The organism is Aeromonas sp. 603404, assembly GCF_049171775.1.
In the GTDB taxonomy this organism is placed as follows: Bacteria; Pseudomonadota; Gammaproteobacteria; order Enterobacterales; family Aeromonadaceae; genus Aeromonas; species Aeromonas veronii_A.
In genome coordinates this window covers 807,401-865,071 of the sequence record NZ_JAAKPE010000001.1, presented here as the reverse complement: position 1 = coordinate 865,071, position 57,671 = coordinate 807,401, and the positions used below count along the sequence as shown (strand labels likewise).

At 58.7% G+C, this 57,671-nt stretch carries 52 protein-coding genes (2 of these 52 running past the window's edge); 26 read left to right on the top strand and 26 right to left on the bottom strand.

The features are described from left to right. Positions 1-573, top strand: the 3' portion of a protein-coding gene (locus tag G5306_RS03775) for a riboflavin synthase subunit alpha (RefSeq protein ID WP_421223640.1). Its footprint begins 45 nt before the window's first position; the window shows 573 of its 618 coding nt (coding positions 46-618); its start codon lies beyond the left edge, outside the window; it ends in the stop codon at positions 571-573. 174 nt (positions 574-747) lie between these two features. Here the strand turns inward: G5306_RS03775 and G5306_RS03770 are convergent, their stop codons facing one another. The 4 genes from G5306_RS03770 to G5306_RS03755 all read right to left on the bottom strand — a co-directional run bounded on the left by G5306_RS03770 (position 748) and on the right by G5306_RS03755 (position 4,154). Continuing rightward, positions 748-951: a CPXCG motif-containing cysteine-rich protein gene (locus G5306_RS03770; protein WP_042012540.1), complete on the bottom strand. Its 204-nt coding sequence runs from the start codon at positions 949-951 to the stop codon at positions 748-750. A gap of 262 nt (positions 952-1,213) precedes the next feature. Continuing rightward, entirely contained in the window at positions 1,214-1,873 is a 660-nt protein-coding gene (gene hxpB / locus G5306_RS03765) for a hexitol phosphatase HxpB (protein WP_421223642.1), read from the bottom strand. 126 nt (positions 1,874-1,999) lie between these two features. Then, positions 2,000-3,178, bottom strand: a complete 1,179-nt coding sequence (gene purT, locus G5306_RS03760) for a formate-dependent phosphoribosylglycinamide formyltransferase (RefSeq protein ID WP_421312414.1) — start codon at positions 3,176-3,178, stop codon at positions 2,000-2,002. Positions 3,179-3,263: 85 nt separating this feature from the next. After that, the gene (locus G5306_RS03755) at positions 3,264-4,154 is read right to left on the bottom strand and encodes a DMT family transporter (protein WP_101530832.1); all 891 of its coding nucleotides are present in this window, start codon (positions 4,152-4,154) and stop codon (positions 3,264-3,266) included. Positions 4,155-4,380: 226 nt separating this feature from the next. Here G5306_RS03755 and G5306_RS03750 point away from each other — a divergent pair, with 226 nt between their 5' ends. Then, positions 4,381-4,968, top strand: coding sequence for an FMN-dependent NADH-azoreductase (locus G5306_RS03750; RefSeq protein WP_005352326.1), 588 nt, complete (start codon positions 4,381-4,383; stop codon positions 4,966-4,968). A gap of 206 nt (positions 4,969-5,174) precedes the next feature. On the opposite strand, the gene G5306_RS03745 is transcribed toward G5306_RS03750, so the two are convergent. The 4 genes from G5306_RS03745 to G5306_RS03730 all read right to left on the bottom strand — a co-directional run bounded on the left by G5306_RS03745 (position 5,175) and on the right by G5306_RS03730 (position 7,558). Continuing rightward, positions 5,175-5,354, bottom strand: coding sequence for a hypothetical protein (locus tag G5306_RS03745; protein ID WP_421172327.1), 180 nt, complete (start codon positions 5,352-5,354; stop codon positions 5,175-5,177). 163 nt (positions 5,355-5,517) lie between these two features. Then, complete coding sequence (locus G5306_RS03740) at positions 5,518-5,706, bottom strand: DUF4250 domain-containing protein (protein ID WP_019445848.1); 189 nt, start codon at positions 5,704-5,706, stop codon at positions 5,518-5,520. Positions 5,707-5,708: 2 nt separating this feature from the next. Next, positions 5,709-6,173, bottom strand: coding sequence for a MarR family winged helix-turn-helix transcriptional regulator (locus G5306_RS03735; protein ID WP_005336856.1), 465 nt, complete (start codon positions 6,171-6,173; stop codon positions 5,709-5,711). A gap of 170 nt (positions 6,174-6,343) precedes the next feature. Beyond that, complete coding sequence (locus tag G5306_RS03730; RefSeq protein ID WP_421312413.1) at positions 6,344-7,558, bottom strand: UPF0149 family protein; 1,215 nt, start codon at positions 7,556-7,558, stop codon at positions 6,344-6,346. A gap of 231 nt (positions 7,559-7,789) precedes the next feature. On the opposite strand from G5306_RS03730, the gene G5306_RS03725 reads away from it, so the two are divergent. Both G5306_RS03725 and G5306_RS03720 read left to right on the top strand, forming a co-directional pair. Continuing rightward, complete coding sequence (locus G5306_RS03725; protein ID WP_257699058.1) at positions 7,790-8,650, top strand: CvfB family protein; 861 nt, start codon at positions 7,790-7,792, stop codon at positions 8,648-8,650. 1 nt (position 8,651) lies between these two features. After that, positions 8,652-8,963, top strand: coding sequence for a DUF1289 domain-containing protein (locus G5306_RS03720; protein ID WP_108614012.1), 312 nt, complete (start codon positions 8,652-8,654; stop codon positions 8,961-8,963). 55 nt (positions 8,964-9,018) lie between these two features. On the opposite strand, the gene G5306_RS03715 is transcribed toward G5306_RS03720, so the two are convergent. Then, positions 9,019-9,342 carry an HI1450 family dsDNA-mimic protein gene (locus G5306_RS03715; RefSeq protein ID WP_005336851.1) on the bottom strand — a complete coding sequence of 108 codons (324 nt, stop codon included), beginning with the start codon at positions 9,340-9,342 and terminating at the stop codon, positions 9,019-9,021. A gap of 147 nt (positions 9,343-9,489) precedes the next feature. Between G5306_RS03715 and G5306_RS03710 the strand changes: the two genes are divergently transcribed. Then, complete coding sequence (locus G5306_RS03710; RefSeq protein ID WP_019445852.1) at positions 9,490-9,618, top strand: hypothetical protein; 129 nt, start codon at positions 9,490-9,492, stop codon at positions 9,616-9,618. Positions 9,619-9,621: 3 nt separating this feature from the next. Here the strand turns inward: G5306_RS03710 and mtgA are convergent, their stop codons facing one another. The 5 genes from mtgA to minC form a co-directional block, all read right to left on the bottom strand. Then, positions 9,622-10,413 (bottom strand): monofunctional biosynthetic peptidoglycan transglycosylase, encoded by a 792-nt coding sequence (gene mtgA / locus G5306_RS03705; protein WP_421312412.1) that lies wholly within the window; start codon positions 10,411-10,413, stop codon positions 9,622-9,624. Next, the gene (locus G5306_RS03700) at positions 10,398-10,724 is read right to left on the bottom strand and encodes an HI1450 family dsDNA-mimic protein (RefSeq protein ID WP_421312411.1); all 327 of its coding nucleotides are present in this window, start codon (positions 10,722-10,724) and stop codon (positions 10,398-10,400) included. The genes mtgA and G5306_RS03700 overlap by 16 nt, the downstream gene beginning before the upstream one ends. A 196-nt stretch (positions 10,725-10,920) precedes the next feature. Then, a complete protein-coding gene (minE, locus tag G5306_RS03695; protein ID WP_005345779.1) occupies positions 10,921-11,190 on the bottom strand; it encodes a cell division topological specificity factor MinE in 270 nt (89 codons plus the stop codon). A gap of 2 nt (positions 11,191-11,192) precedes the next feature. Continuing rightward, positions 11,193-12,005: a septum site-determining protein MinD gene (minD, locus tag G5306_RS03690; protein WP_005336847.1), complete on the bottom strand. Its 813-nt coding sequence runs from the start codon at positions 12,003-12,005 to the stop codon at positions 11,193-11,195. An 18-nt stretch (positions 12,006-12,023) separates the two neighbouring features. Next, complete coding sequence (gene minC, locus G5306_RS03685) at positions 12,024-12,743, bottom strand: septum site-determining protein MinC (protein WP_013723728.1); 720 nt, start codon at positions 12,741-12,743, stop codon at positions 12,024-12,026. A 107-nt stretch (positions 12,744-12,850) separates the two neighbouring features. On the opposite strand from minC, the gene G5306_RS03680 reads away from it, so the two are divergent. After that, on the top strand, positions 12,851-13,129 hold the full coding sequence (locus G5306_RS03680) for a YcgL domain-containing protein (protein ID WP_421255174.1): 279 nt from the start codon (positions 12,851-12,853) through the stop codon (positions 13,127-13,129). 853 nt (positions 13,130-13,982) lie between these two features. Here the strand turns inward: G5306_RS03680 and G5306_RS03675 are convergent. From G5306_RS03675 to G5306_RS03665, 3 genes are all read right to left on the bottom strand, one after another. Further along, positions 13,983-15,353, bottom strand: a complete 1,371-nt coding sequence (locus tag G5306_RS03675; protein WP_005336844.1) for an L-serine ammonia-lyase — start codon at positions 15,351-15,353, stop codon at positions 13,983-13,985. 275 nt (positions 15,354-15,628) lie between these two features. Next, positions 15,629-17,014 carry an L-serine ammonia-lyase gene (locus tag G5306_RS03670; RefSeq protein ID WP_421208999.1) on the bottom strand — a complete coding sequence of 462 codons (1,386 nt, stop codon included), beginning with the start codon at positions 17,012-17,014 and terminating at the stop codon, positions 15,629-15,631. 152 nt (positions 17,015-17,166) lie between these two features. Further along, positions 17,167-17,451 (bottom strand): pyrimidine/purine nucleoside phosphorylase, encoded by a 285-nt coding sequence (locus G5306_RS03665; protein WP_181281630.1) that lies wholly within the window; start codon positions 17,449-17,451, stop codon positions 17,167-17,169. 270 nt (positions 17,452-17,721) lie between these two features. On the opposite strand from G5306_RS03665, the gene G5306_RS03660 reads away from it, so the two are divergent. After that, the gene (locus tag G5306_RS03660) at positions 17,722-18,963 is read left to right on the top strand and encodes a dicarboxylate/amino acid:cation symporter (protein WP_106843637.1); all 1,242 of its coding nucleotides are present in this window, start codon (positions 17,722-17,724) and stop codon (positions 18,961-18,963) included. Positions 18,964-20,584: 1,621 nt separating this feature from the next. Here the strand turns inward: G5306_RS03660 and pfkA are convergent. The 3 genes from pfkA to elyC all read right to left on the bottom strand — a co-directional run bounded on the left by pfkA (position 20,585) and on the right by elyC (position 23,367). After that, complete coding sequence (gene pfkA / locus G5306_RS03655) at positions 20,585-21,556, bottom strand: 6-phosphofructokinase (protein WP_005336840.1); 972 nt, start codon at positions 21,554-21,556, stop codon at positions 20,585-20,587. A gap of 149 nt (positions 21,557-21,705) precedes the next feature. Then, the gene (gene tpiA / locus G5306_RS03650) at positions 21,706-22,461 is read right to left on the bottom strand and encodes a triose-phosphate isomerase (protein ID WP_120414341.1); all 756 of its coding nucleotides are present in this window, start codon (positions 22,459-22,461) and stop codon (positions 21,706-21,708) included. Positions 22,462-22,596: 135 nt separating this feature from the next. Next, positions 22,597-23,367, bottom strand: coding sequence for an envelope biogenesis factor ElyC (elyC, locus tag G5306_RS03645; protein WP_421312410.1), 771 nt, complete (start codon positions 23,365-23,367; stop codon positions 22,597-22,599). Between the two features lie 101 nt (positions 23,368-23,468). Between elyC and cmoM the strand changes: the two genes are divergently transcribed. The 6 genes from cmoM to G5306_RS03615 all read left to right on the top strand — a co-directional run bounded on the left by cmoM (position 23,469) and on the right by G5306_RS03615 (position 32,144). After that, the gene (gene cmoM / locus G5306_RS03640) at positions 23,469-24,245 is read left to right on the top strand and encodes a tRNA uridine 5-oxyacetic acid(34) methyltransferase CmoM (RefSeq protein WP_421204955.1); all 777 of its coding nucleotides are present in this window, start codon (positions 23,469-23,471) and stop codon (positions 24,243-24,245) included. Between the two features lie 100 nt (positions 24,246-24,345). Further along, positions 24,346-25,680: a chromosome partition protein MukF gene (mukF, locus tag G5306_RS03635; RefSeq protein ID WP_026034988.1), complete on the top strand. Its 1,335-nt coding sequence runs from the start codon at positions 24,346-24,348 to the stop codon at positions 25,678-25,680. Next, on the top strand, positions 25,661-26,380 hold the full coding sequence (mukE, locus tag G5306_RS03630; protein ID WP_042055934.1) for a chromosome partition protein MukE: 720 nt from the start codon (positions 25,661-25,663) through the stop codon (positions 26,378-26,380). Before mukF ends, mukE begins: the two co-directional genes overlap by 20 nt. A 3-nt stretch (positions 26,381-26,383) precedes the next feature. After that, positions 26,384-30,811, top strand: coding sequence for a chromosome partition protein MukB (gene mukB / locus G5306_RS03625; protein WP_421312409.1), 4,428 nt, complete (start codon positions 26,384-26,386; stop codon positions 30,809-30,811). Between the two features lie 260 nt (positions 30,812-31,071). Then, positions 31,072-31,458 carry a septal ring lytic transglycosylase RlpA family protein gene (locus tag G5306_RS03620; RefSeq protein WP_335837604.1) on the top strand — a complete coding sequence of 129 codons (387 nt, stop codon included), beginning with the start codon at positions 31,072-31,074 and terminating at the stop codon, positions 31,456-31,458. A 158-nt stretch (positions 31,459-31,616) separates the two neighbouring features. Then, complete coding sequence (locus tag G5306_RS03615) at positions 31,617-32,144, top strand: DUF6979 family protein (RefSeq protein WP_236727593.1); 528 nt, start codon at positions 31,617-31,619, stop codon at positions 32,142-32,144. A gap of 36 nt (positions 32,145-32,180) precedes the next feature. Here G5306_RS03615 and G5306_RS03610 read toward each other — a convergent pair whose 3' ends face one another. From G5306_RS03610 to G5306_RS03600, 3 genes are all read right to left on the bottom strand, one after another. Then, positions 32,181-32,807 (bottom strand): heme-binding beta-barrel domain-containing protein, encoded by a 627-nt coding sequence (locus G5306_RS03610; protein ID WP_042055942.1) that lies wholly within the window; start codon positions 32,805-32,807, stop codon positions 32,181-32,183. Between the two features lie 298 nt (positions 32,808-33,105). Then, a complete protein-coding gene (locus G5306_RS03605; RefSeq protein WP_110303762.1) occupies positions 33,106-33,309 on the bottom strand; it encodes a hypothetical protein in 204 nt (67 codons plus the stop codon). 481 nt (positions 33,310-33,790) lie between these two features. After that, positions 33,791-35,032 (bottom strand): lipase family alpha/beta hydrolase, encoded by a 1,242-nt coding sequence (locus G5306_RS03600; protein WP_421312408.1) that lies wholly within the window; start codon positions 35,030-35,032, stop codon positions 33,791-33,793. Positions 35,033-35,245: 213 nt separating this feature from the next. Between G5306_RS03600 and G5306_RS03595 the strand changes: the two genes are divergently transcribed. After that, positions 35,246-36,250 (top strand): Wadjet anti-phage system protein JetD domain-containing protein, encoded by a 1,005-nt coding sequence (locus G5306_RS03595; RefSeq protein WP_421312428.1) that lies wholly within the window; start codon positions 35,246-35,248, stop codon positions 36,248-36,250. Between the two features lie 41 nt (positions 36,251-36,291). Here the strand turns inward: G5306_RS03595 and G5306_RS03590 are convergent, their stop codons facing one another. Beyond that, complete coding sequence (locus tag G5306_RS03590) at positions 36,292-36,885, bottom strand: hypothetical protein (protein ID WP_421312407.1); 594 nt, start codon at positions 36,883-36,885, stop codon at positions 36,292-36,294. Positions 36,886-37,490: 605 nt separating this feature from the next. Between G5306_RS03590 and ygeW the strand changes: the two genes are divergently transcribed. The 7 genes from ygeW (at position 37,491) to G5306_RS03555 (ending at position 46,273) form a co-directional block, all read left to right on the top strand. After that, positions 37,491-38,678 carry a knotted carbamoyltransferase YgeW gene (gene ygeW / locus G5306_RS03585; RefSeq protein ID WP_005336811.1) on the top strand — a complete coding sequence of 396 codons (1,188 nt, stop codon included), beginning with the start codon at positions 37,491-37,493 and terminating at the stop codon, positions 38,676-38,678. 137 nt (positions 38,679-38,815) lie between these two features. Then, positions 38,816-40,015, top strand: coding sequence for a diaminopropionate ammonia-lyase (dpaL, locus tag G5306_RS03580; RefSeq protein WP_421312406.1), 1,200 nt, complete (start codon positions 38,816-38,818; stop codon positions 40,013-40,015). Positions 40,016-40,140: 125 nt separating this feature from the next. Next, positions 40,141-41,358 carry a YgeY family selenium metabolism-linked hydrolase gene (locus G5306_RS03575; RefSeq protein WP_421312405.1) on the top strand — a complete coding sequence of 406 codons (1,218 nt, stop codon included), beginning with the start codon at positions 40,141-40,143 and terminating at the stop codon, positions 41,356-41,358. Positions 41,359-41,468: 110 nt separating this feature from the next. Continuing rightward, the gene (hydA, locus tag G5306_RS03570; protein ID WP_421312404.1) at positions 41,469-42,893 is read left to right on the top strand and encodes a dihydropyrimidinase; all 1,425 of its coding nucleotides are present in this window, start codon (positions 41,469-41,471) and stop codon (positions 42,891-42,893) included. 95 nt (positions 42,894-42,988) lie between these two features. Continuing rightward, positions 42,989-43,921, top strand: coding sequence for a carbamate kinase (arcC, locus tag G5306_RS03565; protein ID WP_216953635.1), 933 nt, complete (start codon positions 42,989-42,991; stop codon positions 43,919-43,921). 182 nt (positions 43,922-44,103) lie between these two features. Beyond that, on the top strand, positions 44,104-45,027 hold the full coding sequence (locus tag G5306_RS03560; RefSeq protein WP_421312403.1) for a DMT family transporter: 924 nt from the start codon (positions 44,104-44,106) through the stop codon (positions 45,025-45,027). 160 nt (positions 45,028-45,187) lie between these two features. Further along, positions 45,188-46,273 (top strand): calcium/sodium antiporter, encoded by a 1,086-nt coding sequence (locus G5306_RS03555; RefSeq protein ID WP_421312402.1) that lies wholly within the window; start codon positions 45,188-45,190, stop codon positions 46,271-46,273. Positions 46,274-46,380: 107 nt separating this feature from the next. Here G5306_RS03555 and yqeB read toward each other — a convergent pair whose 3' ends face one another. Together yqeB and yqeC are read right to left on the bottom strand one after the other, a co-directional pair. Then, positions 46,381-47,973, bottom strand: coding sequence for a selenium-dependent molybdenum cofactor biosynthesis protein YqeB (gene yqeB, locus G5306_RS03550; RefSeq protein ID WP_323912986.1), 1,593 nt, complete (start codon positions 47,971-47,973; stop codon positions 46,381-46,383). Positions 47,974-48,000: 27 nt separating this feature from the next. Continuing rightward, a complete protein-coding gene (yqeC, locus tag G5306_RS03545) occupies positions 48,001-48,849 on the bottom strand; it encodes a selenium cofactor biosynthesis protein YqeC (protein WP_421312401.1) in 849 nt (282 codons plus the stop codon). 1 nt (position 48,850) lies between these two features. On the opposite strand from yqeC, the gene mocA reads away from it, so the two are divergent. The 5 genes from mocA to G5306_RS03520 all read left to right on the top strand — a co-directional run. Further along, positions 48,851-49,498 carry a molybdenum cofactor cytidylyltransferase gene (mocA, locus tag G5306_RS03540; RefSeq protein ID WP_421312400.1) on the top strand — a complete coding sequence of 216 codons (648 nt, stop codon included), beginning with the start codon at positions 48,851-48,853 and terminating at the stop codon, positions 49,496-49,498. A 319-nt stretch (positions 49,499-49,817) separates the two neighbouring features. Further along, positions 49,818-52,928, top strand: coding sequence for a putative selenate reductase subunit YgfK (gene ygfK, locus G5306_RS03535; protein ID WP_421312399.1), 3,111 nt, complete (start codon positions 49,818-49,820; stop codon positions 52,926-52,928). A 30-nt stretch (positions 52,929-52,958) separates the two neighbouring features. Further along, complete coding sequence (gene ssnA / locus G5306_RS03530) at positions 52,959-54,287, top strand: putative aminohydrolase SsnA (protein ID WP_421312398.1); 1,329 nt, start codon at positions 52,959-52,961, stop codon at positions 54,285-54,287. An 80-nt stretch (positions 54,288-54,367) separates the two neighbouring features. Next, positions 54,368-55,144, top strand: coding sequence for a molybdopterin-dependent oxidoreductase FAD-binding subunit (gene ygfM / locus G5306_RS03525; protein WP_193859224.1), 777 nt, complete (start codon positions 54,368-54,370; stop codon positions 55,142-55,144). Continuing rightward, positions 55,141-57,671: the 5' portion of a molybdopterin-dependent oxidoreductase Mo/Fe-S-binding subunit gene (locus G5306_RS03520; RefSeq protein ID WP_421312397.1), read on the top strand. The gene runs 367 nt beyond the window's last position; the window shows 2,531 of its 2,898 coding nt (coding positions 1-2,531); the start codon lies at positions 55,141-55,143; the stop codon falls past the right edge of the window. The genes ygfM and G5306_RS03520 overlap by 4 nt, the downstream gene beginning before the upstream one ends.

Here is a 57,671-nt window from a genome sequence, read left to right as displayed (position 1 = left end):
GAAGAGCAACCCAACTTCCGTACCCACGTGATCCGCATGCCCAGCCGGGAGTGGGGGGAAGGGCTGGCCCTCGGCGCTTCGGTGGCTCACAACGGCTGCTGTTTGACCGTCACCCGTGTCGAGGGGGAGCTGATCAGCTTCGATCTGATGCAGGAGACCCTGCGCCTCACCAACCTCGGCAAGCTGCAGGTGGGGGACAAGGTCAATGTGGAGCGGGCTGCCCGCTTTGGCGACGAGATCGGCGGTCATGCCATGTCTGGCCATATCATCGGCATGGCAGAGGTTACCTCGGTGATCGATACACCCAATAACCGTCAGGTGTGGTATCGCCTCGCTCCCGAGCTGATGAAATATGTGCTGACCAAGGGATATATCGGCATCGACGGCATCAGCCTGACCATAGGTGAGGTGCGCGAGCGGGAGTTTTGCGTTCACTTGATCCCCGAGACCCTGGCTCGCACCAACCTGGGTTGGGTCAAGGCCGGCTGGCCGACCAATATCGAGATCGATCCCCAGACCCAGGCCATCGTCGATACCGTGGAGCGGGTGCTGGCGGCACGCGGGGGTCACTGAAAGGAAACGGCTCGGTTTCAATCGTCTCATAAGCAAGGGCCTGCAGTGTGCAGGCCCTTGTTATTTATATGGTGAAAATATCCACTCAACTTTTTATGACTCGCAGTCACAACATCTGCTCAGCTCTTTGCGACTTGCAGGCACAGCAGCTGCTCGGCTTTTTGTGACTCGCAATCAAAACAGTTGCTCGTCGTCGGCATCCACAAAGAGCTGCAGACGGTCGCGTTCCTCATCCCGATGCAGCCGCAGGTGGATTGGATTGCAACAGGCCATGCAATCTTCGTAAAACTCCTGATCACCCTGACTGGCATCCAGCTCGACCCGGGTATGGTGGCCACAGTGAGGGCAGACGATGCGCTTGCTGGTGTACTCGATCATGATAACCTCCTCGGGCCCTAGGGCCGCCTATCTACCCTGATTCTAGTCGGGCTGCAGGGGGTTAACCGCGAGCAAACGCACGTTTATGACAGAGATCAAGCCTTAGAAATGGCAAGGCCCAACTGGTTGCGTGGGCCGTTCAGGATAAGAGCCGTCTGGTTGCTGATCGCGGGTGACAAGAGGGGGATTGCCAACGGTTGTTTGGCAATAACAGGGGGCCAGCTGCCCCCTGCGAGTAGGAGACGGGGGGCGTAACGAGGCGTTACGCGACCCAGCTGGCCAACATGTCGGCATTCAGCTCGGCTAGCGAGCCGAGCTGGTAGTTGGCGATGGCCAAACGTGGGTCACCCACTAAAGCGGGATCCGGTACGATCAGCGCAGTCATGGAGGCCGCCTTGGCCGCCAGCAGGCCGGTAAAGCTGTCTTCGATGGCTAGACAATGGACGGGCTCTACCCCCAGCTTTTCGGCGGCGTGGATATAGACATCCGGGTGCGGTTTGCCGAAACGCTCGATTTCAGCGGAGTGAACTGCCATAAAGCGATCGCGAATGCCAAGTTTGCCGAGCACCGCTTCTACCATCGCAAAGGGGGAGGAGGTAGCCAGACCCACTTTCAGTCCGCGGGCCTCGATAAGGTCGAGCGCCTCCAGCACACCGGCTTTGGCCTGACCTTCGGAGAGGATCAGGGTGTTGACCTGATCCAGAATGCGCTGCACAACCTCTTCCTGAGTCGGGCCGCTCCATGGGCGCAGGCGATACCAGTGGGCAACCAGCTGATCGATGCGCACGCCGATGGTCGATTCACAATCCTCGACGGTGTGGGGGTGACCCAGTTCGGAGAAAACGGCGATCTGGGCCCGTTGCCAAAAGGGTTCCGAGTCAATCAGAACACCATCCATATCGAAGATCACGGCAGCTAACATCTTGTACTCCTGACAAATTTGAAGAGGGGATTATAAGCCTGACGGGGAAATGCAAAAGGGGCATTGCCATGCCCCTTGCGCCCGATCACATCGGCAAACGTTTGTTTTGCTGTGGCAAAAAAGCCCTTAGAACAGTACTTCGACCTTGGCGGCCACGGCTTTGGCTTTCTCTACCGCATCCTGGCAATCCTCTGCGCGGGCCAGCGCCACGCCAAGACGGCGGCGACCGGCGATCTCCGGCTTGCCAAACAGCCGCAGCTGGGCACCCGGCACCAGCGCCAATGCCTCACCAATCCCCTGATAGCGGATATTCTGGCTGTGCCCTTCGCGCAGTACCACGGCGGAGGCGCTCGGCCCGTACTGGGTGATGGTGCCGACCGGCAGCCCCAGAATGGCGCGCACGTGCAGGGCGAACTCGGAGAGATCCTGAGAGATCAGGGTCACCATGCCGGTATCGTGGGGGCGCGGCGAGACTTCGCTGAACCACACTTCATCGCCTTCTATAAAGAGCTCGACTCCGAACAGGCCGTAACCACCGAGAGCCTCGACCACCTTGGCCGCTACCTCTTTGGATCGGGCCAGTGCCAGCTCGCTCATCACCTGCGGCTGCCAGGATTCGCGGTAGTCGCCATCTTCCTGACGGTGGCCGATCGGCTCGCAGAAGTGAATGCCATCGACGGCGCGTACCGTGAGCAGGGTGATCTCGTACTCGAAGGGAACGAAGCCCTCGACGATCACCTTGCCACGACCGGCGCGGCCACCTTCCTGGGCGTAGGTCCAGCTCTCATCGAGCTTGGTGAGATCGCGTAGTACACTCTGCCCCTTGCCGGACGAACTCATCACAGGTTTCACCACGCAGGGCAGGCCGATGGCTTCAACTGCAGCGACAAACTCCTCCTTGCTCTGGGCAAAGCGGTAGGGGGAGGTGGGCAGACCCAGCGTCTCGGCGGCGAGGCGGCGGATCCCTTCCCGGTTCATGGTGAGCTGGGTAGCGCGGGCGTTGGGCACTACCTTGACCCCTTCTTGCTCAAGGGCAGCAAGGGTATCGGTGGCAATCGCTTCAATCTCGGGGATGATGAGGTCGGGTTTAACCTCGGCAACCAGGGCACGCAGGGCGTTGCCATCGAGCATGTCCAGCACGTGGGCAGCGTGGGCCACCTGCATGGCGGGGGCATTGGGGTAGCGGTCGGCGGCGATCACTTCGATCCCGAACCGTTGCAACTCGATGGCGACCTCCTTGCCAAGTTCGCCGGAGCCCAGCAGCAGGGCACGGGTGGCGCCGGGGCGGGTTGCGGTTCCAAACATACGATCTCTCCTGATGTCGATGGTCATTGTTGATGATCGCTATCGCACGAATAGCGGACAAAAAAAGAGGCACGCATGGCGTACCTCAGGAAACGGGTTTGTGAGCGCGCTGCTCCAGATGGGTCAGCAAGGTAATGGCGCCAATGATGATGGCAGCGCCAAGCCACAGACGGCCGGGGGGCGCCCAGCCAAACACCAGCCAGCCCGCCAGCACGTTCATCGGCAGCTTGGCAAAATCGAAAGGCTGCACGAAGGAGGCCTCCGCCACGCTGTAAGCGCGAGCGATGGACATCTGGGCCAGCGCCGTCAGCACGCCGGAAGCGGCTACCAGCAGCCACTGGCTCTCGCTTGGCCACTGCCACTCTGGCAGGGCCAGCATGACGTTGAACGGGGTACTGAAGATAAGCAGATACACCACTATGGTGTGGGATGATTCGTTGGCCGCCTGATAGCGCACCATCAGGGAGTAACCTGCCCAGAACAGCGCCGCCGCCACCGGCAGCAGGGAGGCCCAGTTGAACTCGTCAGTCCAGGGGGCGAGGATCAGCATGGCGCCGGCAAAGCCCGCCAGGGTGGCCAGAATGCGGGCACGGCTCACCTGCTCCTTGAGCAGCAGCGCGGAACCCAGGGTGGCAAACAGCGGCGAGGTCATCAGCAGGGCGATCCCCTGCCAGATGGGGACGGGGTACGCCAGCGCCCAGAGCCAGAGCTGGATGCCGATCACCGCCAGCAATACCCGCAACAGGTGCAACCGGAACTGATTGGTCATCAGGGATTGGCGCAAGCCATGACGAACCAGCCAGGGCAACAGGCAGATCAGGGCGATCAGGTATTGATGGAAAGCGACCTGAGTAGAGGCAAGGCCGAGTTTGAAGCTAACATACTGGCTCAGGCTGTTGACGGCGGCGAAGCAGAGTCCTGCCACCATCATCCAGACTGCACCGGCCAAAGGAGAGTGCCTGCGCGAGGGTATCATAGGATCCGGGTCGCTGGAAAAAAGTGCGGCGGATCATAACGGCAATCGTTTGTTCTGCCAAGGGTTGAAGCGCGGCCGCAGGGTTGGCTGGCGAGGAAGTGGCCTTGCATCAAAAAATTTGAACAAGTTGAGCATCTATTTTCGCTATCAGCAAATAAGCACAATGTTTAGAGTGACCTCCATCGACAGCAACGCTGTTCAACCGACAACCAAATGGAGTTTCACCATGGCCAATATCCTCGTACTCAAATCCAGCATCCTGGGTCAATATTCCCAATCCAACGCCCTGATCGACGGCTTCCTGGCTGACCATCAGGATGATGCCGTCACCGTGCGTGATCTGGCAGCACTCAACCTGCCGGTGCTGGATGGCGAGCTGGCCTCCGGCCTGCGCGGTGGTGACAACCTCAATGAACGTCAACTGGCGGTGATCGCCCAGTCCGACGAGCTGATCGCCGAGCTCAAGGCGAGCGACTTGGTGGTGATTGCGGCCCCCATGTACAACTTCAACATCCCGACCCAGCTGAAAAACTGGATCGATCTGGTAGCTCGTGCTGGTGTCACCTTCCGCTACACCGAGACCGGTCCGGTCGGTATGGTTGAAAATACCCGTGCGTTGGTGATCAGCCCCCGCGGCGGCATGCACGTCGGCAGCGCCACCGATCTGGTGACCCCCTACATGCGTACCGTGCTCGGTTTCATCGGTATCAAAGAGGTGGATTTCATCTACGCCGAGGGGATGGGTATGGGCCCAGATGCCCAGAGCAAGGGGATGGAAGCGGCCAAAGCGCAGCTTGAGGCTCTGGCTATCTAAGGGCTCTCTCTATAAGGGCTATCTATCCCGTCAGGGGTTATCTCTTCAAGGGGTTGCCCCGCCAGATACAAGAACGCAGCCATCAGGCTGCGTTTGTTTTTTGGCTAGATGTGATTGCGACAGACGTTATTGCGACAAGACCGTAATGCTACAGGCTACAGATAGTATCGCGGCAAGCGGTCGGTATAGACGCTCTGGCGGAGTCACTACTCCATCATAAAGCGGCGACAACCACGTACCAGCAGCAATGCCACCATGACCAGCAGGCCAAGCAAGAGGGTGGTTAGCCACTGTTCGGTACTTTGCGGCAAGTAGGGTGTGAAGAGGCTGATCATCAACAGGGTACAGAGCGTGATCAACAGGCTCTGTCGGGTCATCAATATCATGGGGTCATCCTTGGTTTGCTCACCTGAAACGATTTTAATGCCCTCTTGTGACAGGGTGATGTATCCGTGCATCACCCTGTTGGGCCTCTTCAGACCATATCAGGTTTTTACCGCAGAGCCAGCGCCATCACTGGCGCTGTGATCCCGATCCCGCTAGCTCTCTTTATCTGAACTGTTTCTGCGCTGGCTGGTAGTGAAAATCGCCGCTGGCGAGCCGCGCTTCCAGTGCCGCCTGATCGATCTCCTGCGCTTTGCAGAGATCATCCAGATCGTCATAGCGATCTCGCAGCTGCATATTGACGACGCTCAGCAGCATGTTGATGTCCATGGTGGCGAACTTTTTCAAATCCATGATTATTTCTCCCGATCCAGTGATTGCAACTGCTCAATGGCGGCGCTGACGCTGTGCAGATGCTGGCGGATCGCCTCGCGGGATTCGCTAGGCAGATAGTCGGTCAGGGTATGTTGCCAGCTGCCCGCTTCACTCTTGAGCTGCAGGAAGAGGGCGAGCCCGGCATTGGTGAGGGAGACCAGGCTGATGCGTTTGTCCTGCTCGCTGCTCTCGGTAAAGATGATCCCTTTTTCGACCAGACGACGGATCTCGCGGGAGATGCGCACCTTGTCCATGCCGCTCGCCTCGACCAGCTCTTTCTGGCTGATGGGGTAGTTGGGGCCGAGCACCATCATCAGGCGCCACTGCGGCACGGTCAGCTGGTAACGCTGCTCATAAAACTGTTCGAAGGTATCCCGTAGCATCTCGGCGGCATGTACCAACTGATAGGGCGGGTAGTGAGCGAGTAACGCTATGATTTTTGACATATTACACCCTGCTGTGACGGCTGCATCAGATGCAGTTTCTTTTGATACTTTGACATTGATGATACGAAACTCAAGCTGATTTGTCTGACCCGGTTGCGATGAAATGTGCGGTGGCGCACGCCCTCAAGGAAAAACCGGGTCTGACCGACGGGATTTTAAGCCAACGCTGTTCAGCCTTTACGCAACCAGATGAGGGCGTTCTGCTTGAGCCAGGCCTCGCGTGTGTGGATGGCGTAGAGCGCTGCCTCGTCGCGGCTGCCCGCTTGCCAGCTTTGTGGCTCCTGTTTGGGCAGCTTGCGCTGACCCAGCAGGCAGGCCGGAATGTGCGGGTTGGCCTCGATGGCGACCAGCAGATGGGGCTTGGCTGCCTCGGCACCCTCGGTAGCAAAGACCATCAGCGCCTTGTTATAGAGCAACCAGCTGGAGGCTTCATCGAAGCGCACCAGCAGGGCGGCCAACGCCTGCCATTCCCCTTGCAGTGCATAGAGGGTGGAGAGGTTGTAGCGGCAACCCAGCTCATCGGCCATACAAATTGTCAGCAGCGCCAGATACTCCGCTTTGGCCTCGCCCAGCTTGCCAAGGCGCAGCAGGCAGTCGGCGCGCCCGGCTCTGGCGGCCAGCAGAGGACGCAGCTCGGGGGCACTCCAGCCGTGGCCGGCGATTTGCTGCCAGAAGGCTTCATCAAAGAGCGGAGTGGCATCGGCGATGATCTTCTCGAACCAGCCGAGGCGGGCCTGATGATCGCGGCAGCTGTCGGCCAGCTCGAACCAGGTCTGCCACTGTTGGGCCTGCTCGCCATTGAGGGCCACATCGGCGCTGGGGGCGGCCTGATACTGGTCGAGGTTGAGCAACTGGTTGAGGGCGGTTTTCATATTCTGGCGCTGGCGTTTGCAGAACTCGACAAAGGGGAGTTCGCTGGCGGCTGCGCTATAGAGCATCTGGGCCATCTGCTTGTCGCGAAACAGGCTCAGCTCGGCGGCCAGACTGAAGCGGTACTGGGTGGTCGGGTCGTTCAAATCCTTCGGCTTGGGCCAGGTGGCAAAACCCATGCTGAAGCCATAACACCATTGACCGAGGGGGTGGCTCTGTTCGAACACCTGCTCGGGGTTATCGCTGGGCAGGCGGCACTGGCTGGGCAGGGCCAGCTGGGCGTCGTCGGCTTGGGATTCCAGCTCGGCGATCAGGTGGTTGAGGGCTTCTGCGCTTTTTTCATCCAACTCGGCATCCTGTTCCAGCAGACCAGCCAGCGGGCGTTGCCAGTCAGGGGTCTCTGGCCCCACCAGACGGGCACAGAGAAAACCGTGCAGGGCCGGGTAAGTCATGTCCTGATCGCTGTGGCTCTGGATCCATTGATTAAGATGGCGGGTACGAGTGGATGGGTTCATCGACAGTTCCTCTGGATTTGAACAGCCGCGAAGTCTACCTAAAAGTGGGGTTATTTGCAGCAAATGGCCGCCTGTTTGGCGATTTAATCACCATTGGCGGATAAGATAAGGGCGAAAGAGCGGCTCGTGGTGGCTTGGGGACTAGGCCGGATCACCGCTCTTGAGGTAACATGCGCGCCCATAGGGGCCATGTTCAGTTGGCCCATCCGGGTAATGAGAAAAGAGAGCACCATGATACAGATTGGCAAGATGAACACCCTCACCGTTGTTGAACTCGAAGACCGTGGCGCCTGGCTTGCGGCCGATGAGTACGGTGAACTGCTGCTGCCCAAGCGTCAACTGCCGGAAGGGGTGAAAGAGGGGGATAGCGTGCAGGTCTTCCTCTATCTGGATGCCGATTGCGAACCGGTGATCACCACCGACAAGCCATTTGCCATGGTGGACGAATTTGCCGGTCTGAAAGTGGTCAATGCCAACAAGATTGGTGCTTTCCTCGACTGGGGCATGAAAAAGGATCTGTTTGTGCCGAGCCGCGAGCAGAACAAGCCGATGCAGGTGGGCCACGTTTATCTGGTGCGTCTGCAACTGGATAACGAAGGGCGCATGGTCGCCACCAGCCGCATCGAGCGTTTCCTGACCCCGGCCGGCAGTAACTTCAAGGTCGGTGACGAAGTGACCGCGCTGCCGGGGGAGCACTCGCCCCTTGGCATCAAGGTGATCGTCAACGGTCAGTATCCCGGCATGCTGTTCAAGAACGAGGTGTTTGGCCGGGTGATGACCGGTCGGCCGCAAACCGCCTGGGTCAAGCAGGTGCGCGAGGATGGCAAACTGGATCTGACCCTGCAAAAGCCGGGTCTGGCGCGTGTTGATGATGCCGGTGAGCGCATTCTGAGCCGGATGAAAAAGCAGGGCGGCAGTCTGGCGGTGGGTGACAAGAGCGAACCCGAGCTCATCTACAAGCTGTTCAGCATGAGTAAGGGCACCTTCAAGAAGGCGATCGGCGGCCTCTACAAGCAGGGCAAGATCGTCATCGAAGATAACGCCATCACTCTGGTGGCCACAGAGACCGACTCGGCAGTGGATAGCGAATAAGATGCCGAGCCCCTGTGTTGGCCTCTGCAAGGCGAAAGATGGGCTTTGCCTTGGTTGTGGCCGCACCCTGAGCGAGATCGGCCACTGGTCGGCGATGGATAGCAAGGCCCAGCTGGCGGTGATGGCCGAGTTGGATGGCTCGAAAAGCACCCACCGCTGCCCGGGTTGTGGCGAACCGGCCTATTGCGCCGTCTCTGCCGGTCAGACCATTGCGCAGTGCTGGTGCAGCCAGTTGCCGGTATTGCCGATGCAGGAGGCTAGCGCTTGCTGGTGCCGCCGCTGTCTGGCCAAGGCCATCGCGGCGCAGGATTAGCAGAGAACAGCAATAAGAGTGCACAGAAACAAGAAAGGCGCCGATGGCGCCTTTTTTATGCCTGCTGCTGGCGATGCCAGCGCACATGCACTTGATCTTCGGTCAGCAGACGGGGCAGCAGGAAGGTGGCGAAGATCACCTCAAACTCATCCTGATGATCCAGCAAACCGACCCACACTTCGACCCAGCGCTCCATATCGACCGGCTCACCCAGCTCGGTCGACCAGTCGGCATTGGGCAGGGTCGCCTCCACGGCGCCACGCTGCTCAAACTCCAGGGTGATGTCGACTATTTGTTCGGGGGCCAGCATATCGGCGGCCTGCTCAAGAAACTGATCATAGGCCCATTCGACCAGCTGATCCGGGGTACGCTGTTCCATGAAATCACTCCAGATACATCGAGGTTCGCTACTGTAACAATTATTGGCTGTGGCGGCCAGACCAGTGCGCCGGGCGTGCCTGACCTGTCCAAGTTGCCGTTGGGGGAGTATGGTTAAGGCGCGGATCAGCTGGCAGGGAGTAAGGGGATGAAGCAGCGGGGACGGCGGCAACAGATCAAGCGACGGCGCGAGGCCTGGTGGTGGCACTATCTGCCGCTTCACCGCGAGACGGTGGGCGGTCATCTGGGCCCACCGGAGAAACCCGATGAGCCCTGAGGATCAGTCGGCCTGATGCACCCGATTGAGGGTGATCTGGCCCAGTTGACCCATTTGGCGGCGGATCCAGACCGAGCGCTTCTGCACATAGGGTGAAGGGGGCTTGACCCGATAGCGCCACGGATTGGGCAGGGCGGCGGCCAGCAGGGATGACTCGTAGCGGGTCAAGCGGCTGGCCGGTTTGCCAAAGTAGGTGCGGGCGGCGGCTTCGGCGCCATAGATGCCGGGGCCGAACTCCACGATATTGAGATAGACCTCGAGAATGCGGGCCTTGTCCCAACCCAGCTCCATCAGCAGGGTAAACCAGGCCTCCAGCCCCTTGCGCAAGAAGCTGCGATCACTCCACATAAAGAGGTTCTTGGCGGTCTGCTGGCTGAGGGTGCTGGCGCCGCGTACCCGTTCGCTGTGCTGGTTGTGCTTGAGTGCGGCGTTGATGGCATCCATGTCAAAGCCGTTGTGCTCGGCAAAGCGCTGATCCTCGGCGGCGATCACCGCCAGTTGCAGCTCTTTGGAGATGGACTCCAGATCTACCCATTGATGGCGCACCTGGGTGATCTTGGCGGGCGGAAAGAGGGCCCGCTCGATACGCCAGCTCCATATCGGCGGATCGATAAAACGCAGCAAGGCGACCGAGCCGACCGAGCAGAGCAGCCCGGCCAGCGCGATCTTGCCCGCCCACCTCAACACCCGGCGCCCAAACGATGCAGATGGGCGTACGGGGGCAACGGCGTCAGGGCCAGACTCCCACTGATAGTGGCTGGGATCATCGGGATCCGGAATTATTGGGGCAGCCATTCGATGTGGCAGAACTTCTCGTCAACACGGCGGGAGAGCAGCATGCGGGCAAACAGGTGCTCATACTCTTGTTCTTCATTGCCAAGACCTATCCAGATCTCGGCATAGTCGGTATCGCTCACGGCAAAACCCACGTCCGCTTCCCAGTCATCGGCCGGGTCGGTTTCGGCCAGCAGGCCGCGGTCGTTGAACTCCTGATTGAAACGGGCGATCTCCTGCTCCGGCAGGTTGTCAGAGGCCAGCTCCATAAAGAGTTCGAGGGCGGTATCGAGCAGTTCCTCGACGCTGTGCATTTCGTCATTCATAGACATAAGAGGTCTGTTCCAGAAAAGAGAAAAAGGTGCCAGCGCAGATCACTGCCTGCGGGGCGGCGCTATTCTAGCGGTCGGCAGACCCCTTGGCGAGATGAGGCGAGCCGCTGTGACCTGTTTTTGTGCCAATAAAAAACCGGATCCTGCCAGGGGATCCGGTTTCATTGGGGGAAGGGGTCACGCATAGGGCGTCAGCTCATCCCTTCTTGTTGTCATCGGCGAAGGTGATGTTGAGCTCCAGCACTGACAGCTCATCACTCTTCTGATCCAGTTGAACGGTTATCTTCTCCGGATCAATGTTGACGTATTTACGGATCACATCGAGGATATCCTGCTTGAGCTGGGGCAGGTAATCCGGCCCCCCTCTGGATGAACGCTCGTGAGCAACGATGATCTGCAACCGCTCTTTGGCCAGTTGTGCGGTGTTCTGTTTCTTGTTGGAACGAAAATAATCCAATAATGACATGTTTAACTCCCGAACAGTCGGCTAAAGAAGCCCTTCTTCTCTTCTTCCAGAAAACGAAATTCCTTGGCATCGCCCAGCAGGCGGGACACCGCATCTTCGTAGGCCTGACCGGCATCGGACTCCTTGTCCAGGATGACCGGTTCGCCGGAGTTGGAGGCGCGCAGCACCGCCTGGGACTCCGGGATCACCCCGAGCAGCGGGATGGCCAGGATCTCCTGCACATCCTGCACGCTCAGCATGTCGCCGCGGTTGACGCGGGTCGGGCAGTAGCGGGTCAGCAGCAGGTGCTCCTTGATGGGGTCTTCGCCACGCTCGGCGCGGCGAGACTTGGAGGCCAGGATGCCAAGGATGCGGTCGGAGTCACGCACGGAAGAGACTTCCGGGTTGGTGGTGACGATCGCTTCATCGGCAAAATAGAGCGCCATCAGTGCGCCCGCCTCGATCCCCGCCGGGGAGTCGCAGACGATGTAATCGAACTTCATCTCCGCCAGTTGATCCAGGATCTTCTCGACCCCCTCACGGGTGAGGGCATCTTTGTCCCGGGTCTGGGAGGCGGGCAGGATAAACAGATTTTCCGAGCGTTTATCCTTGATCAGCGCCTGATTGAGGTTTGCTTCCCCATTGATGACGTTGACGAAGTCATACACCACGCGCCGCTCGCAGCCCATGATGAGATCCAGGTTTCTCAGACCGATGTCAAAGTCAATGACCACTGTCTTGTGACCACGCTGGGCTAAGCCGGTGCTCAGGGCCGCACTGGTTGTGGTCTTGCCAACGCCACCTTTACCCGATGTAACGACTATGATTCGCGCCATTCTCGCTTCCTTGTAACTCTATTTGATACGGTCTATTCGGAGTTGTTCATTGTCCAGCCGGACGTGTACCGGTTGCTGGATCAGGCCTGCCGGCAATGCATCGCTCAGCTGGAATGTGCCCGCGATGGAGAGCAGCTCGGCCTGTAATTGCTGGCAATAGATCCGGGCCTGGGTGTTTCCCCGGGCACCGGCAATGGCTCTGCCACGCAGGGTGCCATAAATATGAATGCTGTCGTCGGCGAGCACTTCGGCTCCTGGACTGACGGACCCCAGCACCACCAACGAGGTACCGGCGGCATAAATCTGCTGGCCGGAACGAACCGGTCCCACATGTACCTTGCTCGGGATCAAGGGGGCGGGTTCGGGCTCGGGAACCACCTCAGGGGCGGCTGGCGCGGGGGCAGGCTCGGGTTCCGGTTCGCTCTTGCGACTCTTGCCCGAGGCCATCACTGCCAGTCCCACCGCCTTGGCGGCCGTCTTCATCTCTTCACTGCGCGCCCCCGTGATGCCAACCAGCACAAACTCTTCGGACTCCACCAGCTCCTTGAGCTGTTCGAAATCGGGAATATGTTCCAGTCGGGAAACATTGATCACCAGCGGCGCACAATTAAAAAAGTAGGGTGCCTGGGCCACTTTTTCGGCCAACAACTGACGTATCCGCTCAGGCTCGCCATCGCTGATATGCAACACAGAAATAGTGAAGGTGGTCCCTTTCAATTCGTTATCGCGCTCAACCATGAATCTTCCCCGAGGCAGAGATGCTAATCCGTTATTGTTATTCAATTCCTGATGTTATAGTTTGCCCCCATCAGAGGCAATAAACTCGTCGGATTATATCAATTTCCATGTTGTGTGCAGTCTATAAAAGTCGCAAAAAAGCCGAGACCTACCTTTTTGTTGAGAGAAGAGAGGATTTTTCCCGCGTCCCCGCGCCCTTGATGGGGGTGTTTGGCCGCCCAGAACTGGTATTGATGACCAAACTGGACCCCGCTAAGCCCTTGGGAATGGCCGATGTTGGCAAGGTAATGGAGGCGCTGACGACTCAGGGCTTCTACCTGCAGGTGCCGCCGCCCCCCGAGAATTTGCTGGAGCAACACAAGGCCAGCCTGAAAAAACCAGCCTGAATATCCAGCCCCGTTGTGCGTTCTGCCAAGCGGGGCTAATTCTTTGTGACTCTGCATGACGCATTTCGGCCCCGAAGAGGTAGCTTGCGATAATCCCGTGACAGGATCTGGCCAAATTAAACCCTCCCTTTGGTGATATTCACTTTTCGCTGTTTAAATAGAAAGTCAATCTGCTCCCAACACCATATCGTCAACCTTTGCTGGCGCTCACAAAAATAGCGAGTAGCGCGTACTCATATCCTCCATTTCAACGACTATTGGCTCATTCATCGATTATTTTCAGCCTCTTCCTTGGGCGCTTTTTGGCCTCCACTGCCCGATGCGTTTTACATCAAATAGGGCGTAAAGAGGGCGGTGATAACGGTGCTAAAACCAGTTTGTGCGATGCGCTGTGGCTAAAATGATGAGCTAACCCTCTGTTTGTGTGCTTGATTGTTTGCCCTGATCACGAAAGTACCACATAGGAGGCAATCAATGTGGCGGCGTGATAATCCGCAGGGTGAGCGGTAACCGCGTCTTGCCAAACAAGGGTATGACCAAAGGGGGGATATTGAGCTGAGGGGCCATCTCGATATCGATTAGTTGTGAAATTGTGACCGGGGCAAGATAGCAGGTACAGGTTTCATGTAGGGGCGTAATGTCCCTCTCAATGCATTGAGAAGAGTTAATCAAGGTATGTAATTAGAGAGGTATGCAGACAAGGCAATCCGCATTGCGGTGGCGTAGCAGGGTATATCAGCGACGCCCTACAGTGAAATGGTCGGTATGCCGGTATAAGTGCCCGGCATCCCATTCGGGCAATAAAAAAGGCGGGATATCCCGCCTTAGTTCAGATGAGGGTCGCAACCCTTATTTATTCGCAGGCAACCTGCATCACCTTGATGGCCAGACCGCCACGGGAGGTTTCACGGTACTTGGAGTCCATGTCCTTGCCGGTGATGTACATGGTCTCGATCACCTTGTCCAGGGAGACGCGCGGCTTGGAGGTACGACGCAGGGCCATACGGGAGGCGTTGACTGCCTTCATGGCGGCGATGGCGTTACGCTCGATGCAAGGCACCTGTACCTGACCGGCAACCGGATCACAGGTCAGACCCAGGTTGTGTTCCATACCGATCTCGGCGGCTTCGCAAACGTGCTCCGGGCTACCGCCCATCAGCTCGGTTAGACCGGCAGCGGCCATGGAGCAGGAGACACCCACTTCACCCTGACAGCCCACTTCGGCGCCGGAGATGGAGGCGTTCATTTTGTAGAGGATGCCGACGGCACCGGCAGCCAGATAGAAGCGGGTGTACTCGTCGCGGCCAACCGGCTGGATGAACTTGTCGTAGTAAGCCAGTACGGCCGGGATGATACCGGCAGCGCCGTTGGTCGGGGCAGTGACCACTCGGCCACCGGCAGCGTTCTCTTCACTCACGGCCAGAGCGAACATGTTGACCCAGTCAACGATGTTCATCGGATCGCTCGAGAGGTTCTCGTTGGTGTTGAGCTGACGATAGAGCGGCGCGGCACGACGGGGTACGCGCAGCGGGCCGGAGAGCACGCCTTCGGTACGGCAGCCGCGCTCGATACCTTCGCGCATGGTGTTCCAGATCTTGCCGAACTTCTTGTAGATCTCTTCCGGAGTGTTGAAGCACTTCTCGTTTTCCATCATCAGGGCAGAGATGGAGAGACCGGTCTGGCTGCAATGGGCAACCAGCTCAGCGGCGCTCTTGAACGGATAGCGTACGGACATGTCGCCGCTGTCAGCCTTGCCGAAGTTCTCTTCGTCAACGATAAAGCCACCACCGATGGAGTAATAGGTCTTGCTGTAGACCACTTCATCTTCGATCAGGGCAGTCAGCTTCATGCCGTTTTCGTGCAGCGGCAGGGCTTCGTCGTGGAATACCATGGCGTCGCGCGGGAAGCTGACGGTGTGGCAGTGCAGGCCGATCGGCAGGCGCTCGGTCTGCTCAACACGGGAGATAAACTCGGGGATGGCATCGATATCGACATTTTCCGGCAGGTTGCCAGCCAGGCCCATGATGATGGCAGTGTCGGTATGGTGGCCTTTGCCAGTCCAGGAGAGGGAGCCGTAGACATCGACATTGATCCGGGTTACATCGCGGATCTTGCCGCCCGCGCGCAGCTCGTCAACAAACTGCTTGGCCGCTTTCATCGGGCCAACAGTGTGGGAAGAAGAGGGGCCTACACCGATTTTGAAGATATCAAAAACGCTGATCATGTCACTATTACCTCAGGGTAGAAGGGGGCGGCATGCCCACTCACAGAAATTTGGGAGATCCATGGAACGCGCTTGTCAGCGCAGGTCACAGAACCAGATAACCGTAGTGTAACGGCTCCAGACCTAAAAAAAGTTGAAATAGATCTATTTTTGTTGAATCTGAGGCGCGAGTATAAAATTTATTTTTGTGCTTATCCATTTTGTTAAGCGTTTGCCCATAAAAATACCCGGCGATGCCGGGCATTTCGGAACCAAATGGATTCACTTTCCGTTTTTTAACATTCGGTAATGTTAACGGCGAGGCCACCACGGGCCGTCTCCTTGTATTTGGTCTTCATGTCGTTGCCGGTCTCCCACATGGTCTTGATCACCTTGTCCAGCGACACCTTGTGCTCGCCGGTGCCGCGCAGGGCGAGACGAGCTGCATTGATCGCTTTCACTGCGCCCATGGCGTTGCGCTCGATGCAGGGCACCTGTACCAGCCCGCCAATAGGATCGCAGGTGAGCCCGAGGTTGTGCTCCATGCCGATCTCGGCGGCGTTTTCCACCATGGCCGGGCTGCCACCCAAGAGTTCGGTCAGCGCGCCGGCCGCCATGGAGCAGGCCACGCCAACCTCACCCTGACAGCCCACTTCCGCTCCCGACAGGGAGGCATTCTTCTTATATAAGATGCCGATGGCAGCCGCGGTGAGGAAGTAGCGGATCAGCGTCTCGTCATCCACCTTGTGGACGAAGCGATCGTAGTAGTGCAGCACGGCGGGGATGATGCCCGCAGCGCCATTGGTGGGGGCGGTGACCACCCGGCCACCGGCGGCGTTCTCTTCATTGACCGCCAGCGCAAAGAGATCGACCCACTCCATCACCATCAGCGGATCCTTGTTGAAGTTGGTCTCGCAGCTTAACTGGCGGAACAGCCCCGGGGCGCGGCGCCGAACCTTGAGGCCGCCCGGCAGCACCCCTTCGCTCTTGCAGCCACGATCGACGCAGCCTTGCATCGCCTGCCAGATCTTGCGCAGCCCCGCTTTTATCTGCTCATCGCTGCGAAAGACCCGCTCATTGGCCAGGATCAGCCCCGAGATGGAGAGGCCGCTCTCCTGACAGTGGGCCAGCAGTTGGGCGCCGCTGTCGAACGGATAGGGGACAGGGTGTTCGGCATCGGACTTGGCGGCCTCCTCCTTGGCGGTAGCAAAGTGGCTCTCTTCAATGATGAAGCCGCCCCCGATGGAGTAGTAGGTCTGGCTGAAGCGCAGGTTTTCCTCTTTATCAAAGGCCCGCAGAGTCATGCCGTTGGTGTGGGCCGGCAGGGTTTTGCGGCGGTTGAAGATGATGGCACCGATGCGGGGAAAATAGCTTGGCTGTTCGCCAGCCAACTGTAGGCTCTGCTCCTTTTCCACGTGTGCCAGAATGGCGGGGATGGCATCGATATCGACAGATTCCGGTTCAAAGCCCGACAGCCCCAGAATGATCGCCTTGCCGGTACCGTGTCCCTTGCCGGTCTGTCCCAGCGAGCCGTAACACTCCACTTCGACTCGCGCAGTATGAGGCAGATGGCCATGGAGCTTGAGCTGCTGCACAAAAGCATAAGAGGCGCGCATAGGACCGACTGTATGGGAAGAGGAGGGGCCGATACCGATAGAGAAAAGGTCAAACACACTGATCATGACACCACTCCGGTGATGGTTTATGTCTGTTTATTCTAGGATTTTTGCCATGGATGAAAAGCGGGGATGTGCGGTGCTGTGACATGGACACAGATAATGGGGCTGGGGGGGCCAATAAGGTTGAAGGGGGTGCTCCCCTTCAACCGGCCTGATCAGTCGAGAAATTCGCACAGATAGGCAGTGGGAGTTGTCACTTCCAGTTTGAAGGAGGAGTGACCGGCCACCAGGAAGGATTCACCCTGGCTGTAGGTGTGCCACTCATCTTCATCAGCCAGCTGGATGGTGAGGGCGCCCTTGATCACTGTCATCCGTTCGGGGGCGGCAGTGTTGAACAGGTAGTCACCGGCGTTCATCACCCCGACGGTTGATTTCTCGCCTTTTTGTTCGAAACCGATGGATTTTACATTTCCGTCGAAATACTCGTTAACTTTCAGCATCTTTACATCCCTGTGTGTACGTTTGTGTAGCCAAACTAGCACAATCTTTTGCCAGTTGTCATGGGGGATGAGGTAAAAATCGCCGAGGCCGCTTTGAATCTTCACTTTTTCGCAAACTTATTAATAGCCAAGGTTAATGATTTGCTGATTTAAAACAGCAATTAAATGTGAGATAACACGCGCAAACAGGGGAATGGGCAGCCGCTCATTCCCCTGTTTGGTTAATTGCACTGGGAAAAGTGTGAATTTTGCTACATAAAGGAACATATTGTGTTAACTAAAGGACTCATTAAAAACATCGGCTTCCAGGTTGTGGTCGCCATGGTACTGGGCGCAGTGGTCGGCGCGTTCATGGGTGAACAAGCCATCGTGTTTGCACCGCTCGGTACCCTGTTTATCCAGCTGATCAAGATGCTGGTGATCCCGCTGGTGGCGGTAGCCATCCTCTCCGGCGCCGCCAATCTGGGCGCCAGCCCCGCTGCGGGCAAGATCGGTGCGGCTACGCTGGCCTTCTTCCTCGTGACCTCAGCGTTGGCCGTGTTGCTGGCACTGGTGATGGGGCAGATCTTCAAACCGGGTGTCGGGGTCGATTTCGCTTCCGTCGCTTCCATGTTTGGCGGTGACTATGCCGATAAAGGGGCGTTGCCGGATGCAGTCGCCACCTTGCTTGGCATGATCCCCACCAACGTCTTCAACTCCCTCAACGAAGCGAACATCCTGCAGATCCTGGTGTTCTGCATGTTCCTCGGCATTGCGCTGGCCAAACAGCCGCGCGAGCGGGCCAAGCCACTGGTCGATGGGCTCAATACCCTGGTGGATGCCTTCGTCTGGATGATCAACAAGGTGATGATCATCGCGCCGCTCGGGGTGTTCGGTCTGATGGCGGAAGCCATCGGTACCTATGGCTTCGATGTGCTGACCCTGGTACTCAAGCTATTCGTGGTCTATGTGGCTGCCATCCTCATCTTCGGCTTCGTGGTCTATCCGCTGCTGGTGATGATGTTCTCCAACACGCCGGTGATGAAGTACCTCTCTGCCATGAAGAAGCCGCAGATCGTGGCCTTCTCCACCGCCTCTTCCATGGCGACCCTGCCGGTCAATATGGAGACCTGCGAGCATGATCTGAAAGTGACCAACGCGACCGCCTCCTTCGTGTTGCCGTTGGGTGCCACTATCAATATGAGCGGCAACGCCATCTATTACGGTCTGGTCGCCATCTTCTTCGCGCAGGTTTACAACATCGATCTGAGCGTCGGTGCCTGGGCGGCCATCATTGTGACCTCCACTCTGGGGGCGATCGGTCAGGCCGGTGTGCCGGGCCCAAGCTTCCTGGTGGTTGCCGTGCTGCTGGCGGCCGGGATCCCCATCGAAGGGTTGCCGCTGCTGTTCGCGCTGGACCGTCTGTTCGACATGATCCGCACCTCCCTCAATATCACCGGCGATGCGGCCTGTGCTGTCATTGTTGACCGCTTCAGCCCGGAATATGACCCGCAGCGCTGGAACAAGGCATAACGGCTTTGAGCTGGACTGAGATATAACAGCCCTAAGCTGACACTGAGAAACGCGAGCCCCTGCCATGATGGCGGGGGCTTTTTTATATCTGCCGGACAAGTATCAGAGCAAAGGTGTGCACAAGAGATTGCTGACGGATGTAGCTGTGTTGAATGGAGAGCACGGGAGGGAAAACATCAGTTGTGGGCATGGGCCTTGTGACGGATGGCTGCCTGTGTGGCCGCCGGGGCAATGGGGTTGTCAAAGACAGGTAACAAAAAGGGGAGCCTCGCTCCCCTCGGATATGATTTGCTGCTGGTTCTACTCCATCAGGCCATATGGTTAAACCATCCTGGTTACACCCTTGTGGCGAAAGAAACAGCGTCAACGTGATGAAATCATATCTATGTTGACCATCTCGGCATTGTCACTGAAAAGCGCCAGTTGGTGGCGATTAAACAGACATGGCAAAGAGGGTCGGTCCGGATTGATGCCTCTCTATCCGGCTCAGAACTGTGACAGTGAGGGCAGAGAGACAGCAACCAGGGTGAAAAACACCGTGAAAACGGCAGTAACGACAAACTCTTTCATTTTTCTCTCCCTAAGTTGTTGGTTGATGTAGTCAAGATACCATAACAAGGGGGTAAAACAAGGTGTAAATTGATAAAATAGCTTCTTTGTGTGCGTGGTTGGTTGAGGTGTCTATTTTTGTCATATTGAGCTTATTTTATCACCTTATCTGGCAGGGGAGGCATTCAAGACGCTGTCCTTATGATTATTTCATTTAAATTCAATTGGTTGGTGAGCTGCTAGTTGGCTTGGTAATGGGTTTTGCATGGGGCTTCAATGGGGTTTTATAAGTTTTCACCCTCGTAATGGCGTCATTAAGGCCATGAAAAGTGTACGAGGTAATGATTTGACGATACTTGACGTAGATAGCCCATCCAAAATAAGTCTATGGAGACAATCTGGTCGCCAGCCCTTGTCGCACCATCACTTTATCAGTCCGGAGTCTCCGCATTTATACACAATACACTGGGTTCATAGGGATGAGAGCCGTGCATCGGGGGGATACAGAGTAGCAGCTGGCTGTTTTATCACCGCCAATTTCCCCGTTGGCCTCGGAATAGACATGGCCGCAGCAAGAGTGAGGTGGGCAATAGGCCAGAGGCGTATTCTCTGGCTGGGCTGGGCTGGGCTGGGCTGGGCTGGGCTGGGCGCGAGCAGCGATCTGCGTGGGCGATGCACCTGAGTGAGTCATGTGAGTGCAATACGAGAACTGCGCCGGAGCATGGTTGGGGAAGATATCTGAATCCCTTCTACAAGATTGAGATATAAAAAGCGGCGTATGACGAGGAGGCTGAACAAGCTCGTTTCAGGGTCGACAGAGCACAGGTCAACGCAATCCGGTTCGCAGTAATAAAACACATCCACGACGATACCGGAACTCTGTTCGTAGGCTGAAGCCGGTTGCTGTGAGCAGAGGAAGGCTAGTGATCAGTCAGATGGCGCAAGGGTTGGGAATCAGGCAACCCGTATGGTGAGGGCCACACAGCGTGCCGATGCCCACGTTTTTGTAAGATATAAAAAACCCTCCGATGGAGGGTTTTTGTCATCAACAGCCGGTTAAAAGCCGCGTGGCTTAGAACAGGGTGGTGGAGAGGTTGTACAACTCCTGATCGAACGGACGCTTCATGTTCTCGATGCAGTCGATGATGTCGTGGTGTACCAGCTCGTTGCGCTGGATACCGACGCAGCGACCACCGTGACCAGCCAGCAGCTGCTCAACGGCGTAAGCACCCATACGGCTGGACATGATGCGGTCACGAGCAGTCGGGGCACCGCCACGCTGGATATGACCCAGGATGGTTGCGCGGGTTTCACGACCGGTCAGGGCTTCGATGTCCTTGGCCAGCGCATTCACGTCGGTAACGTGCTCACAGATGGTGATGATGGCGTGCTTCTTGCCCTTGGCTTCGCCTTCCTTGATCTGCTTGAGCAGCTTCTCTTTGTCGAAGGCTACTTCCGGCACGATCACATATTCGGCACCACCGGCAACGGCGGCGGACATGGCCAGATCGCCACAGTGGCGGCCCATGATCTCGACCACGGAGATACGGTGGTGGGAGCTGCAGGTGTCGCGCAGGCGGTCGATGGCGTCAACAACTACGTTCAGAGCGGTATCAAAGCCGATGGTGAAGTCGGTACCGGCGATGTCGTTGTCGATGGTGCCCGGCAGGCCGATGCAGGGGAAACCCTCTTCGGTCAGCTTCTTGGCACCCATGTAGGAGCCGTCACCACCGATGACGACCAGCGCATCGATACCGTGCTTTTTCAGGTTTTCGATTGCTTCGGCGCGCACTGCGGGGTCTTTGAAGGCAGGGAAACGGGCGGAGCCGAGGAAAGTACCACCACGGTTCACCACGTCGGAGACGCTGTGACGCTCCAGCTTGACGATACGATCCTGGTGCAGACCGAGGTAGCCATCATAAATACCGTAAACTTCCAGGCCATGATGCAAACCGGCGCGAACCACGGCGCGAATGGCTGCGTTCATACCCGGTGCGTCGCCACCACTGGTCAAAACACCAATACGTTTGATTTGTTTGGTCATGAGTGCCTCTGGATCTGAGTTGTCAAATACGAATGTTTAAATAGACAAGCCACTTTTACTATATCGGCTTTCATATGGGATGCGGGGGCCACCATAGGAAAAGCGATACAAGAGAGGGGACCAGCCCCTCTCTTTGCCGTAATCAGCGATTACTTGGCAGCGCCAGCGATGATCTGGGAGAAGTCGTCCACTTTCAGGGACGCACCACCGACCAGGCCACCGTCGATGTCCGGCTGACCGAACAGGTCGGCTGCAGTGGCGCCAGTGACGGAACCGCCGTACAGGATCTGTACTTTGGCAGCAACGGCGGCATCAAAACCGGCCAGGTACTGACGGATGTGAGCGTGAACGGACTGAGCGATCTCCGGAGTGGCAGTCTTGCCAGTACCGATGGCCCATACCGGCTCGTAAGCGATAACGGCGTTGTTGAAGGAGGCGATGCCGCAACGGTCGATAACGGCTTTCAGCTGGGTCTCAACCACGTTCTTGGTCACGCCGGCTTCGAACTGCTCCAGAGTTTCACCGATGCACAGAACCGGGATCAGGCCGCCTTTCTGTATCGCTTCGTACTTGGCAGCAACCACGTCGTCACTCTCTGCGTGCAGGGTACGACGCTCGCTGTGGCCGACCAGAGAGTAGGTGCAACCAAAAGCTTTCAGCATGGAGGGGGCGTTTTCGCCGGTGAAGGCACCAGACTCGTGAACGTCAGCGTTCTGGGCACCGTAGGCAATCTTGCTGCCAGCGGTCAGTTGCTCAACCAGACCCAAAAAGATAACCGGCGGGCAGACGGCGACTTGTACAGAAGGATGAGCGGCAGCAGCCGGGGTCAGTCCTTTGATCAGAGCTTCTACAGAAGCCTTGGTGCCGTTCAGTTTCCAGTTACCCATTACCAGGTGCTGTCTCATCTTGTATATCTCCTAGGCATTTGATTGCGCGACATTATATGAATTGAACCGAGCCCAAGATAGCTGACCCGGCGGCAAATGACGTAATTTTTTTTCGCTTTCCTGATCCAAATCAGGAATGAAACGCTTGATCGCTCATTCGTTAACCTGCCCCCGCAAGCGAGCCCACCATACCCCAATCCATTCGTGGATGGCAGCTTCGGAATACATCAGATAACGTCCTTTGGGTAAAAAACTGTAGAGCGGCTGGGGTACCTGGCTCTGCTTGGCGGTGTAATCGGTGGGGGCCGGCACGGCCTTGAGTCCCTGAACCTGATAGAGGGCCATGGCACGTGGCAAATGAGTGGCCGAACTGACCAGCGCCACCTCTTTTCCTTTCAGATGGCGGCTGATACTGACCGCCTCATCATGAGTGTCTTTGTTGTTTTCAAACAACGTCATCCGCGAGCGGGGTATGCCGAGGCTCTCGGCCATCCGGGCATTGACCTCGGCATTGGAGAGAGGATCCCCCGACACATAGCCGGAGAACACCAGCTCGGCGTCGGGATAGGCCTGGGCAAGGCGAACCCCTTCGAGAGTGCGGGCCAAGGCAATATTGTTTTGCCAACTGCGCATCGGCACCGCCGGGTCGCTGACATGGCCATTGCCGAGCACCACGATGGCATCGATGTTGGGATGCTGGCTCACCTCGAACGGCGGGTAGGTCTGCTCCAGCCCGCGGGCCAGTTCATAGCTCATCGGCCGCATCCCCATCAGCGCCACAATGAGCAGCGAGAGAGTGGCCAGTAGTTTGCCGGTTTTCTGAAAACGGGTGAACCAGAGCAGCAGCAGGGCGACCAACAGCAGGGAGAGGGAGAAGGGGAGCGGCATCAACAGCTGACCCAGCCACTTTTTAATCACAAACACGGCAGACACTTCCTTGAGTTTTCAGCAAATTCGGGATGTGACAGAATACCTCTCTTTTTTGGGATGGCCACAACCCTGTGGCGCTAATGTTGAGTTTCTCCTTGAAGCACGATCAGAGTTTTGACGGGCGCGCCGACAAGTTCGCCCGCAACATTTACGACTCCACCAAGGGGCGCATCCGCACCACCATTGTCTGGAGCGACATCGAAGCCTGCCTGGCCCGCCTTGGCAACCGACCGCTGCGCATCCTCGATGCGGGAGGCGGTTTTGGCTATTTCGCCCAGAAGCTGGCGGCCATGGGCCATCAGGTGGAGCTGTGCGATCTGTCAGCCGAAATGCTGGAACTGGCCCGCAGCCAGATCGCCGAGAAGGGGCTGGAAGACAAAATTCGTCTCATCCAATGCCCCATTCAGGATCTGAAGCAACACGTGACCGGTACCTTTGATCTGGTGCTCTGCCATGCGGTGCTGGAGTGGCTCGCCGAGCCGCGCCAGACCTTGCTGGGTCTGTTCCCTTTCGTCAATGCCGGGGGCATACTGTCGCTGCTTTTCTACAACCGTCATGGTTTGCTGTTCCAGAGCTTGGTGGTGGGCAATTTTGACTATGTGCGCCTTGGTCTTCGCAAGAAGCGGCAGACTGCGCTTACGCCCACCAACCCCCAGTTGCCGGAGCAGGTCTATGACTGGATTGGTCGCGGGGGGCTGCGCATCATCGGCAAGACCGGGGTGCGGGTGATCCACGACTATATGCGTCACAAGCAGGATCAGGTGGAGAAGTTCGACGATCTGCTGGCCATGGAGCAGCAATATTGCCGTCAGGAGCCTTTTGTCGCCCTCGGTCGCTATATCCATGTGATGGCCCAGAAGCCGGCCAGTTGATTGCTCGCGGTTCACGTCGATGTGAACCATGTTTTCGATGCTACCGGATGTAGCCGCGCGCACGATTTTGCGCCCAATACAACAACGAGATGACAACATCATGATGAGTACATCCCGTACCCTGCCAGAGCGTTCTTTACCGGAGCTAGTAGGGTGGGTCAGGCAGGAGGGGTTGGCGTTGAGCCTGCCAACCGACCGGCTGGCCTTTCTGATTGCAATCAAGACCCTGTCCGAAGATGAGTCGGACTTGTCGGAAGCGGCGCTGCACGACGCCTTTGGCTATGTCAGCAGCGCTTTCGGCCAGATGGACGAGACCCTTACCGGTCGCGCCAACAACGCCATCAACGATCTCATTCGCCAGCAGCTGCTGTCGCGCTTCAACACCGACATGGTGGCGGGGGAGAGCCTCTACCGCCTGTCACGCCTGGGTGTGAGCATCGTCGACTTCTTTATGGATCAGCGTCAGGTTGACTCCATCAAGCTCTCCATTCTGCTCGAACACCTGGCTGCCGAGCTCGACACCGCCCGCAAGGCGGCGCTGGAAACCAACACCCGTGAGCAGTGGGATGCCGAGGTGCTGCCGCGCCTCACCTTCTCGCTGGAAGAGACCCTGGGCCGCATCGATCTCACCCAGCGCGCCATGGATGAGCAGCAGAATCAGGTCAAAAGCGAAATCGCGGCCCTGCTGACCCAGAACTGGGTCGATGCCATTCACAGCTGCGAAAAGCTGCTGCACGAGACCGGCCAGACTCTGCGCGAGCTGCAGGATACCCTGGACGCTGCCGGCCACCGCCTGCAGGCGGGGCTGCTCAACATTCAGGAAGCGGCGCAGGGGCGCGACGATCTGTTCCACGTCGAGGAGCTGACTCACGCCTTGCAAGGGCGCCTTGACGTCATCACCAGCTGGGGTCAGCAGTGCATCGAGCTCTGGTCCCGCTACGACAGACATGTCCACAAATTTATCCGCAACGCCATCGACATGGACAAGAACCGCGCCTTCAGCCAGCGGCTGCGCGAGTCCATCCGCAACTTCGAGCAGCACAACTGGCAGCTGCGGGTGGCCGAAGAGCCCCGCCTGCTGGAGCTGCGCGACGAAACCATCGCCATCCACGACGAGGAGGTGACCGGTGAGGTGCCCCTCGAGATGGAGTATGTCGAGATGGTGGATATCAACCAGGAGCTGGCCGAGCGCATCGAGCGCTATCTGGCCCGCTACCCCGAGCAGGGCCAGCAGCTGGACTTGGCCGATGTGCTGCGCGAATACCTGCTGGACTACCCGGCTCATGCCCACTTCGATGTGGCGCGTCTTCTGATCGACCAGGCCGTGCGCCTGGGCCATGCCAGCGGCGAGCGCGAACTGCATCGCCAACCCGCATGGAAACCCATTAACCAAGCTGGATCCAAGGTTCAGGCCTATGTCATTGATCAATTCTGAGTTTCCCTTGCCGCTGCGCCTCGCAGAGGCGATTGCCAACCCCTTGTTTCCGCGCATCGACACAGCCTTGCGCTCCGGTCGCCACATCAGTGCCGACGAGTTCGAGCAGCATTCGGCGCTGCTCGAATATCACAGCGAGCTGGAGATCTTCTACGGCCGCTATCAGGTGGAGCTGATCAAGGCGCCGGAAGGCTTCTTCTACCTGCGCCCGCGCCCGAGCTCCGACATCGGCACGACTGTGCTCTCCGAGCTCGATATGCTGGTGGGCAAGGTGCTCTGCTACCTCTACCTGAGTCCGGATCGTCTCGCCTCGGAAGGGGTATTTGCCATGGCCGAGCTGCAAGAGGAGGTGCTGAGCCTCGCCGACGAGAAGCAGCTGCTGCGGATGGTCAACAGCCGCTCCGGCGGTACCGATCTCGACAAGAAGAAGTTGCTCGAAAAGATCCGTACCTCCATGCGCCGTCTGCGCCGCCTTGGCATGATCACCGCTCTTGGTAACGGGGATAAATTCCGGGTCAACGAATCGGTGTTCCGTTTCGCCGCCGACGTGCGCTCCGATGAAGATCCGCGCGCCGTTCAGCTGCGGATGATCCAGGAGGGTGAAGCCATCTTCCACGACGACGAAATGCCGAGCAGCGACTCGCTCTTTGATGACATCGAGGCGGATCTCGATGAAGAACAACTGGATCTGGAGGTATAACCGGTGCGAGGCAAGTTCAAATCCCTGACCATGGTCAACTGGAACGGCTTCTTTGCCCGGACCTTCGATCTCGACCAGCTGGTCACCACTCTTTCCGGCGGCAATGGCGCGGGCAAGTCCACCACCATGGCGGCCTTTATCGCGGCGCTCATCCCCGATCAGTCACTGCTTCACTTCCGCAATACCACGGAAGCGGGATCGAGCAGCGCCTCCCGTGACAAGGGGCTCTACGGCAAGCTGCAGCGCGGCCACTGCTATTCCCTGCTGGAAGTGATGAACAGCCGCGAACAGCGGATCTGGGTCGGCGTTCACCTCGAACAGGTGGCCAACCGCGACAACAAGGTCAACATCACCCCGTTTGCGCTGGTGGATGTGCCGGAGAATCTGGCGCCGACCGATCTGCTGCTGGAGAAGCTCGATGGCGGCAAGGGGCGGGTACGCGCCTTCGCCGATCTGAAAGGGGCGGCAGCCGAGCTGGGGGCGCTGAAAGTCGCCAAATTCAATACGGTGACCGACTATCACAACTTCATGTTCGAGTTCGGCATCACCCCGAAGAAGCTGCGTGACCAGAAGGATCGCGGCAAGTTCTATCGCCTGATCGAGGCTTCCCTCTACGGCGGCATCTCCTCGTCCATCAGCCGTTCCCTGCGCGAATACCTGCTGCCGGAGAACTCCGGCGTGCGCAAGGCGTTTGCAGACATGGAGGCGGCCATCTATGAAAACCGCCGCACGCTGGAAGCGATCAAGGAAACCCAGGGTCAGCGGGATCTGTTCAAGAACCTGATCACCGAGACCACACACTATGTGGCCGCGGACTATGTGCGCAACGCCGCCGAGAAGAGTCGTCTCTCCGAGCTGGCCCTCAAGGCGCGCCAGGAGCTGGCCGACAAGCGCCGTATTCTGGCCGAAGAGAAGCAGCGCGCCATCTATCTGGCCGATGAGGTGGAGCAGCTCACCAACCGCGAAAAACTGCTGACCGACGAGCTGGAGTCTGCCTCCGAGCATCTGGCCAAGGTGATGGCGGCGGTTTCTCTGCAGAAGAAGATCGAGATGTATCGCGCCGATCTGGCGGATCTCTCTGACAAACTCGAGCAGCAGCAAGCGGTGGTGGAGGAGATCCACGGCCAGCTGCTGGAAGTGGAAGAGCGCAAGGAGCTGGCACAGGCAGAAGTCGACAGCCTCAAGACCCAGCTGGCCGACTACCAGCAGGCGCTCGATATTCAGCAGACCCGCGCCATCCAGTACCGTCAAGCGGTGCAGGCGCTGGAAGCTGCCCGCGAGCAGTGCGAGCTGCCGGGGCTGACCGCCGAACAGGCGAGCGACACCCTGCACCAGTTCCGCGCAGCCGAGCAGAGTCTCACCAGCCGGGTGTTGGGGGCCGAACAGCAATTGGCGCTGGCCAAGGCGGCGGTGGCCGAGCATGAAGCGGCGTTGGCGCTGCTTTTGAGCATCGCTCCGGAAACAGTGCGCGAGGCCGCCTGGCCCACCGCGCAGGCGTTGCTCAAGCGTCACATCGAAGACAAGGCTCGCATTGCCCAGGGGCAGGGGCTGCGCGCCGCGCTGGCTCGCCTCGAGAAAGAGAGCGAAAGCCAGAAGAGTCTCTTCAAGCTGCGCGACGAGCTGCAGCAGGCCTCTGGCCAGCTGATTGCCAGCAGCGATGAGCTGGAGATCTTCCTCGAAGCCCAACGCACCCGTCAGGAGGAGCTCTCCGAGCAGCAGGCGGAGGTGAACCAGCGCCGCGCCAGCCTCGAGCATCAGGGCACCCAGCTCGGCCGTGATATTGCGGAGCTCACCAAACTGGCGCCGCGCTGGCTGAAATCCTTTGAAAAACTCGAGCAACTGCGTGAGCAGAGCGGTTTACCGCTCGCCACCGCTGAAGAGCTTTCGGCCGGTATGCAGACAGTGCTCGACAAGGAGCGCGAGTTCGAACAGGAGAGCAACCGCATCGCGGCGCAGAAACAGGCGCTGGAGCTGCAAATTCGCAATCTGCAGCTGGGGGCAGGCGAGGCGGATCCGCGGCTGGCTCGCATCGCCGAGCAGGTGGGGGGCGTGCTGCTCTCCGATGTCTATGACGATATCTCCATCGACGATGCCCCTTACTACTCCGCGCTCTACGGCCCTGCTCGCAGCGCTTTGGTGGTGCTCGACCTCGAAGGTGCCATCGAGCGGCTGAAAAAGCTGGAAGATTGCCCGGAAGATATCTACCTGATTCAGGGTAACCCAGACTCCTTTGACGAGGATCTGGTGGAAGCTGACGAGCTGGGAGACGCCGTGCTGGTGCGCACCAGCAAGCGTCAGGTGCGCTTCTCCCGCTACCCCGAGCTGCCGCTGTTTGGCCGCGCCGCCCGGGAGAAACGGATTGAGCAGCTCGACCTTGAGCGAGAAGGGCTGATCGAGGGCTACGCCAAGGCCGCCTTCGAGCAGCAGAAGTACCACCGTCTCTACGGTCACTTCCGCGACTTTATCGGTCAGCATCTGGATATCGCCTTCCGCCCCGACCCCGAAGCCGAAGTGCAAGCCAAACAGGCCGAACTGCGCACGCTGCAAGGAGCCATCGGCGAGTGCGACAAGCAGCTGAGTGATGCCAAAGCGGCTGCCGCCCAGCTGACTCGCCATATCCAGCTGGTACAGGGGATGCTGCCCTTTGCCCACCTGTTTGCCGAGACAGAGCTCGCGGCCCGCCTCGAGGCGGCTCACGCCGACGTTGAGGCCCTGAAACAGGCCGAAGCTTTTATCGCCAAACACGGCAAATCGCTGGAAAAACTGGAAACCATGGTGCAGGTGCTGCGTCAGGATCCGCAGGATCTGGCTGCGCTGCAGGCTGCCTATGATGAGGTGAGCGACCTGCTGGCCGAGCAGAAACGCCGTTGCTACGCCCTCGATCAGCTGGTGGCCCGTCTGCCGCACTTTGCCTATCAGGATGCACAAGACCTGCTGGGCAAGGCGTCTGAAATGAGTGAGCGACTCAAAGAGAAGCTGAAAGCGGCCGAGCTGGCGGCCCGCACCGCTGGCGAGCAGCACAAGCAGATTGCCCAGCGCCACACCGAGGCGTTGCAGTTGCGCACTGCGCTGAACTCCAGCGTCGAGGCCAAGCGCCAGACCCTGACCGAGTTCGAGCAGGAGCTGGCGGCCATGGGGCTGACCCTCTCTGACGATATGGAAGAGAAGGCGCGCGCCCACAAGAAAGAGATTGAAGAGCTGCTGATCCGTACCCGTTCCCGTCGCACCAGCGCCGAGGCCCAGTTGCAGGTCACCAAGCGTGAGATCGAATCCCTTGGCGGCCGTCTCAAGCTGGAAGGCAAGGATTACTACAGCGCCCGTAAATCTCTGGTGGGTCACAAGGCGAACTGGTCTCGGGTGGTGCGTCTGGCGCGGGAGACCGACGTCGAGAAGCGTTTAAATAAGCGCGAGCTGGCGTATCTGGACAGCGACGAGCTGCGCTCCATGTCAGACAAGGCCCTCGGCGCCCTGCGGGTAGCGGTGGCCCACGACGAGGCTCTGCGCGATGCGCTGCGTCTCTCCGAGGGCAACCGCAGTACCGAGCAGAAGGTCGCCTTCTACGTGCAGGTCTACCGTTACCTCAAGGATCGCATCCGCAACGACATCATCCGCTCCGATGATCCGGTCGAAGCGATTGAGGAGATGGAGATCGAGCTGGCTCGTCTGGCTGACGAGCTCAAGCAGCGGGAAACCCATCTGTCGCTCTCCTCTCACGAGGTGGCGGCCAAGATCACCAACATCATCCGCCGCGAGCAGAACCGTATCCGGGTGCTCAACCAGGGCTTGCAGAACATCGCCTTCGGTCTGGTGCGCGGGGTGCGCCTCAACGTCAATATCCGCGAGGCCCACACCCGTCTGCTGACGGCGCTGGCCGATCAAACTGCCATGCACAACGATCTGTTCGCCGACAAGGAGCTCAGCTTCTCCGAGGCGATGGCCAAGCTGTTCCAGCGCCTGAACCCGCAAGTAGAGCAGGGAGATCGCAGTTATCAGGTGATGGGTGACGTGCTGCTCGACTATCGCAACTATCTGGAGCTGGAGATCGAGGTGCAGCGCGGGGCCGATGGCTGGCTGCGGGCCGAGAGCGGTGCGCTCTCCACCGGTGAGGCGATCGGTACCGGTCAGGCCATCCTGCTGATGGTGCTGATCAGCTGGGAGGAGGAGTCCCGCCGTCTGCGCGGCAAGGATATCGCCCCCTGCCGTCTGTTGTTCCTCGACGAAGCGGCCCGTCTGGATGGCAAATCCATCGCCACCCTGTTCGAGCTGTGCGAGCGGCAGGATATGCAGCTGCTTATCGCGGCGCCCGAGAATATCAGTCCCGAGAAGGGCACCACCTACAAGCTCATCCGCAAGGTGCAGGGCAAGCACGAGCACGTGCATGTGGTGGGTCTGCGCGGCTTCGGCTTTGCCGACGACAAGCTGATTGCCTGAGAAGTCTCTGGCCCATCCCGAACGGGATGACCGGTAACTAGTTGAAAGGGAGGCATTTGCCTCCCTTTTTACATGGAAGATATGGCAAAGTAGCCGCACGGTCGCTGCTGCCTGACAACAAGGCGAGTAACATGGTGAGTGCCTTGGAGCTATGGCAAGGTGAGGGGCTCCCGCCTGCAAGCGTGTCGTAAGCGTCACCGGCCGCATCGAAGATGCAAAAATAGCGCAGAGTGGAAAAAAGAAGAGAGGAGAGGGGAAGGGTGCAACATATCCAGAAAGGGCTGCTGTTATCTCTTTGTCTGCTGCTGGCTGCCTGTAGCAGCCGTTATGACGAGAGCCACGGCGGCAGCTGGCGCGGCTATAGCGAAACCGGCTATGCCAGCTATTATGCCGACCGCTATCACGGCAAAAAGACCGCCAGCGGCGAGTTATATCGTAACAACCTCAATAGCGCCGCCCATATGGAATTGCCCTTTGGCGCCATGGTACGGGTCACCAACCTCGCCAACGGCAAGAGTGTAGTGGTCAAGGTCAATGACCGCGGCGCCTTTAAAAGGGGACGTATTATCGATCTCTCCAAATCTGCGTTTAGAGCCATCGGCAATATTCGCGACGGGATTATCAAAGTAAAAATAGAGGTGCTCTAGGCTGGATGAGCCTGTTTATACACGAAAATGGATGTTGATGAATGATATTGGGATGCTGACATCGACCAGTCAGCCTTTCGGTAGATAAAGATATAACATTGATATGTATCAATATTTAATTCAGCTAAAAATGGATTTGTTATCAATGGAAAAAATCGATGATCGTGATTGATATTTATTTTAGCTTATCTCGCCTGTTCGGCCTTACTATGGGGCAAAAGGAGGGATTAGTGATGATTATCTATGGTAAATATGGTGGTGCAGCGCTGAGAGCTGTTCATCTGATGGTGCAGAATAATTATGGGCATGCCACCGCTTGGGATATGGCTATTGCTGAAGCATTTGGTGATGATATTAGTACAGGGAAATTCAAGAATAATCCAAAGGTAACTTTTTTGACTCTTTGCAGTCTTGGTTGTATCAGTTGCATCATGCCAGTTCATTATGTAGCTGCGACCAAAACCAGAGCATATGTGTTGGCTGCCATTGATTTATTGTCACACAAGGATATTACCAAACCGATCAATCCCGAGCAGTTATGGCTGGAAGTGGTCTCTGCCTGTAAGAGCGGCAAGGTTGTTAAGCATAACAATCAGATGGATGTCATTCTGACACTCTGGTATGCCGGTGTGCTCAATCCCGAGTGGGATAGGGATGCCATCAGGATAGACTATCGACGAATATAAAAAAGCCAAGGTAATGAATACCTTGGCCATGAAACATCAATTGGTTCTGGTCAGGGATGCACTATCGGAGTGTGCGAATGGCTTGCCATACACCATCAGGTTGGTGGTTTGACTGTATTTGAGGAGATCTTTCTCTGAGAAGTCCAGAGTCATCGAGAAATCCGTGGTGGAATCATTAATGGTCATATAATTGCTTTCCGCAATACCGCGCTTGCCCGTCTTGAACTCGATTTTGTTACCCGCTTTGCCTTCAGTGACCACACAGACTGCACGGGGTATACAGTATGAGTTGTAAACAAGCTGATTAGTCTTGTCATAAATCAGATAGCCGCGTTGGTCATGAAATTTCCCATTATCGCTTTTTCTGAATACTTCCTGTTTGTAATACATGGCTACCAGATATTGTTCGCTGGCATTTTTAGCATCGGCTGCCGGTTCAAAAGTAATGACTTCGTAAAAGGGTTCCACTGCCGGCCCCCCTTTGCCAACTTTGCTACCCTCCTGGCCGGGTGCTACATCTACACCACCAGCATCGGTGCTTTTCCATGTGCCAGCCAACTGAGCTAATGGACCAAAATCCAGACCGTTGATAATAGTGCTGGACTCTGCGTGAGCGAGCGTGGCACAGGTAATTAATGCTATGGGTAAGATAACTTTATTCATTGTGATAACTCCATCACTAATAATGACTTGCGAATAAATATGTTCAGCAAAGTAATTGTTATAACGCACCAATGGTGTGGTCAATGATATTGAGTGATAGTGGTTCGTTTTTGTGATGTATGATTTGCTTTTTCGTGGCTAAATAAATTGAATTTGATATAAGACAATGTTGTATTTTTTCATCGCGCTTCCTCAGATATATCGTGATAGAGATAAAGGAACATTGACATGATGCGATGATTATTATGTCAACGGCGTGAATATTTCACTCAGCCCCATCAATTGAAGGCGATAGCCACTAACTCTGTGGCACCCTGACCCCTTTATCGAGATAGAGGCTGCTGTAGTTGGCCCTGTGGGTGACAAACATCACCTGATGGCGGCTGCCGTCGGAGAGGATAATAAAATCCCCCGCCTGAGCGGGGCTTTGCAAGGTGATCTCCTGCTCGGGGGCGGTCAGGCGATCGACATCTTCCTTGAAGGTGAGGGTGTAAGAGTACATATGGCGCTCCACTGCTGGCTCATATCAAACACACCGTTGAAGGTAGTTGCTGGTATGGGCGCGCGCGGCGCCCGATTGGCGCTGTTAGACCAAATAGCGGTGATGAGAACGTGCGTGGTTTCAGTCGGGTTGTTCTGCTGAGGTGCGCTTGAGGCCTTTACATCAAGGCAATTGGTATCAAAAGCGATGGGAAAGGGGCGAAAAGGAGGATGAAAAAACCGCCAGTTGGCGGTTTCTCTTATGCGATGGGCCCTACTTCAGGGCCTTCTTCAGCTTCTTGATCTTGCCTTCATGCTTGGCAATTTTCTTAAGACGAGCGGCGATCTTCTTTTTGATCTCTTTCTTGCTTGCTTTGGCCATCGGTGGCGCTCCTTTGCAGTGGGGACACATGAGGTGTCAGTGTGGGTCTTCCCTTTGACGTCCCAGAGTGCCACAGGGCTCCTTTGTGAACCAGCACTCTGTTGCTTTAATAGCCAGCTCACTATAACTGCAAGGGGCTGAGCCAGCGCAGCAGTTGCTGGCCCACTTGCGGGCTGGCGAGCAGGGCCATATGGCTGGTGCGATAGACAATCAGGGTATGGGCAGGAAGAAAAGCCAGCAGATGGCGCGCTTCGTTGTGCAGGCCGAGGGCGCTGCGTAGCGGCACCAGTCCATCGCCAATCAGCCGGTCGGCCAGCAGGCTGCGCTTGGCGGCAGTGGTCGCGGCAATGGCATAGCAGTTGACGCCGCCGGGCAAGGGGAGTGGGACGCGGGGATCGCGCAAGGGCACGGCGGGGTCGGGTTGGGCCACTTCGTCGATCACCTTGCCGTGGCGCAGATCCTTGATGCCAATACTGCGCAGCCGCGCCAGCCTGACGAAGGGCTCGCTGTAGGCGGTGGCGGGCAGCAACTGCTCCAGCCAGTGACCGGCATGTTCGAGCGGCGCGCCGTGGTGTGGCGTGCCGAGAAAGATCAGGTTGGCAAGGTGTGCAGGCCAGGTGAGCTCGGCTTGGCTAGCATGGTGGCAGGCACTGCGTGCAACCAGTCCCCCCATGCTGTAGCCCATTATCGTTATCTCTTTGAGCTCTCCCGACCAGTGGGCGAACAGCTGTTCCAGCAACAGGGCCAGCGCCTGCCCGTTCTGTGCGATGGGCAGGCCCGAGTTGTAGCGCAGGTAAAGAGGCTGATAGCCAAGCGCGGCGGCAAGTTGCTCTCCGTGATTGACCTGCTTGCCTTGATGCTCGGTCTGCCACTGCAGATCGTTCATGCAGAGGCCATGGATCATCAGCAGCACCCGTCCCTCGCGGGGTAGATCCTTTGGCATCGCCTGCCAATCGAGGGGCTTGCCCTGATAGCGCAGGGTCATGGGGGTGGCGAGGGCATTGTGGTGCTCGACCAGCTTGTCCCCCAACACGCCGTTGAGGGTGGCGATCAGGGCCGCACGTTTCGGGGTTTCGGGGATCTGCTGGGGCGGCGGTGTGGCTGGCAGGCGGCTGAGCAGATGGTTGATGCCGCTGCTTAGGTCGTTGGCGGCGCCATGTACCCCCTTGTAGACCAGCCCGGTGATCCCGGCTGTTTTTCCCTCATCTCGTCCCTTGAGCCCCATACCGCTCAGTACCGCCTGATGTACCGCTTCGGTGATCTCTACCGCGGCGGGCAGCGCCAGAGTCAGCAGGTGCGCCAGCTCGCGGATATCCGAAAGATGCCAGGAAGAGGATGGCGATGGGTCTGTGGCGTCGGTCATGGCAAGCCCTTGTGAAAGCGGGTATCGCGTTGTCGTGCTGCGAAGAGCGCTGCGTATCTCTATATCAAACCAGCTTGCGCCCTTTGTGGCGGGTTTACCAGTAACGGGCCATGCATGGCGGGGCTGATAAGAACCGCTTGCGAAGCCGGTCACGGTAATGACAGGGGAAAATCACCTCTACTTCGTCATATGAAGCCACATGGAGAGGTGATGATGTCGCTGTTTGATGAGGTGCGGGTACAGAATTTGTGTGCACGGTTGTTCGATAGCCAGAACGGAAAGGGCTGCTCCCTTGAGAGTCGGCATGGCCGCGAGTTGAAGGATCTGTTGCAGGCAGTGGCCGGGATCAAGCCGGTTGGCCGAGGTGCTCATTATATGTTGACCGACGCGGGGCGGACTTTTCTGACCGGACAACTGGCACGGGCAGCGCCCCCCGAACCGGACAAGCGTAAGCAGCTGCAACGTCTGGGAGTGAGTTTGCCTGCACGGCTCAATCAGGCCTGCTTTTATGCTCTCTGGTATGGGGATAGCAAGCATCCGCGATCAGCATCCCTTGCAGCGCCAATGCTTGCGAACTTGTCGCTCACGCAAGATGAGGTGATCCGCATCCGCACCCTCGAGCCGCTCTCGCTGGTCGATCGGCAAGGTCAGCTGCACGATATGACGGCAATGATGGCGCTGCTGGGGGAATTGGCGTTGCCGGAGCGGACTCTGGGCACGCTGGCGGCCATCGGCTGGCAGGGGGAGCGGGTCATTACGGTGGAGAACAAGGGGGCCTTTGTCGACTACCCGCTGCAACCCGGGCAACTGCTGCTCTTTGCCCCCGGTCGCAATACCACCCTGGCCAAACAGTTGATCCCGCTGCTGCCTGCGGGCGTGCAGTGGGTCCATTTCGGCGATCTCGATCAACGGGGTATCGATATTGCCATCGAGCTGGCGCGTGAGCTAAATCGAGCGGCCATGCTCTGGCTTCCCTGTGAGCTGCAACCTTATCTGGAGCACTACGCCCGTCCGGTACGCACCTTTGCGACGGACAGTGGCAAGGTGCCCTGGCGTGTGACGACGCAGGCTGATCAGGTCGATGATCATGGCTCGCCGGCAGGCGTTCCCTGGCTTGATAAACTGATCACAGAGGGGACTTGGCTGGAGCAGGAGGTATTGATTCTGGCCCCTCACTGGCGGATCTGGTCATTGGAAGCGATGAGTAATCAGGTTTGAAACGGGGAGCCCGCGCTCCCCGTCATTTCGTGGTCAGCTGTTTACTTGGCCTTGATGGGCCCCTTGGTGCCGGCATCATTATCGACCCAGCCATCTTCACCCTTGATGCGGCGATCCCCCTGAATGGTGTAGATGACCATGCCATCCTTGAACACCAGCGCGCCATCGGATTTCTTGGCATTGACCTTTTTGTCGTTGACCCATACCTGATCCTTGCCATCGATGCGGATATTGGCCACGGTGGCGCCGGTTTGGGGGAAGGTGGCGATCCAGTTGCCCGCATAGGGGCTGGCGCTGGTTGCCGCGGCCGGAGCATTGCCAACACCGGCAGCCGCGTTCTCAGCCTTGGTTTTGTTGATATCGCAGCCATTAAGCTCGCTCACCTGAGTGCAGCCCGAGCGCTCCAGCTTCTGCTCATAGCTCAGATTCAGACCGCCCTCCGCGGCCGGGGCGGCCGTGCCAAATCCCGCCTTGGCATTTTCCGCTTTGGTTTTGTGAATGTCACAGCCCTGCGCCTCGGTGACCTGGGTACAACCGGATCGCTCCAGTTGCTCGGCATATTTGGCGCTGATGGCGTGGGCAGGGACGATCCCGAGCAGGGTCAGGGTGATGAGCAGAGCGGCATTCCTGGACATAGATAATCCCTCAAAGATGTAAGTCATGCAGGTTCATCCGCGCAGTTGCGGCAGTGAACGTCGGCCTATCCTGAGCATCCGAGACAGATGCGCAGCTGGCGTATTCACGTTAGCACCTTGGGCCAACAGTGCCCAGCAATGTGGCCGGAAGATAAGGCGAGAGGTGATACGGGAGTGCAGGGGAGGCGAGATAGCAGCCGTGTCAACGCTGGAGAGATCATTCCAAGAGAAAAGGTGTTGCGGGAATTATCATAATGATAACGACAGCCCAGCTGATATCATTTCAGCCCTTGAAACTGACCTTTGATGATAATTCTCACCGATGCCGAGATATCGCCTCTGATTATTATCACTCGGCTATTTTATGGCTTGGCTGATCCGCTCACCTTTTTATTGAATAAACCGCTTAAATAGCCGCTGATTTTGTGGGTGACATCACACACTTTCGCCATTTATTAATATCTGCCTGCATTTTATTGGTTTGGCATGGTTATTGATTGCCTCATATCGACGCTAACCGACGCGCTCACCCACAACCGGGATGCTGGTGACATCGTGAGTGAAAGGGGAGCTATCCATATCTCATCCAATGATTGGGGCGAACGATGAAAGCAGTTAACGAATTAATCAAAGAGATCAGAGCACTCAAATCCAACCTGCATGAAAAAGATTTTCTGCTGACCTGGGAGCAAACGCCTCAGGAACTGGAGCTGGTATTGAAACTGGCCGAATCCCTCAAGACACTGCGCGCCGAAAATATCTGCACCAAACTGTTTAACAGCGGGCTCGGTATCTCGGTTTTCCGCGATAACTCCACCCGAACCCGCTTCTCTTACGCCTCTGCCCTGAACCTGCTCGGTCTGGCCCAGCAGGATCTGGATGAGGGCAAATCCCAGATCGCCCATGGCGAAACCGTCCGTGAAACCGCCAACATGATCTCCTTCTGCGCCGATGCCATCGGCATCCGTGACGACATGTTCCTCGGTGCCGGTAACGCCTATATGCGCGAAGTGGGTGCGGCACTGGATGAAGGGTTCGAGAAGGGGGTGCTCCCCCAGCGTCCGGCGCTGGTCAACCTGCAGTGCGACATTGATCACCCGACACAGTCAATGGCTGATCTCGCCTGGTTGCAGGAGCACTTCGGCAGCCTGGAGAGCCTCAAGGGCAAGAAGATTGCGATGACCTGGGCTTACTCCCCGAGCTACGGCAAGCCGCTCTCCGTGCCGCAGGGCATCATCGGTCTGATGACCCGTTTCGGTATGGACGTGACCCTGGCCCATCCGGAAGGGTATGACCTGATCCCGGATGTGATCGAAGTAGCCAAAGAGAATGCCAAGGCCTCCGGCGGCAGCTTCCGTCAGGTCACCTCCATGGAAGAGGCGTTCAAGGATGCGGATATCGTCTATCCCAAGTCCTGGGCTCCCTACAAGGTGATGGAGCAGCGCACCGAGTTGCTGCGTGCCAATGACCACGCCGGCCTCAAAGAGCTGGAGAAACACTGCCTTGAGCAGAACGCCAAGCACAAGGATTGGCACTGCACCGAGGAGATGATGAAGCTCACCAAGGGGGGCGAAGCGCTCTATATGCACTGCCTGCCGGCCGATATTTCCGGCGTTTCCTGCAAAGAGGGCGAAGTAACCGAAGGGGTATTCGAGAAATACCGTATCGCCACTTACAAAGAGGCGAGCTGGAAGCCCTATATTATCGCTGCCATGATCATGGCCCGTAAATTCTCCGCCCCGGCAGAAACCCTGGAAAATCTGATTAAAGAGGCGCAAAAGCGGGTGAAATAAATAACGGCAGGGCAGGGTGAATATTCATCCTGCCCACACTGTCGAACCCATTATTTTGAGTTTTCTCTCCGTGGTATCTGAATAACGGATCTCCCGGCGAGGCAGCTCTTTGTCAGGTAACGCCTAGTGAGGTAAGCATGTCCCAATTTTCTTTGAAGATGGATATTGCCGATAACCGCTTTTTTACCGCCGAGCCATCTCCGCTGTTTTCTCGCGCCGAAGCACAAAAGGCTCGCGCTTTTCATAAAAAACTGGCCGGTTATGAACCGACCCCATTGTGCGACCTGAAAGCTCTGGCCGCCTATATCGGGGTGAAAAATATATTGGTCAAGGACGAGTCAAAGCGCTTTGGCCTCAACGCCTTCAAGATGCTGGGTGGCGTCTACGCCATCGCCAACCTGCTCTGTGAAAAGTACGGGGTGGTCATCGAGGATTTCTCCTTCGATCTCATCAAACGCACCATCAAGGAGCCGATGACTTTCGCCACCACCACAGATGGCAACCACGGTCGTGGCGTTGCCTGGGCCGCCAAACAGGTGGGTCAGCATGCGGTGGTCTACATGCCCAAGGGCTCGACCCAGGAGCGGGTGGACCACATCCTCAATCTCGGTGCCGAATGCATCGTCACCGACATGAACTATGACGACACCGTGCGCCTGACCATGAAGATGGCCGAAGAGCGCGGTTGGCACATAGTGCAGGACACCGCCTGGGAGGGTTACACCAAGATCCCGACCTGGATCATGCAGGGTTACTCCACCCTGGCCGACGAAGCGGTCGAGCAGATGCAGGATATGGGCATCAAGCAGCCGACCCACGTGCTGCTGCAGGCAGGGGTCGGGGCGCTGGCGGGCGGGGTGCTCGGTTATCTGGTGGACTGCTTCGGGGCGAAAAACCTGCACAGTATCGTGGTCGAGCCGGATCAGGCCGACTGCATCTATCGATCCGGCGTGGCGGGGGAGATGGTCAACGTGGGGGGCGACATGCGCACCATCATGGCCGGTCTCGCCTGTGGCGAACCCAACCCCCTCGGCTGGCCGCTGCTCAGAAGCTGCACCACCCAGTTTATCTCCTGCCACGACAAGGTGTCGGCGCTGGGGATGAGAGTGCTCGGCAACCCTCTTGGCAATGATCCGCGCATCATCTCCGGCGAATCCGGCTCGGTCGGTACCGGCGTGTTGGCGGCAGTGCGTCACCACCCGGATCGCGCGGCGCTGATGGAACGTCTGGGGCTGGATAGCAACTCGGTCGTACTCATCATCAACACCGAAGGGGACACCGATGTGAAGCATTACCGGGAAGTGGTGTGGGAAGGCAAGCATCCTGCCTGCGACTAACTCTCCCGCCAGAGTAGAGACACGAATTGAAGCATTGATCGCGCCTCGCCAACGGGGCGCGGTAACGGGCACAGGGCGCTGCCGACGAACAGGCCGCGCACTCTCAGTTGTTATGGAGAATCACAATGAGCAAGCAAATTCCGTTTGAAATGGTGTTGGAGAAGGCCTACCAGTACAAGGCCGAGATGAGTCAGTTCCTGCGCGACATGATCGCCATCCCGAGCGAGAGCTGCGATGAAGAGCGCGTCGTGCTGCGCATCAAGCAGGAGATGGAGAAGGTTGGTTTTGACAAGGTCGAGATCGACCCCATGGGTAACGTGCTGGGCTATATCGGCCACGGCTCGCACCTGATCGCCATGGATGCCCATATCGATACCGTGGGGGTCGGCAACCGCGCCAACTGGACCTTTGACCCCTATGAGGGGATGGAAGATCACGAGATCATCGGCGGCCGCGGTGCATCAGACCAAGAAGGCGGCATGGCCTCCATGGTCTATGCGGGCAAGATCATCAAGGATCTGGGGCTGGAAGATCAGTACACCCTGTTGGTGACCGGTACCGTGCAGGAGGAGGATTGCGATGGCCTCTGCTGGCAGTACATCATCGAGCAGAGCAAGATCCGCCCCGAGTTCGTGGTCAGTACCGAGCCGACCGACTGCCAGATCTACCGTGGTCAACGCGGCCGCATGGAGATCCGTGTGGAAGTGCAGGGGGTGAGCTGCCACGGCTCTGCGCCTGAGCGCGGTGACAACGCCATCTTCAAGATGGGCCCGATCCTCGGCGAATTGCAGGAGCTGAGCCACAACCTCGGTCATGACGACTTCCTCGGCAAGGGTACCCTGACCGTCTCCGAGATCTTCTTCACTTCGCCAAGCCGCTGCGCCGTGGCGGATAGCTGCGCCGTCTCCATCGACCGCCGCCTCACCTGGGGTGAAACCTGGCAAGGTGCATTGGATGAGATCCGCGCCCTGCCTGCGGTGCAAGCCGCCGGTGCCGAGGTCTCCATGTACCAGTACGACCGTCCGGCCTACACCGGTCTGGTTTACCCGACCGAGTGCTACTTCCCGACCTGGAAGGTGGAGGAGGATCACATCACCGTCAAAACCCTCTCCAAGGCTTATCGCGAGCTGTTCAACAAGGAGCCGGTGGTAGACAAGTGGACCTTCTCTACCAACGGGGTCTCCATCATGGGTCGACACGGTATTCCGGTGATCGGTTTTGGCCCGGGTAAAGAGCCGGAGGCCCACGCCCCGAACGAGAAAACCTGGAAAGAGCATCTGGTCAAGTGCGCCGCCATGTACGCCGTGATCCCCATGCTCTATCTGGCCGAGCTGAACAAGTAAGGGGTCTGCCGGGTGGTGACTGCCATCGCCACCCAGCTGTTGAAAGTGCCCCGTCTCCATTGAGGCGGGGCCTTGCTGTTTGAAGGCAAAAAGCATTCGAGGTGGTGGGGATGAAACGGCTGATCAAGAACGGCGTGCTGGTCGATGCGCAGGGTGAATATCGTCAGGATCTGCTGATCGAGCACGGGGTGATCCTCGCCCGTGCCGCCGATATCCAGCCCGATAGCGAAACCGAGGTGATCGATGCCAGCGGCTGTTATGTGATGCCGGGTGGCATCGACGTCCACACCCACTTCAACATCGATGTGGGCATTGCCCGCAGTTGCGATGACTTCTTCAGCGGTACCCGTGCCGCCGCCTGTGGTGGCACCACCACCATCGTCGACCACATGGGATTTGGCCCGGCGGGGTGCAACCTGCATCACCAGCTGGCCCGTTATCATGACTACGCCGCCGATCAGGCGGTGATCGACTACAGCTTTCACGGCGTGATCCAGCATGTGGATGACGCCATCCTTAATGAGATGGCCGCCATGGTGCAGGAGGAGGGGATCTGCAGCTTCAAGCTCTACCTCACCTACCAGTACAAGCTGGGGGACCATGACGTGCTGCGCGCCCTGGCCCGCCTCAAGGAGGTGGGTGCGATCGCCACCGTCCATCCCGAGAATGATGCCGCTATCGCGGCGCGTCGCGCGGCACTGCTGGCCGCTGGCCATCATGAGCCCTGGTATCACCCGCAGAGCCGCCCGCTGGAGTGCGAGGCGGAGGCCATCGCCCGGATGATCAATCTGGCGGGGCTCGCTGGCAATGCGCCGCTTTATATCGTCCACCTTTCAAACGGCCTGGGGCTGGAGTATCTGAAACTGGCGCGCCGTCAGGGCCAACCGGTCTGGGTGGAGACCTGCCCGCAATATCTGCTGCTCGATGAGCAGTGTTATTACAAGGAGAACGGGGTCGACTTCCTGCTGAGCCCGCCGCTGCGCTCGCGCTGTGAGCAGGACAAGCTGTGGGTCGGCATCGCAGCTGGTGACATCGACACGGTGGCGACCGATCACTGCAACTTCTCCCACGCCCAGCGCATGACCTTGTCAGGTGGCGATTTCAGCCGCTGCCCCAACGGCTTGCCTGGGGTCGAAAACCGGATGCTGCTGCTGTTTGCCCACGGGGTGCTGGGGGGGCGCATCTCGCCATCACGCTTTGTAGCTCTCACCAGCGCCAACCCGGCGCGCCTGTTTGGCCTCTGGCCGCGCAAGGGCAACCTGCAACCGGGGGCTGACGCCGATCTGGTGATCATGGATCCCCGTGGTGACACCCTGATTTCCCATCAACAGTTGCACGACAACGGCGACTACAGCCCCTACGAGGGGATGCATTGCCCCGGCCGGATCAGGCTGACCCTGAGTCGCGGCGAGATAGTGGCCCGCGATGGCGAGTTTCTGGGGCGCCGTGGTCACGGCCGCTTTCTGGCCAGAGCGCCCTTTGACCCGGCCTTGGCGCCGGATCTGCACTGGCCTTGCCCCGCGGTGGCAGGCTGACAATCCGTTCGAAACACGCAGAGCAGCAAGGTTATGTGAACAACGAAAGGTGGGCCGGTATCGCGCCGGCTTGTCCCATCACTGGAGATAACAAGATGAAACAGAGAATCGTACTGGCCCTTGGCGGCAATGCGCTGGGCAACAACCTGCCCGAGCAGATGAAAGCGGTGCAGAGCACGGCGGGCACCATTGCCGACCTGATCGCCCAGGGGCACGAGGTGGTGGTGACCCACGGCAACGGCCCGCAGGTGGGAATGATCCAGCAGGCGTTCGAGGTGGCGGCCCGTCATGACTCCAAGGCGCCCCATCTGCCCATGTCGGTCTGCGTGGCCCTGAGTCAGGGTTATATCGGTTATGACCTGCAAAACGCCCTGCGCGAGGCCTTGCTGGCGCGTGGTATTCACAAGCCGGTTGCCACTTTGGTGACCCAGGTGGAGGTGGATAAAAACGATCCCGCCTTCCTCGACCCGAGCAAACCCATCGGCGGTTTCTTCAGCAAGGAGGAGGCCGAAGCATTGATGGCCAAGGGGGAGCGGCTCAAAGAGGATGCCGGTCGCGGCTATCGCCGGGTAGTGGCATCCCCCAAACCCGTCGACATCATCGAGAAAGAGACCGTCTCTGCCATGCTGGCTGCCGGTCAGGTGGTGATCACCGTCGGGGGCGGCGGCATTCCGGTGCTGCGGGAGGGCAATCACCTGCGCGGCGCCAGCGCAGTGATCGACAAGGATTGGGCCAGTGCCAAGCTGGCGGAGCTTATCGACGCCGACATGCTGATCATCCTCACGGCGGTAGAAAAAGTAGCCATCAACTTCGGCAAGCCCGAGGTGCAGTGGCTCGATACCCTGAGCGTGGCCGATGCCAACAGCTTTATCGCACAGGGGCAGTTTGCCAAGGGATCCATGTTGCCCAAGGTGGAGGCGGCGCTCTCGTTTGCGACATCCCTGCCGGGGCGCAAATCCCTCATCACCCTGCTGGAGAAGGCGGCCGACGGCATTGCCGGCAAGACCGGCACCCTGATCAGCTTGTAGCCTCGTCTTTGATGGTTGCAAACAGGGGGCCCAAGGCCCCCTTTCTGTTGGCCGGTGTCAGGGATTGGCAGAGGGGAAGCATGGGCCGGCCAGCTCTTATCCACGGTGGGCAGGGGGGCGGCAGAGGTGTAAGATGGCGCCCCGAATGGCGGACGTATCGACCGCAGCAACAAGGCAGCATAATGAATAGCAAGTTGAACATGGCGGCGTTGGGGGGGTTGGTCCTGCTCACCGCCATCTGGAGTTACAGCTGGATCGTGATGAAGCAGGTGATGCTCTACGCGGGGGCCTTCGAGTTCACCGCCCTGCGCTGCCTGTGCGGATCTCTGGTTCTGCTGCTGGTATTGGCCCTGCGCGGGCGCCGTTATCTCAAACCCACCCCGTTTCGCTATACCCTCGCCATCGCTCTGTTCCAGACCTGCGGCATGGTGGGGTTGGCCCAGTGGGCTCTGATCAGCGGCGGGGCGGGCAAGGTGGCCATTCTGAGCTATACCATGCCGTTCTGGGTGGTGATCTTCGCTGCGCTCTTTCTCGGCGAGCGGATGCGCAAGCTGCACTATCTGGCGGTCGGGGTGTCCGCCTGCGGCCTGCTGCTGGTGATCGAGCCCTGGCAACTGCACCTCGATTCCATGAAGAGCGCGCTGCTGGGCATTGCCTCCGGCATCTGCTGGGGGATCAGCGCCATCATCGCCAAGCGGATGTATGCCCGCCACCCCGCGGTGGATCTGATGTCCCTCACCACCTGGCAGATGATCTACGCCACCCTGGTGATGGCCGTGGTGGCCGCGCTGGTGCCGGAGCGTCCCATCGACTGGCAGCCCTACGTGATGGGGGCGCTGGCCTATAGCGCTATTTTTGCCACCGCCATTGCCTGGAGTCTCTGGCTGTTTGTGCTGAAAAAACTGCCGGCCGGGATCGCCAGCCTCAGCACCCTGGCGGTGCCGGTGAGCGGCGTGCTGCTCTCCTGGTGGCTGCTTGGTGAAAATCCGGGACTGGTGGAGGGGAGCGGCATCGCCCTTATCGTGCTGGCGTTGTTGGTGATTAGCCGCAAGGGCAAGCGGTCGGCGGTGTCGGTGGAGGGGGAGACCCGGGTCAAGCACGGTTGAGTGGTGACTGAGCTGCCAGTGGCACGATAAACGGCACTCAAAAGAGCCAGCGACAGGGGACCAGCCCCTCGTTACAATGGCGTGGTCTGACTGTGCTGGAGCACAGGTATCTGATTTATTGTGATTATTTCAACGAACCTAACGGCAAGGATGAGACCGTATGATGACGCTGGTGTGGTTGGCTGTAGGCCTGGTGTGTCTGGTGGTGGGGGCCGAATCTCTGGTGCGGGGCGCATCTCGCCTCGCCACCATGATGGGGATATCGCCACTGGTGGTGGGATTGACCATAGTGGCCTTTGGGACCAGTGCTCCCGAGCTGGCGGTGAGCATCCAGTCTGGCCTCGAGGGGCAGGCAGGGATAGCGGTGGGGAACGTGGTCGGCAGCAATATCTTCAACGTGCTGTTTATTTTAGGTGTTTCGGCACTGATCGTACCGTTGACCGTCTCACAGCAACTGGTACGTCTCGACGTTCCCTTGATGATAGTGGTCTCTTTTCTGGTGTTGTTGCTGGGCTACGATGGCCGTATTGCGCCACTGGAAGGGGCGCTGCTGTTTGCCGGCATCATCGCCTACACCGTGTTTCTCTTTGTCCAGAGTCGACGGGAAAACAAAGCGGTGCAGGCGGAGTACGAGCAGGAGTTTGGTACCCGTGAAGCGAGTACGGCGGGCAACTGGTTGCGCAATCTGCTCTTTATTGCCGCAGGTCTGGGTCTGCTGATCCTCGGCTCCCGTCTGCTGGTTGGCAGTGCGGTTGAGATTGCCCACTACTTCGGGGTGAGCGATCTGATCATCGGCTTGACCATAGTGGCGGCCGGTACCTCCTTGCCCGAAGTGGTGACCTCCATCGTCGCAGCCCTGCGCGGGGAGCGGGATATCGCTGTGGGGAACGTGGTGGGCAGCAATATCTTCAATATCCTCTGCGTGCTGGGGCTCACCTCCATCGTCACTCCCGGTGGGCTTGAAGTGTCGGCCACCGCCCTTCAGTTCGATATTCCGGTAATGATTGCGGTGGCGCTTGCCTGCCTGCCCATCTTCTTTACCGGTTACACCATCGCCCGCTGGGAAGGGGCGCTGTTTCTGGCCTACTACATCGGCTACACCTGCTGGCTGATCCTCCACGCCACATCCAGTCCGCTGCAAGGTCAGTTCAGTGCAGCGCTAACCGGTTTTGTGTTGCCGCTCACCGCCATCACTCTGGTTGTGCTGGCGGTGCGAGCCTGGCGATTGCAACGAACCCGGTCGTGATGCAGGTTCTCCTGATGTAAAGGCTCTGCATCAACCGACAGGCGGAAAAAAGCCCCACCATCATGGTGGGGCTTTTGCTTGGTGCTGAAGAGGGACGCGAAGAGCCGTTATCTGCGCTGGGCCAGATGCATCATGGCTTCCAGCACGGCGCCGCCGATGGCGCGAGCCTTGTCTGATACCGTAGTGGCATCGGCCCGCTCGCCTCTGGGGTCGATGTCACCGATCTTGAAGCCGACGGTGACCTCGATGCCATCGCTGAGCAGACCTCGTACCATGCCGGAGAGCGGCGCGATAATAGGGGCGTCACCCACATGGGCGATCACATCCCCCTCCTGCACCAGATCACCGAGCTTGATAATGCTCTTCATCACCCCGGCGACAGGGGCGCGCACCACCCGGCGGGCGGAGTGCCCCTCGATCACCCCGGGAATGCCGGTATTGGGCTGGGCAGGGCCCTGATAGATAACCCGGCCCAGATGGTGGCCGCGGTTGGTCTCAATGACCGCATCGCAGTCGCGCCCCGCCTCAAACCCCGGGCCAAGGGCCACCGTAATGGGGGCTATCTCCTTGTGGGTGCCGAGATTCTGCTTGGCGAGGATGGCATCCACCAGATAGCGGGGCTTGAGCTCGGCGAGGGTGGCACAGTCGGGGTCAACCAGTAGCGGAATGACGCCCCGATCCAGCTGCTCGAACGCCTGCTCGACGCTCTCGACCCGCTTGGCGCGCACTCCCTCGACACTGGTTTCGCCGTCGAACATCCCCTGGGCGAAGGCGACGGTGCGGCGGATCACCGTGGGTTTGTCGAGATCCAGCATCACCACTTTGAAGCCCGCATTGTGCAGCCGCAACGCGACGCCGGTGGCGATATCGCCGGAGCCGCGCATCACCACCAGTTGATCCCGCTTAAGGCGCACGTCATCCTGCATCAGCCCACCCGATTTGCCGTTTTTCACTTGAAGCAGCTCGGCGAGGATGCTGATGGCGATCTCCTCGGGGGTTTCGGCACCTATGTTGTAGCCGATGGGGGCGTGCAGCCGCTGCAACTGCTCCAGACTCACCCCTTGTTGGCGCAGCGCCTGTGTGAAGGTCTGCACCTTGCGCTTGCTGGCGAGCAGCCCCAGATAGGCGAGGGGGCGATTGATGAGCCGCTCCAGCGCCTCCTTGTCCTGATGGTTGGTGGCGATGATGACGAAGTTGACGGGCTCGATGGCCAGCGCCTCGATCACCGCGCTGATGGTATCAGCCTGTTTGAGGTGAGTGCCGACGGGGAAGTTATCGGGATTGAGGCTCCCTTCAAAACAGTCGCCCACATGGATATCAAAACCCAGCGGTGCGGCGGCATGGGCCAGCGCCCGGTTGACGTGACCGGCGCCGATCAGTACCAGACGGGGGCGCAGGCCATAGACATCGATATAGACCGACATGGCGCCGCCACAATCCGACCCGACCGCATGTTCGCCGTTGCGCGCCATCCGGCCGTGGAAGATGCGTGGCTTGCGCTCGGCAATGGCGGCCATCGCTTCCTCGATCACCAGCCGCTCGATCATGCCGCCGCCGATGGTACCGAGGATCTGGCCATCGGCCATCACCAGCATCTGGGCCTGATGGCGCGGGGTGGAGCCCCGGCTCTCGATGATCTGGGCCATGGCAAACGGCGTGTTCTCCTGTTCCAGTCGGGCTGCGTGTGCAAACAGATTCATAAGGTACCTCTTCTTATCCTTAAACCATCATGGGCGAGGCGGCAGTGCCTCATCCTGAGCGAAGTAACCGAGTGCGTGGCGAATGGGCTGTGGCTCGCGAACCGCCCCCTGCCAGATGGCATGGATCTCGGGGTGGCGGTTATGCAGCTTTATCAATTCATCGAGCCACGACGCCTCATTTTGATAATCCCCATTGATAAACCAGATCCGGCGCGCCCTGGCCGGGGTGCCCTTGAACAGCCCCTCGGGGTGGGAGAGCAGCTGGTGAAACAGGGCCAAGTCGAGGGGGTCACCGGCCTCTATCCCGCACAGGGCCTGAAGCTCTGCCCAGCGGTGGATCTGCTGCGGGTCGGCCTTGGCCCCCACCATGGCGCCGCCCGTCAGGGCGATCACCCAATCACTGCTCTGGGGAATGCAAGGTTCGTGCAAAGCGGGCACTTTCAATAACTTGTGATGGGCGCCATCAGCCTCGACCAGGATAAGATCGAAGCGCCGCTGCCCCTTGATGAGATCAATCTGCTGGGGCGTGGGGCCCGCCACCTTTCCGGTGCGCTCGTCGAGATGGCTGAACAGGGCAACCAGCGCCGGGCCATCCGGTAGCGCCTGACAGCGGGTAAGTTGACGAACGGGATCCGTCTCGATAATCAATTCCCGATAGTGTGACGGGGCAGGCAGAAACATCCGGGTGGTGGTGGTAATTAGCACCCTTTTACCCTGTTGATAAAAATATTCCGCCAGCCAGAACAGGGTGCTGGTTTTTCCACCGGCCCCGCAGAGGCTAATTAAGGTGGTATGGCTATCAATATTTTTGGTGAGCGGGTTTAATAGCGGATCTATATCTGGAAATGCGACAGCAACAACGTGTGGTAGCGACATAATGACGACCAAAATAAATATCGAAGGGAGTGGAAAACAACGTTGCCAGGAACAAGAGCAGTGTGACTGTATAATAACGGCGGCGGGTTTATCTTCCCGAATGGGTACTTGGAAAATGATGCTACCTTATTGCCAGGGGACAATGCTTGATGCAAGTCTCAAAAATGCCCTGGCTTTTTGTCAGCGGGTTATTCTGGTGGTGGGCCATCGTGGCGAGGAGCTTCAAGCCCGCTACGGATCACGGCCGGATATTGTTGTCGTCCACAATCCCGACTATCGGCAGGGGCTGGGCAGCTCCATCCGCTGCGCCCTGGCGGCCAGTGACGCTGACTACCTCTTTATCAGCCACGGGGATCTCCCCTGTATCCCGCGCGAGGTCTATCAACAGCTCTGGCAGACACGGGGCTGTGAGACACTCTTTCCCACCTGGCTGGGGGAGGCGGGTCATCCGGTGTTGCTGCCAAAATCCCTTGCTCGCGAGTTGGCAGCGGCCCCGGTGCAGTCGTCGGTACGGCGCTGGTTGCAAGGGCATCCCCACCGTATGGTGCCCGTCGACAGCCCCGCCATCCTGTTTGATGTGGATACCCCGGAGCGCTATCAGGCGCTGCTGGGTGGCATTCTTGAAAATGAGAGCGAGCCCACGAAATAACCCAGTTTAAAAAGATAACGGTGAGATAAATGGCGTATCAAAGTGATATTTCTCGCACTTGATCTGATAGGGCGAGTTCTTTTTGAACTGTTCATTAAGTAAATTCCAGAGTGATTGATAACTACTCGCAATACTCATAATGGTGGCATCGTAAATTCTCTCCATTAATTGGAGCTGTCTCACGCTTTTACCGTAAAAAATAGTTTTGTAACTGTAGTGGCCTGATTGTTGCTCTTCTCCTTGCCAAGGGGGAACACCCGTGCGGGATACCCCATTTATTCATGCTGCCAATGGGCAGAATAGCTGCAAGGAGATAGCCATGGGCGATATTATGCGACCCGTTCCGTTCAAGAACCTGCTGACCCGTATTTTCGCGGAATATAAAGAGAGTCAGAGCATTTTCGGTATTCCCGCCGCGCAATTCTATCGCAAGCAGGACGAGCGCAAGATCAAGGTGTTCGGTGAAACCTGCGAGACCCCCATTGGCCCGGCAGCCGGCCCCCATACCCAGTTGGCCCAGAACATCGTCACTTCCTGGCTGACCGGCGGGCGCTTTATCGAGCTCAAGACGGTGCAGATCCTGGACCGTCTCGAACTGGAAAAGCCCTGTATCGACGCCGAGGATGAGTGCTTCAACACCGAGTGGTCTACCGAGTTCACCCTGCCCAAGGCGTTCGACGAGTATCTTAAAGCCTGGTTTGCTCTCTATCTGCTGGAGGAGGTGTTCGATCCGCGTCTTGAGGGGGAGGCCAAGTCCTTTATCTTCAACATGAGCGTGGGTTACAACCTCGATGGCATCAAACAGCCACCGATGCAGCAGTTTATCCACAGCCTGATGGATGCAAGCCAAAGTCCGAAGTTTGCCGAGTACCAGCAAGTGCTGCGCGAGCTGGTAGCCGACGAGCAGTTTATCGCCGAGCTGGGACTGGGGGCGCGGCGCGATCGCCTGCAACAGCTGGTGGAGCGCATCCCGGCCGAGCTGGTGCACGGCGTCACCCTCTCCACCATGCACGGCTGCCCGCCGAACGAAATTGAAGCCATCTGCCGCTACATGCTGGAAGAGAAGGGGCTCAACACCTTCGTCAAACTGAACCCGACCCTGCTGGGCTACCCGCGGGTGCGCGAGATCCTCGATACATGTGGCTTTGATTACATTGGTCTGAGCGAAGAGTCGTTCGATCACGACCTCAAGCTGGAGCAGGCCAAGGCGATGCTGACCCGCTTGATGGCGCTGGGGGCCGAGAAGGGGCTCACCTTCGGGGTCAAGCTGACCAACACCCTTGGCACCATCAACCGCAAGGGGGCGCTGCCCGGCGATGAGATGTATATGTCCGGCCGCGCGCTGTTCCCGCTCTCCATCAACGTGGCGGCTGTGCTGTCTCGCGCTTTCGATGGCAAGCTGCCCATCTCCTACTCGGGTGGCGCCAGCAAGTTCAATATCGCGGAGATCTTCGAGACCGGTATTCGTCCCATCACCATGGCTACCGACCTGCTCAAACCGGGCGGCTACCTGCGCCAGATCGAGTGCCTCAAAGAGATCGACGCTTCTGACAGCTGGGGCATGAGTCAGGTGGATGTGGCCAAGCTGGAGGCGCTTGCCGCCAAGGCCCTCACAATGGATTACACCCAGAAGGAGTGGAAGTCCGAGGATCGCATCGAAGTGGGTGGTGGCCTGCCGCTGACCGACTGCTACGTGGCGCCCTGCGTCACCGCCTGCGCCGTGCATCAGGATATCCCCGAGTACATTCGCCTGATGGGCGAGGGGGAGTATGTGGCAGCCCTTGAGCTGATTTATCAGCGCAACGCCTTGCCCGCCATCACCGGCCATATCTGCGATCACCAGTGCCAGTACAACTGTACCCGTCTCGATTACGACAGCGCGCTCAATATCCGTGAGCTGAAAAAAGTGGCGCTGGAGCGCGGCTGGGAAGGGTACAAGGCCCGCTGGCACAAACCGGCAGGCAGTGGTGACAAGCACCCGGTTGCGGTAATAGGTGCAGGCCCGGCCGGTCTCTCCGCCGGTTACTTTCTGGCCCGCGCCGGCCACCCGGTCACCGTGTTCGAGCGCGAAGCGGATGCCGGTGGCGTGGTCAAGCACATCATCCCCGAGTTCCGCATCCCGGCCGAGCTTATCCAGCACGACATCGACTTTGTCGCCGCCCACGGGGTCAAATTCGAGTTTGGTTGCGATCCGGCGCTCACCGTCGACAAGCTGCACGCCCAGGGCTTTACCTATGTCTTCGTCGGCATCGGTGCCGACAAGAACGGCGGCATGCGTCTCGAAGGGGGTCATGATCGGGTCTACAAATCCTTCAACTTCCTGCGCAGCTTCAATCAGGGCAAACCGCTGCCGCTGGGCCGCCATGTGGCGGTGATCGGCGCCGGTAACACCGCCATGGACTGCGCCCGCGCCGCCCTCAAGGTGCCGGGTGTCAGCGATGTGACCGTTACCTACCGCCGCAGCGAAAAAGAGATGCCCGCCTATCGCGAGGAGTATCTGGAAGCGGTGGAGGATGGGGTGCGTTTCTGCTTCCTCACCAATCCGGAGCGCTTTGAGAAAGATGGCAAGCTCACAGTTCGGATGATGGCGCTGGGGGATCCTGACGAGCAGGGCCGCCGCCGTCCTGTGCCCACCGAGCAGACCGAAGTGATGCAGATGGATGCGCTGATCACCGCCATCGGCGAGCAGCCTGACTGCGAGGTGCTCAAAGCGATGGGCATTCCCTTGGGCAGCGATGGCTGGCCCGAGGTGGACAGCCAGACCGGCGAAACCAGCCGTCGCAACGTCTTCCTGATCGGTGACGTGCAGAGCGGTCCGTCCTCCATCGTCGGTGCCATCGGTGGTGCACGCCGCGCCGCGGATCTGGTGCTCTCTCGCGAGCATATCGCCAGCCAGCAGAGTGAAGTGACCATCCAGCCATCGGGCAAGGACGAGATCTATCGCCGCAAGGGGAGCATCGCCGTCACCCTGGTCGACAAAAACGAGCGCGATGCCTTCGTGGCGCAGGAGGCGCACCGTTGCCTCGAGTGCAACTACCTCTGCAGCAAGTGCGTGGATGTCTGCCCCAACCGGGCCAACGTCGCCATCGCGGTGCCGGGCTTCAAGGATCAGTTCCAGACCCTGCACCTGGATGCCTACTGCAACGAATGTGGCAACTGCGCCCAGTTCTGCCCGTGGCAGGGCAAGCCCTATCAGGACAAGGTCACCATCTTCAGCCTGCCCGAGGACTTCGACAACAGCCGCAACCCCGGTTTCTATCTGGCGGATGGTGGCGAACTGCGGGTGCGTCAGGATGGCGAGACCTATCGCCTGACCATAGACGCCCAGAGCCGGATCAAGGATGCGCCAGCGGCCCTTGGCGACATGTGCCGGATCATCAGCCATGTCCATGCCCATCACCACTACCTGCTGGGGGCCGTCGAGGCCTGAGCGAATAACGAATAAGCGAAGGAGCAAACCATGTTTATTCTGAAGAACGTCACCGCCGTCCAGCTGGAGCCGACCCGTGTACTGGAAGGGGTGGATATCGCCATCGAAGGCACCCTTATCAAAGCGGTGGGGCCCAATCTGCGGGCCCTCTACCCGGAGGCCAACTATCGGGAGATGGGGGGCAAGCTGGTGATGCCGGGCATCGTCTGTGCCCATAACCACTTCTACTCCGGCCTGTCGCGGGGGATCATGGCCAATATTGCCCCCTGCCCGGATTTTATCTCCACCCTGAAAAACCTCTGGTGGCGGCTCGATCGGGCGCTCGATGAAGAGTCCCTCTACTACAGCGGTCTCATCTGCTCGCTTGAGGCGATCAAGAGCGGCTGCAGTGCGGTGATCGACCATCACGCTTCGCCCAACTTCATCAAGGGCTCCCTGAATGTGTTGCGCAAAGGTTTTATGGAGGCGGGTCTGCGTGGCATGACATGCTTCGAGACTACGGATCGCAACGGCGGCCTCGCCGAACTGCAGGCCGGGGTGGAGGAGAACATCCTGTTCGCGCAGGCCATTGATGCCGCCAAAGCCAAGGGGAGCGAACCCTATCTGGTGGAGGCCCATATCGGCGCACACGCCCCCTTCACCGTGCCCGACGAGGGGCTCGCCATGCTGCGCGAAGCGGTGCAGGTCACCGGTCGCGGGCTGCATATCCATGTGGCGGAAGACCGCTACGACATGGCTCACGGTCACCACCACTATGGCAAGGAGCCCATCGCCCGGCTGGACGAGTTTGGCATTGTCGACAGCAAGACCCTGATTGCCCACGGCATCTACCTGAGCCCGGCTGACATCGAACTGCTCAACAGCCGCGATGCCTTCCTGGTGCACAACGCCCGCTCCAACATGAACAACCACGTGGGCTACAACATGCACCTGCCGGAGTATCGCAATCTGGCGCTTGGCACCGATGGTATCGGCTCCGACATGCTCGAAGAGCTCAAGTTCGCCTACTTCAAGCACAAGGATGCCGGTGGCGCCCTGTGGCCTGACAGCTTTGCCCGCTTCCTGTGGAACGGCAACACCCTGCTGGAGCGCAACTTCGGCGCCAAATTTGGCCGCCTGGAGCCGGGATACAAGGCCGACCTCACCATTTGCGACTACGACGCACCGACCCCGCTGGCGCCGCGCAACCTCGGTGGCCATCTCGCCTTCGGTATGGGCTCATCCTCGGTCAACAGCGTGATGGTCGAGGGACGCATGGTCTATCAGGATCGCGAGTTCCCGTTCGATGTCGCGCCCATTTACGAGCAGGCCAGCAAGGTGGCGAGCCGCCTGTGGCAACGGATGGATCAGCTGGCCTAAGGCCACCTTCCACAGTTTTGGACCGGATTGCCCGCCGTGTGGATTTCCCCGGCGGCGGGCAGCAAGAGTAAGGACGACACATGATTGAGCAATTCTTCCGACCCGAGCAACTGGGTCAGGCTTTGGAACTCAAGGCCAGTTTCGGCAACGACGCCGTCTACATGGGAGGCGGCAGCAAGCTTAACGCCGCTCCGACCCGCACCGACAAGAAGGTCGCTATCTCGCTGGACAAGCTGGGACTGAACCAGATTGAGCAGCAGCACGGCCAGCTCCATATCGGCGCCACCGTCACCCTGCAGACCCTGAAAGATGATCCCCGTACCCCGGCCGCCCTGTGCGACGCGCTGGGGTTTGTCTACTCCCGCCATCTGCGCAATCAGGCCACCATTGGCGGCGAACTTGCCTGCCAGCAGCAGGACTCCCCGCTGCTGCCGGTACTGCTGGTACTCGAAGCGGTGGTCGTGCTGGAGAACAACCTGCTGCAACCCATCGACGCCTATCTGGCGGGTCAGCGCAATGCCCTGGTGCTGGGAGTTGTGCTGCCGGAGCCTGAACTGCGCTGCGCCACTCGCCGCATCAGCCGCAATGCCGATGGCTTGGCGGTGATGACCGCCGCGGTAGCCCTCGACAGCATTGGCGAGATGCGGGTGGCCGTCGCTGGCGTCACCCCGCAGCCGATGCGCCTGCGGGATCTGGAGCGCCGCGAACTGCACGATGCCGCGCTGGAAGCCGCCGTGAGCGAGCTGATTGCGCCCCGTGAGGATCTGGCGGGCAGCGTGAGTTACAAGCGGTATATCACCGGCGTGGTAGTGGCGGATCTGCTGGTGGATTGCCAGCAGCAGGAGGTGCAAGCATGATGGAACTCAACTTTACCCTGAACGGTGCCTTGCGCACCGTCATCTGCAAGACCGGTGACAATGCCCAGCGGGTGCTGTTCAATCAGTGCCGGATGCATTCGGTGCGCAACAGCGACGACGGCTTCGGCTTCGCCGGCTCCGACGCCATTCTCTTCAACGGCAAGGTGATCAACGCCTCCCTGCTGATCGCCGCCCAGCTGGATGGATCAGAGGTGCGCACCGCCGAGTCCCTCGGCAGCTGGAACCAGCTCAGTCTGGTACAGCAGGCAATGGTGGATGTGGGTGTGGTGCAGTCCGGCTACAACGATCCGGCCGCGGCGCTCATCGTCACCGACCTGCTTGATCGCCACCCCGAGCCCACCCGTGATCAAATCGACGATGCCCTCTCGGGCCTGTTTCACCGCGATGGCGGTTATCAGCAGTTTTATCAGGCCATCGAGCTTGCCTGTTCACGGATGAAGGATCCTGATTACCTGTGCCAGATCGCCCCCGAGTTTCGCGGCGATCTGCGCCATATCGGCAAGAGCTGCCCAAAAGTGGACGCCGCCAAGATGGTGCAGGCCAAGCCCTGCTACGTGGAGGATCGGGTTACTGAAGATGCGCTGATCATCAAGATGCTGCGCAGTCCCCATCCTCATGCGGTGATCACCAAACTCGATGTGAGCCGCGCCGAGGCGCTGCCGGGCGTCGTGCATGTCATCACCCACCTCAACTGCCCGGATGTGTTTTACACCCCGGGTGGCCAGAGTGCCCCCGAGCCGTCACCCCTCGATCGCCGTATGTTCAGCCGCAAGGTGCGCCACGTAGGTGACAGGGTCGCCGCCGTGGTGGCCGAGAGTGAAGCTGTCGCTCTGGCGGCCCTCAAACTCATCGATGTCGAGTATCAGGTGCTGCCGGCGGTCATGAGCATTGACGAGGCGATGGCCCCCAATGCACCGCTGGTCCACGATGAGCCCATCGTCTACATGGCCGGGGCACCGGCGGATCTGGAGCAGCAGAACGCCTGCTCGGTGCGCCGCGGCGACGAGCACATGATCATCAACTTCCCCATCGGTTCCCGTCCGCATGAGAACCTGGCCGCCAGCGTCCATGGCCAGATCGGTGACGTGGCCAAAGGCTTTGCAGAGGCGGACGAGATTGTCGAGCGCACCTACGAATCGACCCAGGCCCAGCAGTGCCCGACCGAGCCGCACATCTGCTTCACCTACATGGATGGGGAGCGTCTGGTCATTCACGCATCCACTCAGGTGCCGTGGCACGTGCGCCGTCAGGTTGCGCGCATCGTCGGCATGAAGCAGCACCAGGTACATGTGATCAAGGAGCGGGTAGGGGGCGGCTTTGGCTCCAAGCAGGATATCCTGCTGGAAGAGGTGTGCGCTTGGGCGACCAAGGTCACCGGCCGTCCGGTTACCTTCCGCTACACCCGTGAAGAGGAGTTCATCAGCAACACCTCCCGCCATGTGGCCAAGGTGAAGGTGAAAGTGGGGGCCAAGAAAGATGGCACCATCACCGCCATCGAGATGGATTTTCGTGCCAACACCGGCCCTTACGGCAACCACTCATTGACGGTGCCAAGCAACGGCCCGGCGCTCTCCCTGCCGCTCTATCCGTGCGACAACGTGCTCTTTACCGTCAACACCTACTACAGCAACATCTGCCCGACCGGCGCGTATCAGGGTTATGGCGCGCCCAAGGGCAACTTCGCCCTGACCATGGCGATTGCCGAGCTGGCCGAGAAACTGGGCATCGATCAGCTCGACATGGTGGAGCACAACCGGGTGCACGAGGGGGACATCCTCAAGGTGCTGGGTGCCATCGGCGAGGGCAAGATGCCTACCTCGGTGCCCCATGCGGCCAGCTGCGCCCTCGAACCCATCCTCAAACAGGGCCGCGAGTTGATTGCTTGGGATAGTCCCAAACCCGCTGACGGGGATTGGCGCATCGGTCGTGGCGTCGCCATCATCATGCAAAAATCGGGGATCCCGGATATCGATCAGGCCAACTGCATGGTCAAGCTGGAATCGGACGGCACCTTTATCGTCCACTCCGGTGGCGCCGATATCGGCACCGGCCTCGATACCGTGGTGGCCAAGCTGACTGCCGAGGTGCTCGGTTGCCCGCTCAGCGATGTGCATGTGATCTCTGGCGACACCGACCACGCCCTGTTCGACAAGGGGGCTTACGCCTCGTCAGGCACCTGCTTCTCCGGCAACGCGGCCAAGAAGGCGGCCGAGAACCTCAAGGAGAAGATCCTGTTCCACGGCGCCGCCATGCTGGGCGAGCCGGTGGAGGATGTGGAGCTGGTTCATCCGGGCATAGTGCGCGGCAAGCAGGGGGAGGTGAGCCTCGCCAAGCTGGCCCACAAGGCCGAGACCGGTACCGGCTTCGGCATTCTGGTGGGCACCGCCAGCTACATCACCTCCGAGCTTGCCTTCCCGTATGGGGCCAACTTCGCCGAGGTGGCGGTCAACGTCAGAACCGGCGAGATCCGGCTCGACAAGTTCTACGCTCTGCTCGACTGTGGTAC

Bases quoted from the DNA above. Each gene is read 5' to 3' on its own strand.
- G5306_RS03610 (WP_042055942.1), bottom strand. From the start codon at position 32,807: ATGAATAAAGTTATCTTACCCATAGCATTAATTACCTGTGCCACGCTC.
- G5306_RS03745 (WP_421172327.1), bottom strand. From the start codon at position 5,354: ATGATATTGATGACCCGACAGAGCCTGTTGATCACGCTCTGTACCCTG.
- G5306_RS03710 (WP_019445852.1), top strand. From the start codon at position 9,490: ATGAAGCAGCGGGGACGGCGGCAACAGATCAAGCGACGGCGCGAGGCC.
- minD (WP_005336847.1), bottom strand. From the start codon at position 12,005: ATGGCGCGAATCATAGTCGTTACATCGGGTAAAGGTGGCGTTGGCAAG.
- G5306_RS03770 (WP_042012540.1), bottom strand. From the start codon at position 951: ATGATCGAGTACACCAGCAAGCGCATCGTCTGCCCTCACTGTGGCCAC.
- G5306_RS03715 (WP_005336851.1), bottom strand. From the start codon at position 9,342: ATGGAACAGCGTACCCCGGATCAGCTGGTCGAATGGGCCTATGATCAG.
- ygfM (WP_193859224.1), top strand. From the start codon at position 54,368: ATGATTGAGCAATTCTTCCGACCCGAGCAACTGGGTCAGGCTTTGGAA.
- mukF (WP_026034988.1), top strand. From the start codon at position 24,346: ATGATGAGTACATCCCGTACCCTGCCAGAGCGTTCTTTACCGGAGCTA.
- G5306_RS03730 (WP_421312413.1), bottom strand. From the start codon at position 7,558: ATGAACCCATCCACTCGTACCCGCCATCTTAATCAATGGATCCAGAGC.
- ygeW (WP_005336811.1), top strand. From the start codon at position 37,491: ATGAAAGCAGTTAACGAATTAATCAAAGAGATCAGAGCACTCAAATCC.
- yqeB (WP_323912986.1), bottom strand. From the start codon at position 47,973: ATGAATCTGTTTGCACACGCAGCCCGACTGGAACAGGAGAACACGCCG.
- G5306_RS03665 (WP_181281630.1), bottom strand. From the start codon at position 17,451: ATGCTGAAAGTTAACGAGTATTTCGACGGAAATGTAAAATCCATCGGT.
- G5306_RS03750 (WP_005352326.1), top strand. From the start codon at position 4,381: ATGGCCAATATCCTCGTACTCAAATCCAGCATCCTGGGTCAATATTCC.
- G5306_RS03675 (WP_005336844.1), bottom strand. From the start codon at position 15,353: ATGATCAGCGTTTTTGATATCTTCAAAATCGGTGTAGGCCCCTCTTCT.
- yqeC (WP_421312401.1), bottom strand. From the start codon at position 48,849: ATGTCGCTACCACACGTTGTTGCTGTCGCATTTCCAGATATAGATCCG.
- G5306_RS03555 (WP_421312402.1), top strand. From the start codon at position 45,188: ATGATGACGCTGGTGTGGTTGGCTGTAGGCCTGGTGTGTCTGGTGGTG.
- G5306_RS03720 (WP_108614012.1), top strand. From the start codon at position 8,652: ATGCCGAGCCCCTGTGTTGGCCTCTGCAAGGCGAAAGATGGGCTTTGC.
- minE (WP_005345779.1), bottom strand. From the start codon at position 11,190: ATGTCATTATTGGATTATTTTCGTTCCAACAAGAAACAGAACACCGCA.
- G5306_RS03595 (WP_421312428.1), top strand. From the start codon at position 35,246: ATGTCGCTGTTTGATGAGGTGCGGGTACAGAATTTGTGTGCACGGTTG.
- pfkA (WP_005336840.1), bottom strand. From the start codon at position 21,556: ATGACCAAACAAATCAAACGTATTGGTGTTTTGACCAGTGGTGGCGAC.
- hxpB (WP_421223642.1), bottom strand. From the start codon at position 1,873: ATGTTAGCTGCCGTGATCTTCGATATGGATGGTGTTCTGATTGACTCG.
- G5306_RS03725 (WP_257699058.1), top strand. From the start codon at position 7,790: ATGATACAGATTGGCAAGATGAACACCCTCACCGTTGTTGAACTCGAA.
- G5306_RS03615 (WP_236727593.1), top strand. From the start codon at position 31,617: ATGATCGTGATTGATATTTATTTTAGCTTATCTCGCCTGTTCGGCCTT.
- G5306_RS03670 (WP_421208999.1), bottom strand. From the start codon at position 17,014: ATGATCAGTGTGTTTGACCTTTTCTCTATCGGTATCGGCCCCTCCTCT.
- G5306_RS03560 (WP_421312403.1), top strand. From the start codon at position 44,104: ATGAATAGCAAGTTGAACATGGCGGCGTTGGGGGGGTTGGTCCTGCTC.
- tpiA (WP_120414341.1), bottom strand. From the start codon at position 22,461: ATGAGACAGCACCTGGTAATGGGTAACTGGAAACTGAACGGCACCAAG.
- ssnA (WP_421312398.1), top strand. From the start codon at position 52,959: ATGTTTATTCTGAAGAACGTCACCGCCGTCCAGCTGGAGCCGACCCGT.
- G5306_RS03735 (WP_005336856.1), bottom strand. From the start codon at position 6,173: ATGTCAAAAATCATAGCGTTACTCGCTCACTACCCGCCCTATCAGTTG.
- dpaL (WP_421312406.1), top strand. From the start codon at position 38,816: ATGTCCCAATTTTCTTTGAAGATGGATATTGCCGATAACCGCTTTTTT.
- mocA (WP_421312400.1), top strand. From the start codon at position 48,851: ATGACGACCAAAATAAATATCGAAGGGAGTGGAAAACAACGTTGCCAG.
- G5306_RS03680 (WP_421255174.1), top strand. From the start codon at position 12,851: ATGTTGTGTGCAGTCTATAAAAGTCGCAAAAAAGCCGAGACCTACCTT.
- mukE (WP_042055934.1), top strand. From the start codon at position 25,661: ATGTCATTGATCAATTCTGAGTTTCCCTTGCCGCTGCGCCTCGCAGAG.
- G5306_RS03700 (WP_421312411.1), bottom strand. From the start codon at position 10,724: ATGTCTATGAATGACGAAATGCACAGCGTCGAGGAACTGCTCGATACC.
- G5306_RS03605 (WP_110303762.1), bottom strand. From the start codon at position 33,309: ATGTACTCTTACACCCTCACCTTCAAGGAAGATGTCGATCGCCTGACC.
- G5306_RS03575 (WP_421312405.1), top strand. From the start codon at position 40,141: ATGAGCAAGCAAATTCCGTTTGAAATGGTGTTGGAGAAGGCCTACCAG.
- minC (WP_013723728.1), bottom strand. From the start codon at position 12,743: ATGGTTGAGCGCGATAACGAATTGAAAGGGACCACCTTCACTATTTCT.
- ygfK (WP_421312399.1), top strand. From the start codon at position 49,818: ATGGGCGATATTATGCGACCCGTTCCGTTCAAGAACCTGCTGACCCGT.
- G5306_RS03755 (WP_101530832.1), bottom strand. From the start codon at position 4,154: ATGATACCCTCGCGCAGGCACTCTCCTTTGGCCGGTGCAGTCTGGATG.
- hydA (WP_421312404.1), top strand. From the start codon at position 41,469: ATGAAACGGCTGATCAAGAACGGCGTGCTGGTCGATGCGCAGGGTGAA.
- mtgA (WP_421312412.1), bottom strand. From the start codon at position 10,413: ATGGCTGCCCCAATAATTCCGGATCCCGATGATCCCAGCCACTATCAG.
- purT (WP_421312414.1), bottom strand. From the start codon at position 3,178: ATGTTTGGAACCGCAACCCGCCCCGGCGCCACCCGTGCCCTGCTGCTG.
- G5306_RS03740 (WP_019445848.1), bottom strand. From the start codon at position 5,706: ATGGATTTGAAAAAGTTCGCCACCATGGACATCAACATGCTGCTGAGC.
- G5306_RS03600 (WP_421312408.1), bottom strand. From the start codon at position 35,032: ATGACCGACGCCACAGACCCATCGCCATCCTCTTCCTGGCATCTTTCG.
- arcC (WP_216953635.1), top strand. From the start codon at position 42,989: ATGAAACAGAGAATCGTACTGGCCCTTGGCGGCAATGCGCTGGGCAAC.
- G5306_RS03590 (WP_421312407.1), bottom strand. From the start codon at position 36,885: ATGTCCAGGAATGCCGCTCTGCTCATCACCCTGACCCTGCTCGGGATC.